The 44,105-nt window shown below is 62.9% G+C and carries 41 protein-coding genes and 4 tRNA genes (1 of these 45 cut by a window edge); 20 read left to right on the plus strand and 25 right to left on the minus strand.

The features are described 5' to 3' along the window. The 4 genes from HA052_RS15370 to cysS all read right to left on the minus strand — a co-directional run. Window positions 1-232, minus strand: the start of a protein-coding gene (locus HA052_RS15370; protein WP_166452552.1) for an ArnT family glycosyltransferase. The gene continues 1,418 nt to the left of window position 1, outside the view; 232 of the gene's 1,650 nt are visible here — the first part of the coding sequence; its start codon is at window positions 230-232; its stop codon lies beyond the left edge, outside the window. Between the two features lie 19 nt (window positions 233-251). Then, window positions 252-1,178 carry a hypothetical protein gene (locus HA052_RS15375; RefSeq protein WP_081547829.1) on the minus strand — a complete coding sequence of 309 codons (927 nt, stop codon included), beginning with the start codon at window positions 1,176-1,178 and terminating at the stop codon, window positions 252-254. Between the two features lie 135 nt (window positions 1,179-1,313). Further along, complete coding sequence (gene rpmE, locus HA052_RS15380) at window positions 1,314-1,529, minus strand: 50S ribosomal protein L31 (RefSeq protein WP_043634312.1); 216 nt, start codon at window positions 1,527-1,529, stop codon at window positions 1,314-1,316. Window positions 1,530-1,651: 122 nt separating this feature from the next. Further along, on the minus strand, window positions 1,652-3,025 hold the full coding sequence (gene cysS, locus HA052_RS15385; protein WP_166452553.1) for a cysteine--tRNA ligase: 1,374 nt from the start codon (window positions 3,023-3,025) through the stop codon (window positions 1,652-1,654). Window positions 3,026-3,179: 154 nt separating this feature from the next. Here cysS and HA052_RS15390 point away from each other — a divergent pair, with 154 nt between their 5' ends. The 3 genes from HA052_RS15390 to HA052_RS15400 all read left to right on the plus strand — a co-directional run bounded on the left by HA052_RS15390 (window position 3,180) and on the right by HA052_RS15400 (window position 5,563). Then, window positions 3,180-3,797, plus strand: a complete 618-nt coding sequence (locus HA052_RS15390; protein ID WP_166452554.1) for a UPF0149 family protein — start codon at window positions 3,180-3,182, stop codon at window positions 3,795-3,797. A 77-nt stretch (window positions 3,798-3,874) separates the two neighbouring features. After that, the gene (locus HA052_RS15395; RefSeq protein ID WP_166452555.1) at window positions 3,875-4,696 is read left to right on the plus strand and encodes an undecaprenyl-diphosphate phosphatase; all 822 of its coding nucleotides are present in this window, start codon (window positions 3,875-3,877) and stop codon (window positions 4,694-4,696) included. A 381-nt stretch (window positions 4,697-5,077) separates the two neighbouring features. Beyond that, window positions 5,078-5,563, plus strand: coding sequence for an NUDIX hydrolase (locus HA052_RS15400; RefSeq protein WP_166452556.1), 486 nt, complete (start codon window positions 5,078-5,080; stop codon window positions 5,561-5,563). A gap of 70 nt (window positions 5,564-5,633) precedes the next feature. Here HA052_RS15400 and HA052_RS15405 read toward each other — a convergent pair whose 3' ends face one another. From HA052_RS15405 to folD, 3 genes are all read right to left on the minus strand, one after another. Beyond that, window positions 5,634-6,215, minus strand: a complete 582-nt coding sequence (locus tag HA052_RS15405; RefSeq protein ID WP_166452557.1) for a hypothetical protein — start codon at window positions 6,213-6,215, stop codon at window positions 5,634-5,636. Between the two features lie 8 nt (window positions 6,216-6,223). After that, complete coding sequence (purU, locus tag HA052_RS15410) at window positions 6,224-7,087, minus strand: formyltetrahydrofolate deformylase (protein ID WP_166452558.1); 864 nt, start codon at window positions 7,085-7,087, stop codon at window positions 6,224-6,226. A 162-nt stretch (window positions 7,088-7,249) separates the two neighbouring features. Next, window positions 7,250-8,101: a bifunctional methylenetetrahydrofolate dehydrogenase/methenyltetrahydrofolate cyclohydrolase FolD gene (folD, locus tag HA052_RS15415; protein WP_166452559.1), complete on the minus strand. Its 852-nt coding sequence runs from the start codon at window positions 8,099-8,101 to the stop codon at window positions 7,250-7,252. Between the two features lie 228 nt (window positions 8,102-8,329). On the opposite strand from folD, the gene HA052_RS15420 reads away from it, so the two are divergent. From HA052_RS15420 to HA052_RS15450, 7 genes are all read left to right on the plus strand, one after another. Then, window positions 8,330-8,406: transfer RNA gene (locus tag HA052_RS15420), tRNA-Pro, on the plus strand. 22 nt (window positions 8,407-8,428) lie between these two features. After that, window positions 8,429-8,505: transfer RNA gene (locus tag HA052_RS15425), tRNA-Arg, on the plus strand. A gap of 36 nt (window positions 8,506-8,541) precedes the next feature. Continuing rightward, window positions 8,542-8,617, plus strand: a tRNA-His gene (locus HA052_RS15430). Window positions 8,618-8,665: 48 nt separating this feature from the next. Beyond that, window positions 8,666-8,741 (plus strand) — tRNA-His (locus HA052_RS15435). A 144-nt stretch (window positions 8,742-8,885) separates the two neighbouring features. Beyond that, window positions 8,886-9,569, plus strand: a complete 684-nt coding sequence (locus HA052_RS15440) for a GntR family transcriptional regulator (RefSeq protein ID WP_166452560.1) — start codon at window positions 8,886-8,888, stop codon at window positions 9,567-9,569. A 134-nt stretch (window positions 9,570-9,703) separates the two neighbouring features. Continuing rightward, window positions 9,704-10,552 carry a pirin family protein gene (locus HA052_RS15445; RefSeq protein WP_166452561.1) on the plus strand — a complete coding sequence of 283 codons (849 nt, stop codon included), beginning with the start codon at window positions 9,704-9,706 and terminating at the stop codon, window positions 10,550-10,552. A 26-nt stretch (window positions 10,553-10,578) separates the two neighbouring features. After that, window positions 10,579-11,439, plus strand: a complete 861-nt coding sequence (locus tag HA052_RS15450) for a pirin family protein (protein WP_166452562.1) — start codon at window positions 10,579-10,581, stop codon at window positions 11,437-11,439. A gap of 67 nt (window positions 11,440-11,506) precedes the next feature. Here the strand turns inward: HA052_RS15450 and HA052_RS15455 are convergent, their stop codons facing one another. The 4 genes from HA052_RS15455 to HA052_RS15470 form a co-directional block, all read right to left on the minus strand. Further along, a complete protein-coding gene (locus tag HA052_RS15455) occupies window positions 11,507-16,444 on the minus strand; it encodes a hemagglutinin repeat-containing protein (RefSeq protein WP_166452563.1) in 4,938 nt (1,645 codons plus the stop codon). 245 nt (window positions 16,445-16,689) lie between these two features. Further along, on the minus strand, window positions 16,690-18,300 hold the full coding sequence (locus tag HA052_RS15460; RefSeq protein ID WP_166452564.1) for a ShlB/FhaC/HecB family hemolysin secretion/activation protein: 1,611 nt from the start codon (window positions 18,298-18,300) through the stop codon (window positions 16,690-16,692). 322 nt (window positions 18,301-18,622) lie between these two features. Next, a complete protein-coding gene (gene alr / locus HA052_RS15465; protein ID WP_166452565.1) occupies window positions 18,623-19,690 on the minus strand; it encodes an alanine racemase in 1,068 nt (355 codons plus the stop codon). Window positions 19,691-19,692: 2 nt separating this feature from the next. After that, window positions 19,693-21,000: a D-amino acid dehydrogenase gene (locus HA052_RS15470; RefSeq protein ID WP_166452566.1), complete on the minus strand. Its 1,308-nt coding sequence runs from the start codon at window positions 20,998-21,000 to the stop codon at window positions 19,693-19,695. A gap of 137 nt (window positions 21,001-21,137) precedes the next feature. Between HA052_RS15470 and HA052_RS15475 the strand changes: the two genes are divergently transcribed. The 3 genes from HA052_RS15475 (at window position 21,138) to HA052_RS15485 (ending at window position 23,419) form a co-directional block, all read left to right on the plus strand. Continuing rightward, window positions 21,138-21,626 (plus strand): Lrp/AsnC ligand binding domain-containing protein, encoded by a 489-nt coding sequence (locus HA052_RS15475; RefSeq protein ID WP_107799975.1) that lies wholly within the window; start codon window positions 21,138-21,140, stop codon window positions 21,624-21,626. Between the two features lie 126 nt (window positions 21,627-21,752). Then, window positions 21,753-22,880: a methyl-accepting chemotaxis protein gene (locus HA052_RS27980; RefSeq protein WP_166452567.1), complete on the plus strand. Its 1,128-nt coding sequence runs from the start codon at window positions 21,753-21,755 to the stop codon at window positions 22,878-22,880. A 71-nt stretch (window positions 22,881-22,951) separates the two neighbouring features. After that, a complete protein-coding gene (locus tag HA052_RS15485; RefSeq protein ID WP_043641076.1) occupies window positions 22,952-23,419 on the plus strand; it encodes a YbaK/EbsC family protein in 468 nt (155 codons plus the stop codon). A 652-nt stretch (window positions 23,420-24,071) separates the two neighbouring features. On the opposite strand, the gene HA052_RS15490 is transcribed toward HA052_RS15485, so the two are convergent. From HA052_RS15490 to HA052_RS15525, 8 genes are all read right to left on the minus strand, one after another. Continuing rightward, window positions 24,072-25,268, minus strand: coding sequence for a tryptophan--tRNA ligase (locus HA052_RS15490; protein ID WP_166452568.1), 1,197 nt, complete (start codon window positions 25,266-25,268; stop codon window positions 24,072-24,074). 82 nt (window positions 25,269-25,350) lie between these two features. Beyond that, a complete protein-coding gene (locus HA052_RS15495) occupies window positions 25,351-25,989 on the minus strand; it encodes a site-2 protease family protein (RefSeq protein ID WP_081547793.1) in 639 nt (212 codons plus the stop codon). A 45-nt stretch (window positions 25,990-26,034) separates the two neighbouring features. Further along, on the minus strand, window positions 26,035-26,655 hold the full coding sequence (locus tag HA052_RS15500; RefSeq protein ID WP_048410477.1) for an L-threonylcarbamoyladenylate synthase: 621 nt from the start codon (window positions 26,653-26,655) through the stop codon (window positions 26,035-26,037). Window positions 26,656-26,667: 12 nt separating this feature from the next. Then, on the minus strand, window positions 26,668-27,234 hold the full coding sequence (locus HA052_RS15505; RefSeq protein WP_166452569.1) for a dihydrofolate reductase family protein: 567 nt from the start codon (window positions 27,232-27,234) through the stop codon (window positions 26,668-26,670). Beyond that, a complete protein-coding gene (locus HA052_RS15510; protein ID WP_166452570.1) occupies window positions 27,231-28,094 on the minus strand; it encodes a 3',5'-nucleoside bisphosphate phosphatase in 864 nt (287 codons plus the stop codon). Before HA052_RS15510 ends, HA052_RS15505 begins: the two co-directional genes overlap by 4 nt. Window positions 28,095-28,096: 2 nt before the next feature. Further along, window positions 28,097-28,285 carry an oxidoreductase-like domain-containing protein gene (locus HA052_RS15515; RefSeq protein ID WP_081547787.1) on the minus strand — a complete coding sequence of 63 codons (189 nt, stop codon included), beginning with the start codon at window positions 28,283-28,285 and terminating at the stop codon, window positions 28,097-28,099. Continuing rightward, window positions 28,282-28,497 (minus strand): RNA-binding S4 domain-containing protein, encoded by a 216-nt coding sequence (locus tag HA052_RS15520; RefSeq protein WP_081547785.1) that lies wholly within the window; start codon window positions 28,495-28,497, stop codon window positions 28,282-28,284. The genes HA052_RS15515 and HA052_RS15520 overlap by 4 nt, the downstream gene beginning before the upstream one ends. Before the next feature lie 200 nt (window positions 28,498-28,697). Continuing rightward, window positions 28,698-29,237 carry an AAA family ATPase gene (locus tag HA052_RS15525; protein WP_240937376.1) on the minus strand — a complete coding sequence of 180 codons (540 nt, stop codon included), beginning with the start codon at window positions 29,235-29,237 and terminating at the stop codon, window positions 28,698-28,700. On the opposite strand from HA052_RS15525, the gene HA052_RS15530 reads away from it, so the two are divergent. Then, entirely contained in the window at window positions 29,224-29,544 is a 321-nt protein-coding gene (locus HA052_RS15530; protein WP_166452513.1) for a hypothetical protein, read from the plus strand. The genes HA052_RS15525 and HA052_RS15530 overlap by 14 nt on opposite strands. Window positions 29,545-29,897: 353 nt before the next feature. Here the strand turns inward: HA052_RS15530 and HA052_RS15535 are convergent, their stop codons facing one another. Continuing rightward, window positions 29,898-30,896, minus strand: coding sequence for an asparaginase (locus HA052_RS15535; protein WP_166452572.1), 999 nt, complete (start codon window positions 30,894-30,896; stop codon window positions 29,898-29,900). A gap of 40 nt (window positions 30,897-30,936) precedes the next feature. After that, window positions 30,937-31,671 carry a UTRA domain-containing protein gene (locus HA052_RS15540; protein WP_081547779.1) on the minus strand — a complete coding sequence of 245 codons (735 nt, stop codon included), beginning with the start codon at window positions 31,669-31,671 and terminating at the stop codon, window positions 30,937-30,939. A gap of 208 nt (window positions 31,672-31,879) precedes the next feature. Between HA052_RS15540 and HA052_RS15545 the strand changes: the two genes are divergently transcribed. The 4 genes from HA052_RS15545 (at window position 31,880) to HA052_RS15560 (ending at window position 35,787) form a co-directional block, all read left to right on the plus strand. After that, window positions 31,880-32,974, plus strand: coding sequence for an ABC transporter substrate-binding protein (locus HA052_RS15545; protein ID WP_166452573.1), 1,095 nt, complete (start codon window positions 31,880-31,882; stop codon window positions 32,972-32,974). 67 nt (window positions 32,975-33,041) lie between these two features. Further along, on the plus strand, window positions 33,042-33,953 hold the full coding sequence (locus HA052_RS15550; RefSeq protein WP_166452574.1) for an ABC transporter permease: 912 nt from the start codon (window positions 33,042-33,044) through the stop codon (window positions 33,951-33,953). Then, entirely contained in the window at window positions 33,950-34,768 is an 819-nt protein-coding gene (locus HA052_RS15555) for an ABC transporter permease (protein WP_081547775.1), read from the plus strand. The genes HA052_RS15550 and HA052_RS15555 overlap by 4 nt, the downstream gene beginning before the upstream one ends. A 14-nt stretch (window positions 34,769-34,782) precedes the next feature. After that, window positions 34,783-35,787, plus strand: coding sequence for an ABC transporter ATP-binding protein (locus HA052_RS15560; RefSeq protein WP_166452575.1), 1,005 nt, complete (start codon window positions 34,783-34,785; stop codon window positions 35,785-35,787). Here HA052_RS15560 and HA052_RS15565 read toward each other — a convergent pair. Beyond that, window positions 35,784-37,628, minus strand: a complete 1,845-nt coding sequence (locus tag HA052_RS15565; RefSeq protein ID WP_166452576.1) for a methyl-accepting chemotaxis protein — start codon at window positions 37,626-37,628, stop codon at window positions 35,784-35,786. The two genes, HA052_RS15560 and HA052_RS15565, sit on opposite strands and share 4 nt — an antisense overlap. Before the next feature lie 186 nt (window positions 37,629-37,814). Then, a complete protein-coding gene (locus tag HA052_RS15570) occupies window positions 37,815-39,143 on the minus strand; it encodes a sodium-dependent transporter (protein WP_081547921.1) in 1,329 nt (442 codons plus the stop codon). Between the two features lie 612 nt (window positions 39,144-39,755). On the opposite strand from HA052_RS15570, the gene HA052_RS15575 reads away from it, so the two are divergent. Next, window positions 39,756-40,688 carry a PAS domain-containing protein gene (locus HA052_RS15575; RefSeq protein WP_166452577.1) on the plus strand — a complete coding sequence of 311 codons (933 nt, stop codon included), beginning with the start codon at window positions 39,756-39,758 and terminating at the stop codon, window positions 40,686-40,688. Window positions 40,689-40,792: 104 nt separating this feature from the next. On the opposite strand, the gene HA052_RS15580 is transcribed toward HA052_RS15575, so the two are convergent. After that, entirely contained in the window at window positions 40,793-42,190 is a 1,398-nt protein-coding gene (locus HA052_RS15580; protein ID WP_166452578.1) for a NarK family nitrate/nitrite MFS transporter, read from the minus strand. A 98-nt stretch (window positions 42,191-42,288) separates the two neighbouring features. Beyond that, on the minus strand, window positions 42,289-43,539 hold the full coding sequence (locus HA052_RS15585) for an MFS transporter (protein WP_081547765.1): 1,251 nt from the start codon (window positions 43,537-43,539) through the stop codon (window positions 42,289-42,291). Window positions 43,540-43,807: 268 nt separating this feature from the next. On the opposite strand from HA052_RS15585, the gene HA052_RS15590 reads away from it, so the two are divergent. Next, window positions 43,808-44,002, plus strand: a complete 195-nt coding sequence (locus tag HA052_RS15590; RefSeq protein ID WP_166452579.1) for a hypothetical protein — start codon at window positions 43,808-43,810, stop codon at window positions 44,000-44,002. Window positions 44,003-44,105 lie beyond the last annotated feature (103 nt).

Below are 44,105 nucleotides of genomic sequence, written 5' to 3' on the forward strand. Positions count from 1 at the left end.
AATAGTACAAGGGCGGACTATCCAGGTAGGGCGCGCCTTGCACCGTGGGCAACAGCCAATTGCCGGTGTCCAGCATGCCCTGCACCGCCGCCAGCACAAAGGGCTCGTCAGGCTTCCACGGATCGTGGCCTATGATGCCCGGCCACAGCCAGACGAAACACAGCAGCAGCAGAATCCACGGTTTTTCCGTGGGCTTGGCCAGGGTTTGGGATTGTTCCGAATAAGTGAGCATGAGTCTCGTTCAAACGGTTTCAATCGGCCGACGGCAATGCGCCGCGCAGCCGGGCGATCAGGATGCGCCAATCCACCTTGCGCTTGGAAATGGAATTGCGCAGTTTGTTGCGACGGCGCTGGCGCTTATGCTCGGGATCGGCCTGTATCGCCTTCAAGCGCGACTCGTCCCAAGCGAATTCGCCGCAGTACTCGGCCTGACGCGCCACGTCCCATTCCGGCGCCATGCCGGCGAACACCTCCGCCAGGTAGAGCGGCGCCTCGTAACTGTAGTTCCAGTAGTGGTGCAGCGCATCCCCCAGCGCCAGCGGCTCGCGGCCGTCGCAGGCCACCAGCGACCAGGCCAGCTGCTCGGTCCAGTTGCGCGCTTCCACGCGCGGCAGCAGGAAGTCGTTGAGGCGCAAGGCGGTTTCGAAGAAGGGCACCATGCCGGCGGAAGCGCCGACCACGCCGGCGTTCCACATCGCCAGGCCCTGGACGTCGGCCACCCCCATCTTGCGCAGCTCGGCGCCGTGCTTGTCCACCGCGGCGAGATAGTCCGGGAAAAAGCCGGGACCGAACACGCCTTCGTTGACGTGCATGCAACTGGCCTTCCCCTCTTCCAGCCGGGCGAACAACTCGTCCGGCACGCGCAGCCAGCGGGTGTCGCAATCCACGTACAGCACGGCGGTGCCCAGTTCACGCGCCGCCTTCAACATCACTTCCAATTTGATGCGGTGCACGTAGTCGAACTGGCCGCGATAAGCTTGCAATTGCGCCCGGCTCAAGGTCTCCGTGCGGACCAGCGGGTGCGCGGGCACGCTGTCCGGCGCGTCGGTGTACACCATGATCTTCACGTCCTGCCGCTGCTGCTTTAGCAGCAAGTGCAACAGGCTCAACACGGAAAAGCGGGTCTGGTCGTAGTATTTCTTGCCGCCGTGGGACAGGTAAACGATGTGGATCGCCATGGCCTCAACCTTGCAGATGTGGATACGCGCGCGTCCGGCGGGGATCTGCCAGGACCTGCAACCGGCCGCGCGCCGGAATCATAGAAAAAAGGCAGCCTGGGCTGCCTTTTTCTGGGTGTCCAACTCGCTCCGCGCTTAGCGCTTGAAGAAGCCGCCGAACTTTTGGTTGAACTTGTCAACGCGACCGGCGGTGTCGACGATCTTCTGCTTGCCGGTGTAGAACGGGTGGCAGTTGGAGCAAACTTCAATGCCGAACGCGTCCTTGGACATGGTCGACTTGGTCACGAACTGGCTACCGCAGGAGCAGGTAACAGTCAGATCTTTGTAATTCGGGTGAATATCGGTTTTCATGTGTCTTCCTTTCAAATCGGGTACAGGGGATTTGCCTGTACTGCTTGCGAAACTATCGATTATCCGCGCTTTGCCGCCGCTTGACAAGTGCCAAATCCACTGTCAACCACGGCGGCGACAGCTCAGGCGCGACGCCAGATAGTGCCCTGGGCGCCGTCCTCCAGCACAATGCCCTTGGCGATCAACTCATCGCGGATACGGTCGGATTCCGCCCAGTTCTTGGCCGCGCGCGCGTCCTTGCGCGCCTGGATCAACGCTTCCACGGCTTCGGCCGTCAACTCGCCGGCGCTGACGCCGCCCTTGAGGAAGTCTTCCGGGTCGCGCTGCAACAGACCCAGAACGCCGCCCAAGTCCTTCAGCAGGCGCGCCTGACGCGGATCGCGGCTCTTGTTGACTTCGCCGGCCAGTTCGTACAGCACCGCCACTGCCTCAGAGGAATTGAAGTCGTCGTTCATCGCCGCCTGGAAACGAGTGGCGAACGGGTCCTTCCAGTCTATGCCTGTGGAAGCCGGCAGCTCCAAGCCGCGCAAGGCGGTGTAGAGCCGGGTCAGACCGTGCTTGGCGTCGGCGAGAATGCTGTCGGTGTAGTTCACCGGGCTGCGGTAATGGCTGCGCACGATGAAGAAGCGGATCACCTCGCCGTCGAAATGGCCCAGCACGTCGCGGATGGTGAAGAAATTGCCCAGCGATTTGGACATTTTCTCGCCGTCGACGTTGATGAAGCCGTTGTGCAGCCAGTAATTGACGTACTGGTGGCCATGGGCGCCCTCGGACTGGGCGATTTCGTTCTCATGATGCGGGAACTGCAGATCCTCGCCGCCTCCGTGGATGTCGAACTGCTCGCCCAGATGGTGGCAGCTCATCACCGAGCACTCGATGTGCCAACCCGGACGCCCCTGTCCCCACGGGCTGTCCCAGGACGGCTCGCCCGGCTTGGCGGCCTTCCACAGCACGAAGTCCAGCGGGTCGCGCTTGTGCGGGTCCACTTCCACCCGCTCGCCGGCGCGCAGCTTGTCCAGGGTGCGGCCGGACAATTTGCCGTAACCCTCGAACTCGCGCACCGCGTAATACACGTCGCCGTTGTCGGCGGCGTAGGCCTTGCCGTTGGCGATCAGCTTCTCGATCAAGGCCACCATGCCCGGCACATGCTGAGTGGCGCGCGGTTCGAAGGTGGGCGGCAACAGGCCCAGCGCCGCCGCGTCCTGGCGCATGTCGGCGATGGTTTCTTCCACCAATTGCTGCGGCAGGATGCCGCGCTCGGCGGAGCGCTTGATGATCTTGTCCTCGATATCGGTGATGTTGCGCACATAAGTGACGTCGTAGCCGGAAGCGGCGAACCAGCGGTAGATCAGGTCGAAGGCCGTCAGCATGCGCGCGTGGCCGATATGACAGAGGTCGTACACCGTCATGCCGCACACGTACATACACACCTTGCCGGGCTCGATGGGTTTGAACTCTTCTTTCTGGCGGGTCAGGGTGTTATACACGGTCAACATGATGGAAACCTATTGGAGGTTGGGTCAAAAAAGAACAATTGTAACAGAGCCGTCAAGCCCTCCGCATCGCGATTGTTAAGCGCCGCGCGGCAGGCGATGCGCTCCGCCGCCAGATGGCGGATAATGGACTTTTCCCCCCTAGCCCTGGTCCGCCATGAGCCATACCCCGCTTTCCGACGCCGACTACCAACGCCTGGCCTCCACCCTGAACCGCTTTCTGCCGCAACATGGCATGAACCTGGAGCGCCTGGACGGCTTTTTCGCCGCCCTGCTCAGCGGTCCGGAACAGATCAAGCCGACCGAATGCCTGCCCCTCATCATCGGCGACGCCTTCGACGACGATTCCGCCTTTCCCAGCGACAAAGCGCTGGAACAGTTCGCCAAGCTGCTGATGGGACATTGGCTGGACATCTCCGCCGCGCTGCGCGAGGACGGCGCCTTCCAACCCTGGCTGGAGCCGGACGCCGCCGGCGAGATCCGCGGCAACGACTGGGCCGAAGGCTTTTCCGAAGGCATGCAGTTGCTGAACGAGGACTGGGGCCTGCTGTTCGACGATCCGGAACAAGCGCCGCTGCTGGAGCCCATCCTGACCCTGGCTTTCGAGCGCAATCCGGATCCGGAAGTGCAAGTGCCCGCGCTGACGCCGACGCAACGCGAGCAGTGCCTGGCCGCGCTGTCCGAATCCGTGCACGGCATTCACCGTTTCTTCTCCGCCATTCGCCGGCGCCTGGAAGAGGAGGAACAGGAGCTGGAGCGCCGGCAGCGCAACTGAGCTGGTCAACCGGTCCGCGGCGGCGACGTTGATAAGCAGGCCGGCGCAAGCCGCCTCCCACCGCCACAGGACCCGCCATGAATCCTATAGAAGCCCTGCTGTTTGCCGTCATCCAAGGCGTCAGCGAACTTTTCCCCATCAGCAGCCTGGGGCACGGCGTGCTGATACCGGACTGGCTGCACTGGTCCATCAACCGCACAAGCCCGGACTTCCTGCCCTTCATGGTGGTGCTGCACTTGGGCACCGCCGCCGCGCTATTGCTGTATTTCCGCCGCGACTGGCTGAGATTGATAGGCGGCTTCCTGAAAGCCCGAGGCAAAGCCGACAACCCGGAAGCTCGGCTAATGTGGCTGTTGATCGCCGGCACCATTCCCGCCGGCCTGCTGGGCCTGCTGCTGGAGAAGCAGCTGCGCGCGCTGTTCGCCAGCGCCACCGCGGTGCTGATCTTCCTCAGCCTGAACGGTCTGCTCCTGCTCTGGGGAGATCGCCTGAAAGGGAAACAATCCCATTTGGACCTGGACAAGTTGAGCTTGTCCGGCGCAATCAAGATAGGCGCGGGCCAGGCCCTGGCCCTGCTGCCCGGCTTCTCCCGCTCCGGCGCCACCCTGGTGGCCGGCCTCGCTCACGGCCTGGATTACGCCTCGTCCGCGCGTTTCTCTTTCCTGCTGGCCACCCCCATCATCGCTGCCGCCGGCGTATTGGAAGTGCCCAAGCTGGCGCACAGCCAAGCTTCGGCAGGGCTGCTTCTGGCCTGCGGCCTGCTGTCCGGCGCCTGCGCTTACGCCAGCACGGCTTTTTTGATGCGCTACTTCAAGAAAAGCGAGATCGAATCCTTGTGGCCATTTGGCTACTACTGCCTGCTGGTGGGTCTGGGCGGCCTGCTGATCAAGCTGATTTAGCCCCGCTCCCCCCCTGATGCTGCGTTGCGCCGACTTGCCGTACTCAAGTACTGCCTGCGTCGACGCGCCTTGCCTCAGCCGTGAAACTGAGTTTTGTTAGCGGCTCTACCTGCTTACGATCTGCTGCGCTGTGGCGATACCGCGAGACGTGGCCCGGCGAGTGCGCCTTGCGCCCCCACTTGGCTTTCGAGATCGTAAACACCCTCCAAATATTTCAAGCCAATTTTCAAAACGCATATCGCTGCAAGAAATCGGATTCCAATCCTATATTTGAACAAATTTTGAGCACAGCTTATTGGACTGATCGGTCTAGTGCTTTAGAATCGGAAGAATAATATCCAGGGCCGCTCTCGACAGTGGCCCTAACTAATTTTTTGAAGAATGAGCGTTTTGGAAGAAAAAAGAAACGAGCGCCTGCCCGCTGACCTGGCCAGGCGCGCAACCGCCATTATCGAGCTACCCGATGGCGTGCTGGTCACTGCGGCCAGAGGCGGCCGGTACAATCTTCCTGGCGGCAAGGCCGCCCGCGGTGAATTGCGCTCTCAGGCGCTGATCCGTGAAGTGCGGGAAGAAACCGGCTTGCGCATCAACTCCATGCTGTATCTGTTCGATCACATCACCCCGTTCAACGCGCACAAGGTTTACCTGTGCATTGCGCAGGGTCAGCCGCGCCCGCAGGGAGAGATCGAACGCATCGCGCTGGTATCGTCACCGGACACCGATATGGATTTGTTCATAGAAGGCCGCGCCATCCTGCGCCGCTACGCGCGGCTGCGCGGCGAGGTCACGGCCAAGGGCGACGCGCTGCGCGCTTTGCTGGGGCTGGCCCGCTACATCGCCAAGGTGGACGTCGCCAAAGTGGACTGAATGCCGCCGCGCAACGCAAAACAGGACATGCCTACGCATGTCCTGTTTTTTTTCCGGCTCCCGATGCGGCTCAGATGCCGGCAATGGGCGCCGAGCTTTCCGCCCCGCGCGCGCTGTCCGCCACACCCGCCGGCAAATTCACCCAACCCGCGGCCGAACCCAGCGACAAAGCCCCGGCCAGCAACACCATGGCCACCGGCGCGAACAACAAGACGCCCAGCGCCACCCGCAGCCGGTGAATGCCGGACACCACGGCCAGCGCGTTGACCAGCACCAGAATGCCGAAGATGGACAACACCGCGTTGACCGCCAGCGCCGCGTCGTCCGGCAACCAGCTGGTCAGCGGCTCGACGAACTGCAGGCCGCTGGCCACCGCCACCAGGCCGAACAGCGAGCCATGACCGTCCCATTTGGCAAAACGCAGCCATAAACCGATGAAGCCGGCGAAGCACAGAGTTTCCGCCAAGGTGAACAACACCATGAACAGCATGCGGCCAGTCAGGTTGTTGCCCAGTTCGGCCGTGTCGGCGCTGGCCACCAGGCCCAGCGCCATCAGAAACAGCAGGGTCTGCCAGCGCGGATACTGATACTCGCCCAGGGGCTTGACCCGAAAGCGAAGCAAATCCACCACATCGTCAATCAGCAGGCGCATGTCCGCTCTCAGTCAAAGACTACCGTCTTGTTGTTATAGGACAGCACGCGGTTGTCCATATGCCAGCGCACGGCGCGCGACAGCACCACTTTCTCCAGGTCGCGGCCTTTCTGGATCAGGTCGTCCACTTCGTCGCGATGAGAAATGCGGGTGACTTCCTGCTCAATGATCGGGCCTTCGTCCAGGTCCTCGGTCACATAGTGGCTGGTAGCCCCGATCAGCTTTACCCCGCGCGCAAAAGCGCGGTGGTAGGGCTTGGCGCCGTCGAAGGCGGGCAAGAAGCTGTGATGGATGTTGATCACCCGGTCCGGATACCGCTCGACAAACTTGTGCGACAGAATCTGCATATAACGAGCCAGCACGATGAAGTCCACGCCGGCTTCTTCCAACAAGCGGAACTGCTCGGCCTCGGCCTCGACCTTGTTGTCCTTGGTGACCTTGATCACATGGAAGGGGATGCCGTTGAACTCCACCAGCCGGCGGCAGGTTTCGTGGTTGGAAATCACCAGCGGAATCTCGCAGTCCAGTTCGCCGATGCGCCAGCGGTGCATCAGGTCCACCAGGCAGTGCTCGTACTGCGACACGAAGATGGCCATCCGCGGCTTGCGGGTGGACAGCGACACTTTCCAGTTCATCGCGTGTTCGTCGGCAATCGGCTGGAAGGCGGCGGCGAAGTTCTCCATCGGCAAGGTGAAGCCGTCCACATCCCACTGCACCCTCATCAGGAACAGGTTTTCGCTGGTGTCCTGATGCTGGTCCGCGTGCATGATGTTGGCGTTGTAGGTCATCAGGAAGTTGGCGATGGCCGCCACCAGGCCCTTCTTGTCCGGCGCGCTGATCAACAGCGTGGCCGACTGCTTGTCTTGACTCATGATCGGATTTGCTTACTGCGAACTAAAACCGTCGATTTTACGATAGCCGGACCGCCAACGTCTCGCTTTGTTTGCAAGCGCCGGCCCTATCGCCCGCCGATAAAACAAAAACGCCGCCGCCGCGGAAGCGGCGATGGCGTTTTCGGCTGAACGGCGCGCCGTTCAAGCGTGCATATTGGCGGAATCCAGAGTGTTCTGCAGCAAGGTGGCCACCGTCATCGGCCCCACGCCGCCCGGCACCGGGGTGATGAAGCCGGCGCGCTCGGTCGCCGCGGCGAACTCCACGTCGCCGCACAGCTTGCCGCTGTCCAGACGGTTGATGCCCACGTCGATCACCACCGCGCCCGGTTTGATCCATTCGCCCTTGACGAAGTTAGGAATGCCCACCGCCGCCACGACGATGTCGGCCGCGGCCACTTCGGCGGCCAGATCGGCGGTGGCGCTGTGGCACACCGTCACCGTGGCGCGCGCCAGCAGCATTTCCAGCGCCTGCGGACGGCCTACAATATTGGACGCGCCGACAATCACCGCCTTCTTGCCCTTGGGATCAATGCCGTACTCTTCCAGCAGCGTCATCACGCCGCGCGGGGTGCACGGCCGCAGCAAGGGCATCTTGATCGCCAGCCGGCCCATATTGTAGGGATGGAAACCGTCAACATCCTTTTTAGGATCGATGCGCTCGATCACCGCCTGCGGATCGATCTGCTTGGGCAGCGGCAGTTGCACCAGAATGCCGTCGACGTCCGCGTCGGCGTTCAAGCGGTCGATGATATCCAGCAGTTCCTGTTGGCTGGTGCCGGCCGGCAGATCATAGGCCAAGGAACGGATGCCGGCTTTCTCGCAGGAGCGCTTCTTGCTGCCCACGTAGACCGCGGACGCCGGGTCCTCGCCCACCAGAATCACCGCCAGCGCCGGGGCGCGCTTGCCCGCGGCCAGGCGCGCCTGCACGCCCTCGCCCACTTGGGCGATCAGTTTTTCCGCTACCGCTTTGCCGTCAATCAGTTGTGCTGCCATGGGCCGGTTCCATAAAGAAGCTGAAAAAGAAGGCGCATATTCTCGCATTTTTCGGCCGTTTCCGAAATGCCGCTGCGCAACAAAACTGACTTAACATCAAGATAAGTAAAGGGAACTACCAACCCGCTCGCCGTCCGCTCAATATTGCGCCTCCAACCGGCCTAAAATTAATTGCAAACGGGTGTTGACAGCCTAAATCGCCATCCGTATAGTTGCGGTCTCTGTCGTCGGGGCGTAGCGCAGCCTGGTAGCGCACCTGATTTGGGATCAGGGGGTCGCGAGTTCGAATCCCGCCGCCCCGACCAGACGAGGCAAAGCCCGACCTGAGCGCCCGTAGCTCAACCGGATAGAGCACCGGCCTTCTAAGCCGGGGGTTACAGGTTCGAGTCCTGTCGGGCGCGCCAAAGTAGTTGTGGTACAATGCAGTCGTTTTTTCAGTGGTGGATGTAGCTCAGTTGGTAGAGTCCAGGATTGTGATTCCTGTTGTCGTGGGTTCGAGCCCCATCATCCACCCCACCCTATTATAAGCTGCCGCTTCATGGCGTCGGCTCACCGCTTTCTGCGGTGGATGTAGCTCAGTTGGTAGAGTCCAGGATTGTGATTCCTGTTGTCGTGGGTTCGAGCCCCATCATCCACCCCAAATCTTCAAAAACCCGGCCAAATGCCGGGTTTTTTCATTTTTGCGACTCATAAGGTCAGTTTTGGGCCTTGTCTGACAGTTCAAGCTCCGTATAATCGAATACATTTGCATGACACCGCTTGACTGACGACGACACCCACCACCATGACCACCATGCAGCCGATCAAGCGCCAGACGCTCACCAGTGCCGTAACCGAATCCTTGCGCCAGCGCATTCTCTCCGGGGAATTCCCCGATGGCCAACAATTGCGCCAAGAGGCGCTATCCAATGAATACGGCGTCAGCCGGGTGCCGGTGCGCGAGGCGCTGCGCCAGCTGGAAGCCGAAGGCCTGATCCAGATCATCGACCACAAGGGCGCGCTGGTATCCAAGTTGTCGCTGGAAGACGTGCTGGAGCTGCTGGAAATCCGCGCGATGCTGGAGGGCTCGGTTCTTAAAGCCGCCATCCCCTGTCACACCAAGGCCGACCACGATCTGGCCCAGCAAACCTTGCGCGAATTCGAACAAGCGCTGCGCAACAACGACGTGCGCCACTGGGGCGAATTGAACTCTCGCTTCCACCTGGCGCTGTACCGAGCCGCCAAGCGGCCGAACACGCTGGCGCTGATCGAGCAACTGCACAATAAAACCGACCGCTACACCCGGATGCAGATCTTGTTCACCCGCACCATGGAACGGGCACACGAGGAACACAGCAAGCTGCTGGAGCTGTCGCGCCAAGGCAAGGCAGATGAAGCCTCGGAATTCATCCGCTTCCACATCCTGTCCGCCGGCCACGCGCTGGAAGACTATCTGCGCAACCAAACCCAGCAGAACGCCTTGAGCTGAAACCCGCCGCCTCGCCTTCAGATTTTTTGAACTTGGCGCGCAATTCTTTGCGCTATCAAGCGCCGCGGCGGCGCGCAATAATCCGACCATGCCAACCGCCGGACGCTAGTTCGGCCCCACAGGGAGACATGGTCATGCAACACCCTTTCATCAGCCGGGAAGCGGAGCGTCTGGTCAACGGCCAAGCGGTGACCGACGGCGCCGGCGTGCGCCTGCTGCGCGTGCTCAGCGCCGATCTTCAGCGGCGGCTGGACCCTTTCCTGATGCTGGACGAGTTCCGCTCCGACAACCCCGGCGACTACATCGCCGGCTTCCCCAGCCATCCGCACCGCGGCTTCGAAACCGTTACTTATATGCTGGCCGGCCGCATGCGCCACCGCGACAACGCCGGCAACGAAGGCCTGCTCGGACCCGGCGGCGTGCAATGGATGACCGCCGGCCGCGGCATCGTCCATTCCGAACTCCCGGAACAGGAAGACGGCCTGATGCACGGCTTCCAGCTGTGGCTGAACCTGCCGGCGGAGCACAAGCTGCGCGCGCCGTGGTATCGCGACATTCCCGCCGCCGAGATTCCGACGGCCCCGGCCAACGGCGCGGCGCGGCTGATCGCCGGCCACTGGCGCGGCCAGGCCGGCGCGGTAGAACGCGAAGCCACCGAACCGCTATACCTGGATCTGCATCTTGACGCCGGAAGCGAAGAGACTCTGGAGATACCCGCCGGCCACAACGCCTTCATCTACGTCTACCAGGGCGAGATCGCCGTCGGCGCGCAGCCGCGCGACGTCAAGGCAAGGCAGATGGCGGTGCTGGACAACCGTGTCGGCAGCAACGGCGTCAGCCTCCGCGCTTCCGCCGACAGCCGCTTGCTGCTGATTGCCGGCAAACCCTTGGGCGAACCCATCGCCCAGTGGGGGCCGTTTGTGATGAATACCCGCGAGCAAGTGGAAGAAGCCATAGCTGATTTCCGCGACGGACGCTTCTGACCCTCAAACCCTAAGCTGGAGCCGCCATGCCACTGCTTACCCAAACCATCGCCAGCCTGGACCGCGACATCGGTTTTCCGGTGCGCCGGCTGTTGCCCACCCGCCAGGCGCGCCGCGTCGGCCCCTTCGTGTTCCTCGATCACATGGGCCCGGCCCATTTCGCCGCCGAAGGCAGCGCCGGCGATGTGCGGCCGCATCCGCACATCGGCCTGGCCACCGTCACCTATCTGTTCTCCGGCGCGATGATGCATCGCGACAGCCTGGGCACGGTGCAGCGCATCGAACCCGGCGCGGTCAATCTGATGACCGCCGGCAGCGGCATCACCCACTCCGAGCGGGTGCCGGCCGACATCCGCCGGCAAGGCGTCGCGGTGGAAGGCATGCAGTTGTGGCTGGCGCTGCCGGATGAACTGGAGGAGTGCGAGCCGGCCTTCGCCCATTACCCGGCCGAGGACTTGCCCCACTGGAACCAGAACGGCGTGGAGCTAAACCTGCTGATCGGCGCCGGCTGGGGCCGTCGCTCGCCGGTCGCCTATCCGCTGCCGGTGTTCTATGCCAGCGCCGCCATGCCGGCCGGCGCGCGACTGGCGCTGCCGGAAGGCGTGGACGAACTGGCCGCCTATGTCGCCGCCGGCGAGCTGGACGTGGACGGCGCCACGCTGAACGCCAACGAATTGGGCCTGCTGCGAACCGGCCAGGGTGGCGAACTGATCGCGCGGCGCGACGGCCGGGTGATGCTGCTGGGCGGCACGCCGCCGGCCAGCCCGCGCTACCTGGACTGGAACTTCGTGTCCAGCCGCCGCGAGCGGCTGGCCCAGGCGCGCGCGGACTGGATCGCCCAGCGTTTCCCGATGGTGCCGGGCGAGACCGAGTTCATTCCCTTGTGAGAGCAGCCGGCTAAAAACAAAACCCCCGCCAGTTGCCCGGCGGGGGTTTTCGCTTGGATCCAGCGTCTTACTTGCTCTGGATGCCGCCTTTCACCACGGTCGGCGTATTCTCATGCTCGGCGCGGATCAGCGGCGCCTTGCCGGAAGTCACGTCGCTGACCGCCTGCTTCAGGATGCCGGACGGGGTGCTGTTCAGCTTGACCCCGCCGCCGCCCTTGTAGCGCTCGGTGGCGATGTCGGCGGTTTCCACCTTGGAATCGCCCAGGTCCACCTTGCCGTTGGCGGACGACACGGTCGCGCCGGTCAGCTGGGTCTTGCCGCCCACTTGCAGGGTCACGCCGTCAGCGCCGGCGATGCCGGTGACGGCGCCCACCGAGTTGTCACGTTTAACGCTGACATCCACGTCGGCCTTCAGCTCAGTACCCTTGTCCTGAGCGTTCAGCAGCTTGTCCTTCAGCGTGTTGCCGCCTTTGCGCGCCAGGGTGTCCAGCGTGCCGGACTTGGCCGGTCCGGAGGTTGGCTTCTCGGGCAGGGTGACGGTTTCGCTGTTGACGTTGAAGCTCACCGCATTGGTGGTGTCTTCCTTCAGGCCCTTGTTGAAGGCAAAGCTGTCATACTTCTCCTTCACCTTGTCGGACGCGGCGTTGACCAGCTCGGCGCCCTTCTCTTTCACCTTGTCCTTCAGCGGACCGGCCTTGTCGGCGGCCTGATCGACCAAGCTGGCCTCCTTGCCGTTGGAGCTGTTGACGCCCAGCGACACATCCACCTTCACGCTGTTGTCGCGATCCTGACGGCTCTCCAGCGCCAGCTTGCCGCCCACCTGGCCGCCGACGGTCTTGCCGCTGACATTGGCGCCGGCCAGGGTGGCGTTGCCCTCGGCGTTCAGTTCCACTTGCTGCTTGGCGGTCACGCTGGCGTTGGCGTTGCTCAGCTTGTCCTGCTGATCCACCTTCACCTCCAGGCCAGCCTTGACGTCATGCACGTTCTTGGTGCTGTCCGGCTTGATCTGACCGTTTTCCTTGTCGCTATTGGCCTTGTTGCCGCCGCCGATATTGCCGGCCACGCTCCAGTTGTTGCGCTGGCTGCTGGACTGTGCCGACTCCAGGCGGATATCGCCCTGACTATTCAGCTTGGCGCTGTCGCCCTGCACCTGGGTGCCGCTCAGGCGGATGCCGCCGTTGCCGGCTTCTATGCTGGCTTGGCCGCCGCTGATCACGCTGCCGCCGGTCTGGCTGCGGCTGGACTCGTCGGTGCTGGCGTAATTGCCGCCGGCGCCCACGTTGAAACCCTTGCTTGCCTTCTCCTGACCATTACTCTGGCTGCCGCCGGCTTTGACATCAAAGCCCCACTGGCTGCCGGACTTCTCGGCGCTGGATTCGGCGGCCTTGAACTCCACCTTGTCGCCCTTCAGCGCCACGTCGCCGCGGCTGGCGATCTTGTCGCCCTGCAGGGCCAGCTTGCCGCCGGCCGTCAATGCCACGCCGGCATCGGCGTCCACGCCGCCGGTCACCGCGGTGCTGGACTTGGCTTGCTGCTTGTCCACGTTCACCGCCACCCCGCCGCTGCCGCCGACATTCTTGCCGCCGCCTTCGATCGGGCTAGTGGTGATGGCCAGGTTGGCCTTGCCGCCCACGGTGCGCTGCTCGCTGCTGCTGCTGTTGTTCGCCTGGGTGAAGCTCAGGTCGCCGCCGGCGCTGACACTGGCCGCGCCCTTGCCGCCGGCGATGGTCACGCCTTGGTAGGCGGCGTTGTTGTCCACCTCCACCTTGACGCCGTTGCCGGCGCGGATGCCGCCGGTCACCGCGGTGGAGCTGGACGAAGCGCTGGTCACCGTGCTGCCGCTGCCGGCCGCCTTGACGTTCACGTCTTCGCCGGTGGTGGTGTAGACGCGCACGCCCACATCCGCCTCGGTCTTGCTGCCGCTCTGGCTCTGGGTATTGGCCGCGGCGGTGAATTGGTGGCTGTCAGCCTTGATCTCCACCGTGTTGCCGGCCTGGTACTGGGTGCCTTGATCGCTGAGCCCGGCCTTGGCGTCCACCTTGATGTTGCCGCCGTTCAGGCTGCTGGCCTGCGCGGTGCTGGACTGGCGGATTTCCGAGCCGACGCCGGCCTTGACGCCCACATCCACGCCCAGATTGGCCGCGCCCAGATCGCCGGCCGCGCCGGCCGCGCCGATCACATCGCCCTTGACCACTTTTTCGCCAGCCGCCACCAGCGGACGGGTCACGCCGCTGTAATCGGCGTTGACGCCCACTTCCACGCCCCAATGACTGCTGTCGGTAGTGGTTTTCTGGGTGCTGTTGGCCGCCTGGTTGTCGATGCGGCCGCCAGCCAGCTTGATGTCGCCCTCAGCCTTGACCTGGGTGCCCTGATTGCGGATGTCGCCGTCGCCGTTTCCGGCGATGATGCTGACGCCGCCCTTGGAGTGGATCGCGCTGACCAGGGCGGTGCTGCTCTCGGATTGGCTACGGCTGTTCTTCTGGTCCACGCCCAGCGCCACGCCGGTCTTGTCCAGGCCGGCGTCGATATAGATGCCGCCGCCGGTGACGCTGTTGCTCTTGCTTTCCTTCACCGTGTCCTGCGCCGCGTTCAGGCTGACGTTCTGGCCGCTGAGGGCCGCGCCGCCGGCGCCGGCGTTCAGCTTGGAGCCGGTCACGGTCAGATCGCCCTGGGCATTGAGCGCCACCTTGTCGCCGGACAGCGTCGCCGCCTGGTTCTGGGTCGCGTCGCGGTCCACGTTGCTGCTGCTGTGCTCGATGCGCACGCCGCCGCGGTACTGTTTATCGCCGGTGATTTCGCCAACGCCGCGCAACGCCAGCTCGGTGTCCTTGCTCTCCACCGTGTCGCGGGTCTGCGACGCCGCCACCTTGATGTCGCCGTTGGCGGCCACGTTCAACTCGCCGCCGGCGCGCACCTGGCTGCCGCTGATCACCACGTCCTTGGCGGACTGGATGCTCAGATTGGTGTCGGACTTCAGCTCGGCGTTGACCGCCTGCTGCTGGCTGGCATTGCCCTTGCTGCTGCTCTTGGTGATGTTGAAAGCGGTGCCGCTGCGCTGATCGGTGCGGGTTTGCGATTGGTTGACCACGCTGTCGATGCTGATGTCGCCGTTGCGGCTCACCGCCACCGCGTCCTGCTCGCCGCGGGCGCGACTGCCGGCGATGGCCACGCTGTCGCCGCGCAGCGTCAGCTTGCCGCCGGCGGTCAGATCGCTGCCGGTGTTGACGGTATCGGTCTTGCCGTTGTCGCGGTTGCCACCGCCGCCGATGCCCCCCCAGTACACCTGGTCGTTGCGCTGGCTGTTCTGGTTTGTCGTCTGCTGCACGCCCAGGCCGAGCGCGCCGCCCGCGTCCAGGGAGGCGTCGCGGCCGGCGGTCAGCTTGGCCGCCTTGGCGTCGATATCGCCGCTGGCGCGGATATCCAGATCGCGCCCGGCGCGCAGCTGGCTTTGCGCCAGGCGTTGCTCGCTGGAAGCATGGTCCCAAGAGCCGGTTTCCAGGCTGGCGCCGTCGTTCTTGCGATTGCCCCTATCGCTGCGGGTGTCGGTTTCCGTCACGCCGCTCAGCTTCACGCCGCCGTCGGCCTGCAGACGGATGTCCTGGCCGGCGCTGACGCTGCCGCCGCGGATGGCGATCTGGCCGCGCGGCTGCGCGCCGTCCACCGCCTGGTTGTCCGCCGCCGTCGCCGCCGCGGTCAGCGTGGCGTCCTGCTCGGCGCGGATGCGCACGCCTTCCTGACGCTGGCTGGTTTCGCTTTGGTCGCGGTTATAGGCCCAGGAGTTTTTCCAGGCGTGATTGCTGTTGCTGGACGCGCTGTCCGCCACTTGGCTGTCCAGCGTCAAATCCTTGCCGCTGAGCGCCACATTGCGGCCGCTGATGTCGGTGGCGGCCAAGGTCACCGCGTCGCCGGCGCTGAGGCTCACATCGTCGCGCGCGCTGATGACGCTGCGCTTGATGCGGGTGTCGCTGCTATTGCTGGCGGTATTGGTTTCGCCGGTTTTCCAGATGAACCAGCTCTCGTCGTGGCCGCTATCTTGGGTGGTGGAGGTTTCCGCCCGACCGCGGCTGTCGATCTGGCGCGCGGCCAGGGCCACCTTGCCTTCGCTGGCGCGGATCTGCGCGCCTTCCAACGCCAATTTTCCTTGGCGCGCCTCCACCGACACTTCTTGCGCGCCGTTCAGGCTGCCGCCCACATTGACGCCGGCGCCGTCTGCGGTGCTGATGATATTGATGCGGCCGGCCTGCATCGCGCCCAGGAACACGCTGTCCAGCGAGCCCACGCCCTCGGGGGCCTTGTCGCTGCGCAGCACCTTGGCGTCCTTGCCTTGATAATCCACCAGGTTGAAGCCGGCGCGGACATTAAGCTGCTCGCGCGCGGCCACATTGCCGCGCACATCGATGCGCGGCGCGATCAAATCCAGCACATTGACGCCGCTCAGACCGGCGCCGTTGACGCTGAGCGCGTTGCCGTTCATCGCCGCCTGCAAGGAGGCGATGGCGCCGTTTTCGATATTGGCGTTGCCCACCAGCAGCGAAGCGCGCGGGGTGTTGATGAAGCCGCAGCCGCTGCAGGTGATGCCGTTGGGGTTGGCCAGCACATAGTCGGCGGCCTTGCCGAACACTTCCTGCTTGCCCAACAGCAAGGAGGGGTTGCGGCTGATCACTTCGTTCAAGATCACGCTGGCTTCGCGCCCGCCCAGCAGCGCGTTGGCGCCCAACTGGCCGGCCAGCTGCGATTGGCCGCCGGCGGCGGAGTTGTTGAACACCGCGCCGGGCTTGCCGACGTTGAAATCCTGGTATTGGTTATGCGACAGGCCCGCGGCGCTGGGCGCCACGATATTGACCACCGCCGCGCCGTTGGCGGCGTTGCTCACCTGCGGCTGCGCGCCGTTGCCGCCGGCGACGATGCCGGCCGCCATCGCGGCTTCCACCGCCCAAAACGCCAGGGTCAACGCCGCGGCCACTTTCCCCGTTACCGATAAGCCGAAATTTATTTTTTTCTTCATGATTTGAGTCCCGTTCATTCAGAGAACAAGCAGATTCGGTCCAAAACCGTCTATCCGGACAACCCATGTTCCGCGGACTGCACCGGCCTGCCAGCCGGATCCATCCCAATGAAACATACGTTTGATTTCGAATCTACGTCTCTTTTTAAATCCATTCAAATGAAATACTGCCAATATCGCTTAGTCGCTTTCGCGCTTAATTTCTTTCAAAAAACTTCCACGTCAAAAAATAAATACCAAAAGCATCACCAGGACAATGCCAGCCTGGCGAACAGCTGATGGCCTTCCTGCTGCCAGCCGGCGGGCTTGTACAAGGGCCGACTGTATTCCAGATCCAGACTGGCCTTGCGATAGCTGAAGGCCAGGCCCAGGCTGGCGCCGGCAATGCTCTGCCATTGCTGGACCGAACCAAGCGGCAGCACCCGGCCTCCGTCCAGACCAATCCGCGGCGTCACGCCGACGCCGGCCACCTCGAAACGACGCGACAAGGTGTTGCGCCAGGACCAGGCGGTTTCTCCTGCCAGAAAGTTGCGGCGGAAACCGCGCACCGCGCTGGCGTCGGACACATCCATCTGCTCAACGCCGGGCAGATAGTCGCGGCTGGTCTGACCCGTTAGCGCGCTGTTGAGCTGGTAAGGCCCGCCGGGCAGGCCCAGGCTTTGAAACCAATTCAGCGAAGCCTTCCACTTGGTGAACTGCGGATTGGGGCCGTCCGACGCGCGCGGGTCCGGCGCATTCGCGCCCAGCCAGCGCGTGCCGCGCTGCACGCCGGCGTCCGCGATCAGCACGCCGCCGCTGAGCAATTGCAGCCGGGACAAACCCAGTTCGGCCACGCTCAGCGTGGGGCTGGACACTGCGTACTCCACATCCTGAATGTAATTGCGCACCCGTTTATGGATTAGCTGCGCCATCAGCGAGGTGGTCTGGTTTTGGCCGCGACTCAGCACCCGGTCCACGCGCAATCCGCTCTGCGCGGTGCTGCCGGATAGTTGCACCAGATTATTAGTAAGCTGTTGCGTGTTCAGATAATCGGCGCGGCTGATGAAGGCGCTGAAAGTCCAATAGCCATAGGGCAGAGAGTAAAACAGCGATTCGCTGCGGCTATGCCGCACCGCGTTGTCGTTGCTGGTGCGCTGCGCCGACACACTGACGAAGTCGGACAAACCCAGCGGGCTATCCCAGGACAGGCCCACCCCGGCCTGAACCCGCCCGGTGCTGTCGCGGCCGGTGTTGTCGGCGTTGAAGCTCAAGCGCCAGGGCGCATCCTTGTTGTTGCGCAAGCTGAGAATGGAACCGCCGACGGTTTCGCCGGGCAAGATGTCCAGCGTCGCCTTGCTGGACGGCAGGCGATTGGCCTGGTCCAGCCCCTGGTCGGCGTCGTGGATGTTCAGCGGCCGGCCGACCACGCCGGGAAACAAAGTAGCCGGATTGCTGCGCCGGTCGTCGCTGACGATTTTCTCCACCCTGCCTTCATGCACGCGCAAAGTCAGGATGCCCTGCTCGTCCGGGCCTTCGGCCGCCACGCGCGCGGCGATATAGCCCTTCTTCAGATAGAGTTGGGTCAAGGCGCGGCTATAGCGGTTCAACTCCTCGTTGTTCAGGCAGTCGCTGGCCAGTTCGCCCAGCGCAGCCACTTCCTTGCGGCTCAACAGCTTGATGCCGGCCAGGCGCACGCCCTTGACGCGCAGGCAGTCCAGTTCGCTCATGTCCGCGGCTTGCGGCCGACGCATCATATTGCTGTCCGGCTGCATTTGCCGCAGCCGATGTTGCTGGATGATGGCGTCGAAACGACGGCTGTTGTCCTGCAACAGGCGCCGCGAATCGTTTTCCATTTGCTGATGCATGCTGCCAGACATGCCGGGCACTTCCGCGGCCTGCGCCGCCGCCCCCCAACAAACGATCCCCGCCATCCGCCAGAACTGGGCTGGAGATGGTTTTTTGTATTTAATCATCATCGGATTCGTAACTATTTTTAAATAAAGGAAAACAGAAATTCCATGTCGCGTCCAGACTAATGAGAATAATTATCAAATAATGACACTATTACCCAGCCTTGATGCCAGCCTTGCGGCATCAGTGCAACACAAAATGCAATATAAATAAAAAAACCCGGCCAATGGCCGGGCTTTCCTCTTAGTCGTTTGATTCTGAAATATCTTTCAGAAGATCAGAAAAAACTTATTCGAACATAAAGTGGGCGCGCTTGATATTGCACAGCAATTCATAGGCAATGCTGCCGGCGGCGGCGGCCACCTCGTTGACCGACACGGTATCGCCCCACAACTCCACCTCGCTGCCGATGCCCGCGGCGGGCAAGTCGCTCAAGTCCACGGTGATCATGTCCATGGACACCCGGCCGATGATGCGCGAACGGCGGCCGTCCACCGCCACCGGGCTGCCGCTGGACGCCAGCCGCGGATAACCGTCGGCGTAGCCGCCGGCGATCAGGCCCACCCGGGTCGGCCGATCGGTGACAAAGTTGTTGCCGTAGCCGATAGGCTCGCCGGCGGCCAGCTCGCGCACGCCGAAGATGCGGCTGCTCAGCCGCATCACCGGTTTCAGCGCGTCGCCTTGCGGAAAACCCGCCGGCAAGGGGCTGGCGCCGTAGAGCAGGATGCCGGCGCGCCCCCAGTCGCGACGCGACCGCGGATGGCACAGGATGCCGGCGGAATTGGCCACGCTCTCCTCCCCCGGCAAGCCCGCGGTGGCGGCGTCGAAGGTTTCGATCTGCGCCAGCGTCATTGGCACCGTCGGCTCGTCGGCGCGGGCGAAGTGGGTCATCTTGACGATGCTCTCCGCCTTGCCGCTGGCCTGCAGCCGTTCCCAGGCCGCGCGGTAATGCCGCGGCAAGAAGCCCTCGCGGTGCATGCCGCTGTCCAGCATCAGCCAAACCCGGAACGGCGCGGCCGGCTGCGCTTCTTCCAGCATGCGCAGCTGTTCTTCGCTCTGCACCACCAACCACAGCCGGTGACGCTCGACCTCGGTCAGTTCGACCGCCTCGAACACGCCCTCCAGCAACAGGATGGGCGCGCTCACGCCGGCGGCGCGCAATTGCAACGCTTCCTCAAGACAGGCGACGGCGAAACCGTCGGCGACATCGACCAGCGCCTGAGCGCAACGCGCCGCGTCGTGGCCGTAGCCGTTGGCCTTCAGCACCGCCAATACCCGCCCGCCGTGCTGGCGCTTGGCCAGCAGATAGTTGTCGCGCAGGTATTGGGTGCGGATGGCGGCGATCAGCGGCCGCATGCTCAAACGCCCGCCACGGCCGGCCGCGCGGCCGGCACCACCAGGGTCTCGCCCTGTTTGGCGTAGCGCTGCATGGACAGACCGTCCAGGCTGATCTCCGGCTTAGCGCCGGTGATGATGTCAGCCAGCACCTTGCCGGAGCCGGCGCCCATGGTCCAGCCCAGGGTGCCGTGGCCGGTGTTCAGCGATAGATTGGCGAAGCGGGTGCCGCCCACGATGGGCGTGCCGTCCGGTGTCATCGGGCGCAGGCCGGTCCAAAAGCTGGCGGCCGGGATGTCGCCGCCGTTCGGATACAGATCGCCCACCACCATTTCCAGCGTTTCGCGGCGGCGCGGGTTCAGCGACAGATCGTAGCCGGACAGCTCGGCCATGCCGCCGACGCGGATACGGTCGTCGAAACGGGTGATCGCCACCTTGTAGGTTTCGTCCAGCACAGTGGACACCGGCGCGCCGGCCGGATTGGTGATCGGCACGGTCAGCGAATAGCCCTTGACCGGGTAAACCGGAATATCGATGCCCAAAGTCTTGACCATGTCGCGGGAGAAGCTGCCCATCGCCACCACATAGTGATCGGCGGTCAGCAAATCGTCGCCGACGCGGATGCCGGTGATGCGTTTGCCGTCGCTCTCGATGCCGTCCACGCTCACGCCGAAGCGGAACTCCACGCCCTTGGCGCGCGCCATCTCGGCCAGGCTGGCGGTGAACAGATTGCAATCGCCGGTTTCGTCATTGGGCAGTTGCAGACCGCCGCTGAGCTTGTGCTTGACGCTGGCCAGCGCCGGCTCCACCTCGGCGCAGCCGTCCCGGTCCAGCACCTTGAAATCCACGCCGCATTCCTTGAGCACGGCGATGTCCTTGCTGACGCCGTCCACCTGAGCCTGGCTGCGGAACAGCTGCAGCGTGCCGCCCTGGCGCGCTTCGTAGCCGATGCCGGTTTCCGCGCGCAGCTCTTTCATCTTGTCGCGGCTGTATTCGGCCAGACGCATCATCCGGCTCTTGTTCACCGCGTAAGCGTCTTCATTGCAGTTGGCCAGCATTTTGGCGATCCACTGCAGCTGGTACAAGCTGCCGTCCGGCTTTACCGCCAGCGGCGCATGACGCTGGAACAGCCATTTGGCCGCCTTCAGCGGAATGCCCGGCGCGGCCCAGGGCGTGGAGTATCCGGGGGAAATCTGGCCGGCGTTGCCGAAACTGGTTTCCAGCGCCACGCCCTCCTGACGCTCCAGCACCGTCACATCGCAGCCCGCCTTGGCCAGATACCAAGCCGTGGACACGCCCAGAACACCGCCGCCCAGCACGATCACCTTCATTTTTGCATCTCCGTTTGCAGCACTACATGGCTATAGTGATTTTGCGTAGTATATTAATGAAACACTGGGTTTTTTCACCAAAGTAGCGTCAGACTACAGATTTTTAAACTGCAAAATTTCATAGTCATAGTGAAAACATGAAGAAAAGTTCAAGCGGCGACAAAGCGCTGGATAAAACCGACCTGAAAATCCTGCGGCTGCTGCAAAAGAATGGCCGCATCTCGATGACGGAACTCTCTGAAAAGGTGGGACTTTCCACCACGCCGTGCACCGAACGAGTGCGCCGCATGGAGCGCGACGGCATCATCGAAGGCTATTACGCCCGCCTCAATCCGCATGCGATGGGCGCGGCGCTGCTGGTGTTCGTGGAGATCAAACTGGAGGCCAAATCCGGCAATATTTTCGACGCCTTCCGCCGAGAAATCATGCGCATCCCGGAAATTCTGGAATGCCACTTGGTGTCCGGCGAATTCGACTACCTGATCAAGGCGCGCATCCCGGACATGTCGATGTACCGCAAGTTGCTGGGCGATATCCTGCTGCAGCTGCCGTCGGCCAAGGAGTCCAAAAGCTATGTGGTGATGGAAGAGGTCAAGGAGACCCTGCTGCTGCCGCTAGGAGAATAAATAAGCCGTTTAAAAGCGCAGTCTTGCATTTGATTTAAATCAAGAAAATGCTTGCATTCCCCTTCCGTCTAAGCCAAACCACAAGCAGCTGTTGCTAGCGTAAAACTACCTAGGCGGGAGACGAAGATGTTCGGTTTCATGAAGGCGGTGGACAAGACCGCGGACACGGCGCGGCAGGTGCGCCAGTTGGAAAGCGTGCTGGACCACGCCGATAATCTGATCATGCTGTGCGACACCAGCCGCGACAACGTGATCTTCTACATGAACAAGACCGCGCACGACATCCTGGGCCGACACCGGGAAATGATGAACCAGAAATTCCGCGCCGGGGTCGACGTCAATCACGCCCATGGCCACAGCATTCATCAGTTCCACCGAGACCCGGAGCACAACCGCCGCATCCTGGCCGACCTGGCCAGCCGCAAGATAGACCAGCACATCGCGATGATTCCGGTGGGCGAGGTCATGTTCAAGACCAAGGTATTCCCGATCTGGGACTCCGCCCATCCCGACCAACTACTGTGCTTCATGGCCAGTTTTCAGGACGTGTCCGCCGAAATCCGCGCCCAGCAATTGCAGGATCAGGGCAATCAGCGCCGCGAATTTCTGGAGGCCCGCGTCAACGAACTCTCCGACAATATGCAAGCGATGAGCGCCACGATAGAAAACGTCGCGGTGCAGACTTCATCGGCTTCCGAATCCGCGGACCTCATGCTGGGCGAGGCCAAAAAAAGCGTGGCCATCGTCAACGACACCAGCCAGAGCATGCAGCAAGTGGGCAATATGGTGCGCCAGACCGCCGACAGCCTGATGTCGCTGGGCAAGCGCTCGGAAACCATCGGCCAGATCGTCAACGTGATCAAGGACATTGCGGATCAGACCAATCTCTTGGCCTTGAACGCGGCGATCGAGGCGGCGCGCGCCGGCGAGATGGGGCGCGGCTTCGCCGTGGTGGCGGACGAAGTGCGCAAGCTGGCCGAGCGCACCACCAAGGCCACCCAGGAAATCGGCGACATGATCCGCGCGATCCAGGGAGAAGTGCAGCAAAACGTGCGCGCCATCGAACTGGGGCGCGACCAGGTGCAAACGACCGAAAGCGACTTCCAACGGGCCGAAGCGGCGCTACACACCATTGTTGGCGAGATCAACACCATGCGCAATTTCGTGGTGGAAATCGCCAACGCCTCGGAAGAACAGGCCGCCACCTCGCAGGATATCGCCGATAAGCTCAGCGACATCACCCGGCAGGACTGAAGTAAAAATGCTTCACAAGCGAAGGATGGGGCGGAATAATCAAACGCTCCACCCTTCGCTTTGAGGCCACCATGAGCTTAGCGTCCGTTCAGGCGTTTTTCGCCGCCCGTCAGCTGGACATCCCCATCATAGAGCTGGAAGTCAGCACCGCCACCGTGGCGGAAGCCGCCGCCGCCCACGACGTGGAGCCCGGCCGCATCGCCAAGACCTTGGCCTTCCGCCTGAACGACGGCCGCGACGTCATCCTGGTGGCGCGCGGCGACGCCCGCATCGACAACCGCAAGTTCAAGGACGCCTTCGGCAAGGGGAAGATGCTGCCGCCTGACGAGGTGGAGGCCATCACCGGCCATCCGGTGGGCGGCGTCTGCCCCTTCGGCCTCGCCACCGAGCTGCCCATCTATCTGGACGTGTCGCTGCAGGCCTACGACGAAGTGCTGCCCGCCGCCGGCGCCGTCCACAGCGCGGTGCGCTTGTCGCCGCAGCAGCTGCACCACATCACCCAGGCCGACTGGGTGGATGTATGCCAGGCTTTTGCCTAGGAAACGGTTTACGCTCCGCTGTCGAACCGATGCAAAAAGCCGCCGTTTGTCGCCAAACGACGGCTCAAGCTTTCCCGCGGCGGAATCCCCGCCGCCTGCCACGCCAGGCCGGCGCGCTATTGAGACGCCCGCGCATCCCAACCAAGGCGCCGCCACCGTCTTGCCATGCGACGCGGCGACATACAGGCCGGGCAGGCGCAGCCAGGAGTCAGCGCTTAGGCGCGGCGGTAGCCGGCTTTCAGACTGTCAGGGTCAAGGGAAAACAAGGTTCGCGGAACGCGATTCGAATCAATCATGACTTACACCTCCAAGATGGGTTAAGCCTGCTTCCCGCTGCTAAACGGGAGCGGCAGGCACCTGACAGGGTTAGCAGACCGGCATCTTGGAACCGGCAGCCCACGAGGGGCTCCCCGCCAGCGCCTGCCATCTATGCGTGCGCCGACACAAACCAAGCCACGACGGATTCGCTTGGTCTGCCAAGATGCAAGAAGGGCTGCTAAACCCCTTGTGCCGAGATTGCGACGGCACGCGGGGATTGTTGGCGAGGCGGATGGATAAGTCAAGACGGCGCGGTCCGCGCCGCCGGCCTCCGCCATGCCAAGAAAAACGCCCGGCAAAGCCGGGCGTTTCGTATCCATCCAGACAAAGGCGCTCAGTACCCCAGCCCCATCGCTTCCTTGACGTCCTGCATGGTGGCGCGCGCCACTTGCTCGGCCTTGGCGTTGCCCGCGGCCACCACTTCCTTGACCAGATTGGGATTGCTCAGATACTGCTCGGCGCATTCAAACATCGGCTGCTGTTCGCGGAGTACGCCGTCTATCACCGGTTGCTTGCAGTCCAGGCAACCGATGCCGGCGCTGGTACAGCCCTGCTTCACCCATTCGCGGGTGTCTGCGTCGCTGTACACCTGATGCAGCTGCCATACCGGGCATTTGTCCGGGCTGCCTGGATCGGTGCGGCGCACGCGCGCCGGATCGGTCGGCATCGCCCGCACTTTTTTGGTGACGGTGGCCGGGTCTTCGCGCATGGTGATGGTGTTGCCGTAGGACTTGGACATCTTCTGGCCGTCCAGGCCCGGCATCTTGGACGCCTCGGTCAGCATCGCCTCACATTCGGCCAGAATGCTCTTGCCCTTGTTCTCCAGCCAGCCATACAGGCGCTCGCGGTCCGCCGCGCCCAGGTTCTGGCTGGCGGCCAGGATTTCGCGCGCGCCGGCCAGCGCTTCGGCGTTGCCGTCTTGCAGATAGGCGGTGCGCAGGCGGTCGAACTCCTTGCCGGCCTTGCCTATCTTCTTCACCGCGGCGCGGGCCAGTTCTTCGAAGTTGGGTTCGCGGCCAAACAGGTTGTTGAAACGGCGCGCCACTTCGCGGGTCAGTTCGATGTGCGGCACCTGGTCTTCGCCCACCGGCACCAGGCCGGCCTTGTAGATCAGGATGTCGGCGGCCTGCAGCAGCGGGTAGCCGAGGAAGCCGTAGGTGCCCAGATCCTTGGTGGACAGTTTTTCGATCTGGTCCTTGTAGGTGGGCACCCGCTCCAGCCAGGACAGCGGGGTCACCATGGACAGCGCCAGATGCAGTTCCGCGTGCTGCGGCACTTTGGACTGGATGAAAACGGTGGCCTGCTCCGGGTCCACGCCGGCGGCCAACCAATCTATCACCATGTCCCACACGCTCTTGCCGATGATGGAGACGTCATCGTAATTGGTCGTCAGCGCATGCCAGTCCGCCACCATGAAATAACAGTCGTGGGTGCTTTGCAGCTGCACCCAGTTCTTGATCACGCCGTGGTAATGGCCAAGGTGCAGGCTGCCGGTGGGGCGCATGCCGGAAAGAATGCGGTTGGCGAACATATGTGAATTCCGTTTCAGGTAATAAGCGCGACAGCGCCGGAAACGAATTCCGGCGCGTCAGGATTGGGGTGAGCCGGGCGTTTTAAATCAAGGCGCGCACCAGCCCGTACATCAGACCGTAGAACGGCCGCAAAATGGTGGTCAGCAGGCCGGTGGCGATCAAGGCCAGCAGCACCCACATGCCGTAAGGCTCCAGCTTGGAATACTTCCAGGCCATGCCCGGCGGCAGAAAGCTTTCCACGATGCGGCCGCCGTCCAGCGGCAGGATGGGCAGCAAATTGAGCAACATCAGCGAGATATTGATGCCGATGCCGGCCTGGCTCATCAGCGCCAGCGGTTCGCTGTAGCTGGTGTCCATGCCTATGGCCAGCTTGAGCAGCAGCACCCACAGCAAGGTCATCAGCAGATTGGAGGCCGGCCCGGCGGCGGCCACCAGCCGGCCGTGCTCGCGCGGCTTGCGCAAGGCGCCGAAATTGACCGGCACCGGCTTGGCCCAACCGAAGATGAAGCCGCCCAGCGTCACCGACAGCAAGGGCAGCAACACGGTGCCGATCGGGTCGATATGCTTGAGCGGGTTCAACGTCATCCGCCCCATCATATAGGCGGTGCTGTCGCCGAAACGGCGCGCGGCGTAGGCGTGGGCGGCCTCGTGCAGGGTGATGGCGAACAACACCGGCAGCGCGTAAATGGTGATTTTCTGGATCAGGTTAATATCGCCCATGATGTCTCTTGTGGGTTGAAAACAATGTAGTGAGGCAAAGGCGGCTTATAGGCCGAACGGCGCCGGATCGCCCTTGCCGCGGCGCAGCAGTTCCACGCCCTCGGTCATGTCGATCACGGTGGTGGGGTCGGTGCCGCACCAGCCGCCGTCTATCACCGCGTCCACCGCGTGCTCCAGCCGCTCACGGATTTCATACGGATCGGTCAGCGGTTCCTCGTCGCCGGGCAGCATCAGGGTACAGGACAAAATCGGCTCGCCCAGTTCTTCCAGCAAGGCCAGCGCCACTTTGTGGTCCGGCACCCGCAGCCCGATGGTGGAGCGCTTGGGGTGCAGGGTGCGGCGCGGCACTTCGCGGGTGGCTTGCAGAATGAAGGTATAGCTGCCGGGCGTGGCGGCTTTCAGCATGCGGAACTGGCTGTTGTCCACCTTGGCGTAGTTGGCCAGTTCGGACAGATTGTGGCAGACCAGGGTCAGATGATGGCGCAGGTCCAGCTGGCGAATGTCCAGGATGCGTTCCATCGCCGGCTTGTCGCCCAGCATGCAGCCCAGCGCGTAACAGGAGTCGGTGGGATAGACCACCACCCCGCCCTCGCGCAGGATCTTCACCGCTTCGCGCACCAGCCGCGCTTGCGGATTGTCCGGGTGGATCATGAAAAACTGTGCCATGGCGCGTTTGCCTCAGGGCTGCTCGGCGGCGTCCGCCGCGCGATTGATCGAATAGCTGCTTTGCAGCAGGCCGCTGGCGTAAGCCCGCGTGCTCTGGTGTTGCAGCCGGATGTCGTCGTCCAGCCCGCTGAACAGCGGAATGCCGGCGCCGAGCAGCACCGGCACCCGGTTGAGAATCAGCTGGTCCAGCAGGCCGGCGCGCAGGAAGGCCGACACCAGCCGGCCGCCGTCCACATAGACGTGGCGCGCACCGGAAGCCCGCAGTTCCGTCAGCAGGCGTGGAAGTTCGGCTGCGCTTAATGCCACTTGCGAACGCAGCGCGGCCGGCACATCGGGTGGCCGCAGGCTGCGGCTGGCCACGACAACGCGCAGCCCGGCATAGGGCCACTCGGGAAACGACAGCACTTTGCGGAAGGTGGCGCTGCCCATCAGCAGCACGTCCACCGTCGCCATGAAGTCGGCGTAGCCATAGTCCTCGCCGTCACAGGCTACTTGCTCCAACCAGTCCAACGCGCCGTCGGCGCGCGCGATGAAGCCGTCCAGGCTGGTGGCGAGATAGGCGCTGGCACTCAGGCTCATGCGGCGGTCTCCGGGTGGATGATGCGCGCGGCCAGCGCGTTCCAGATGGGTTTGCAGATCGGCGGCAGGTCGTCGGTGCGGCCGACGTCGCGGCCGCCCTCGCCAGGCGCGTGGAAATCGCTGCCGGCGCTGGAGTACAGCTCATGGCGGTCCGCCAGCAAGGCGAACTTGTGCATATCGTCCAGGCTATGGCTGCCGCTGGCCACCTCGATGCCGCGGCCGCCGGCCAGCTTGAAGTCGTTGATCAGCCGCTCTATCAAGGTGCGGCCCATATCGTAGCGGCCGGGATGGGCGATCACCGCCTCGCCGCCGCCGGCCAGAATCCAGCCCACCGCGTCCTCCAGGCTGGCCCATTCGTGCGCCACGTAGCCGGGCTTGCCCGGGGTCAGGAATTTGCGGAACACAGTGCGCACGTCCTTGACCTGCCCGCTATTGACCAGGAAGCGGGCGAAGTGGGTGCGGCCTATCATTTCCGGGTTGTCGCACAGCGCCATCGCGCCGTCGAACGCGCCTTGTATGCCCACCTTGATCAGTTCGTCCGACATCTGCCGCGCGCGGTTGACGCGGCCGTCGCGGATGGATTGCAGGCCGGCGGCCAGCGTCGTCTGTTCCGGGTCTATGCCCAGGCCGACGATGTGCACGGTGTGCTTGCCCCAAGTGACCGAGACCTCGACGCCGTTGAGGAAAGCCAGGCCCTGCCGCGCCGCCTCGGCCCGCGCCGCGGCCAGGCCGTGGGTGCAGTCGTGGTCGGTCAGCGCCACTAACGTGGCTTCGCGCTCGGCGGCGCGCGCAATCACCTGCTCCGGCGGCAAGGCGCCGTCGGAGGCGTGGGAATGGAAATGCAGATCGATGCTGGCCATGCTCATTGTCCGTTGGCGGCGGTCTGGCGCGCGGCTTCGCGCAGTTCCCAGGCGGCCTGTTTGGCGCGGTATTCCGTCATCAGCGCGTTATAGCTGTCCCAGATGCACGGGTCGCAGCCGCTGCCGCAGCAAGCGTCATCCGGCGGGGGCTCGGGCGCTTCCGGCGGCGGGTCGAAGTCGTCGTCGTTCATGGCGCCGCGACGCGGATGGAAAAGCCGTCGCCGCTAACCTGCTGACCCGAGCGGATCTTGCAGGTCTTGCGCAGTTCCACCTGACCGTCCACTCGCACATTGCCTTCGGCGATGAAATGTTTGGCGGCGCCGCCGGAATCGCAAACATTGCAGATTTTCAGCAGGTCGCACAAGGCGATGTATTCGCCGCTCAATTCAAAGGTTTCATTCATTTTTGCACACTCGATTGGGACAGGGCTGTGAGCGAGCTGTGGACAAGAACCGCAGCGCCTTCATTTTTCACGCCTTTTTACTGTCGATTATTTTTTAATCTATCGCCAACAACTATCCACGCCATGGCAGGACAAGCTTGTGGGCCTGTTGTGGATAATTGCGGCAATTTGCTGAATTTCCAGCGCTTTATTCTTGCCGATCAAAATTTAGGCAATTCGCCAGGCCAGATCGCGGCCAGCGCGGCCAGCGCCTGAGCCATGCGCCGTTCGTGCGCACCGCTCACCCTCGTCGCGTCAATCCCCGCGTCTTCCAGCGCCTGCCGGTAGAGCCCGAACAACCAGTCCCGCTGAGTCGGGTGGCTGCGCAGCGGATCCGGCTCCCAGGGAATGTCCGGCTCGGCCAGCAGCGTCAAGGCGTAATCGCCGGGCCGGCACAACTCCAACAAGCCGGGGCTGCAGCGCCCATGCGCCACCTCGCTCCAGATCTTGCAATTCAATGCGGTGGTGTCGCACAACAAGACTTGGACGTCGGCGGCCAACGACTGTTCCGCCGCCAACTGTCCGCGCGCCACTTCCTCAATAATCTCCGGCGTGGAACGGTACGACCGCGTGGCGAAATAGTCGCGCGCGTATTCCGGCACCCAGGCGGCGGCAATGCCCGCCGCGTTCAGCGCCGCCGCCAGCGCGCGCGCCAGCGTGGTCTTGCCGCAGGACTCCGGCCCTACGATGGCGATCTTCAACGGCCGCGTCGCGCCCTTGGACATCCCACTGCTTTCAAAATACGGAAAAGCGGTCAATTATACGCCGCTTGCCGCGCTATCAACAGCCGGGCAGCGGTTCTCAACAAGCGAAGGGGACAGTCCTGTGCGCCAACTGTGGACAAGGAAGCTAAGCCCTTGCCGTGAAATGGATTTGTTTGACTTGATTAAAAAACAGGCGCTTCACTGGATTACCCACATCCAGCGTGAAAAGTCATGTGGGACAATTGTGGATAAGGCTATCAAGTCCTTGTTCTGCCAAGCACATTTTCGACAGCTTATTTTTTAGGCAAAATAGCGCGCCATTTAATGACGAAGCCATAATAAAACGCCTCCCCCGGCCATGGCAGGCCGCTGCCGATCGTCACCGCCGCTTGCCCACACCCAAGGTGTAAAGCCATGTGGGCGAGCTGTGGACAAGCGCGGCAAAGTCCTGAAAAAACGGCACAAAAAAAGGCCGCTCAAAAAATGAGCAGCCTGGGTAGCACGCAGTGTCTTAGAGTCTATTCACGATCTCGCGAGCTAAGGCGAGACAAGGCGAAAACGGCTGAGAAAGCAGAGTGGTCATACGGTACATGAGCATTTCGAATGCTGTACTCAGCGTGCCACGTTTCACTACGCGAGCAAATCGTAAACAGCTTCTTAATGCGCGCTCATCTCGCCGCGCAAGGGTTTAGCCAATTGCGCCGCCAGTTGCTGTCCGCTGAGGCCGGCGGACAGCAGCACGTGCAACTTGGCCAGCGCTGCTTCCGGCGTCAGGTCCGCCCCGGCCACCGCGCCGGCGCGCGCCAGCGGCTGGCTGGCGGCATAAGCGCCCACCTCCACCGCGCCCCGCGGCGCCTGAGTGATGTTCAGCACCGCGCCGCCGCGCGCGGTCAAGGCCTTCACGCCATCCAATAGCGCCGGATCGGCCGGCGCGTTGCCGCTGCCGTAGCTCATCAGCACCGCCGCGTCCAGCGTCGGCTCCGCCAACAGGCGGCCGGCCAGCGCCGCGCCCTGTCCCGGCGTCAGGAACAGGCAGGCGATGCTCAGATCTTCGCGCAGCGCCTTCGGCTGAAATTCTCCCTGTCCCGGCAACCAGGCGGCCTTGTTCCAATGCGGATGGATGGCGAAGCGGGCCAGCGGCTCCGCATTGGGCGAGCCGAAGCCGGCAAAATGCTCAACGTCCAGCTTGCGCGCCCGGCTGCCGCGCAGCAGCAGGCGATCAAAGGCGATGGCGACCTCATGCAGCTCAGGCTGGCAGGCCGCTTCCAGCGCGTCGGCGACATTGTTCCAGCCGTCGGAGCGAGAATGCAGCAACGGCAGTTGCGCGCCGGTCAACACCACGGGCTTGGCCAGGCCGCGTAGGGCGAAGGCCAGCACGCTTGCGGTATAGGCCATGGTGTCGGTGCCGTGGATGACGACGAAGCCGTCGTAGTCGCCGTAACGCTCGGCCAGCGCGGCGATGATGCGGTTCCAGTGGCGCGGCTCGATGGCGGAGGAATCGATCAACTCGTCGAATTCGACCACGTCGAAATCCAGACCGGGACGGCGAAAGCGCTCCAGCAGGCCGGGCAACAGGCCCGGCGACGGCGCCAGGCCGTCCGGGGTTTCGGTCATGCCTATGGTGCCACCGGTGTACAACACTAAAACGCGGCTCATGCGGTCTCCTGCAAACAGTGTCCAATGCCGCGATGGTAGCTCAATTCGCCGCTGCCGCGGCAGGACTGTCCACGCGCAGACGCACTGCGTCATGCCGCCAATACTCGTAATCGCAATCCAGAGTGGCGCCGGCGGCGTCTCGATTGACACGGCGAACCAGCAAAATGGGGCCGCCCTCGGCCAGCATCAGCGCCTGGGCCACACTCCCCTGAGCCGCCGCCGGCAAGATGTCGAAAGCCGCGGCCGCGTATTCAATGCCATAACGACGGCGATACAGCCCGGTCAACGATTGACTCAGATCCTGGCCCTGAATGTCCGGAAAACGCTCCGGCCGCAGAAAGTGCTCCACGTATAGCGCCACGCGCCCGTCCAGGCTGCGCTGACGACAGATTTTCCATAAAGAGCTCAAGGGCGGCACCTCCAACGCCCGGCACAGCTCGGGCGAAGCCAGCACGGTCTCCACGCTTAAAAGCCGAGTTTCCGCCGTCCGTTGTTGCGCGTCGGCCATGCGCTGGAAATGGTTGCCGTAGAGCGGCGCGTACTCCAGCCGCGGAAAGGCGACGAACCAGCCGCGCCTTTCTTCGCGATACACCCGCCCTTCGGCCTCCAACACGGCCAGCGCCTCCTTCAGGGTGATGCGGGTGGTGGCGAACAGCTCGGCCAGCGCGCGCTCCGACGGCAGGCGGCCGCCGGGCCGCAACAAGCCGCCCTCGATTTGCTGCAACAAGGCGGCGCGGATGCGCGCGGCCTGGGAAAGCGGTTTCGGTTCAGGCATCAGGACTAGTCCAACGATCAGGTCTCCGCCGGCTTTTTACCAAGAAAAAATGACAAGGAAATTAACCGGCGCAAGCGCCTCCGGCGCCCTTGCGCCGATTCGTCACCAATCCGCAATCAAATTGCCATGCAACGTAAACCGGAATGTCATCTCCGCGGAATACCATCAGCATCGCTTTTATTTGACCTAGTCCAAAGGGATGGATGCCATGAACAAACCGTTGCGCTGCGCCGTGCTGGGCGCTCTGGCCCTGCTGGCCAACACCGCTTTCGCCGATAATCTGAACGCGCTGATCCAGGCAGCCAAGAAGGAAGGCGAGCTGAACGTGATCGCCCTGCCCCATGACTGGTGCGGCTACGGCGGCGTAATCGCCGGCTTCAAAGCCAAGTACGGCATCAAAGTGAACGAGCTCAATCCGGACGCCGGCTCCGCCGACGAGCTGGAGGCGATCAAAGCCAACAAGAGCAATAAGGGCCCGCAGGCGCCGGACGTGATCGACGTGGGCCTGTCCTTCGGCCCGCAAGCCAAGGCCGCCGGCCTGTTGCAGCCGTACAAAGTCTCCAACTGGAAAACCATTCCGGACAGCGTCAAGGACAAGGACGGCTATTGGTACGGCGATTACTACGGCGTGCTGGCCTTCGAGGTGAACAAGGATCTGGTAAGCAAGACGCCGACCGACTGGAGCGATCTGCTGAAGCCGGAGTACAAGAACGCGGTGGCGCTGGCCGGCGACCCGCGCGCCGCCAACCAGGCGATCCAGGGCGTGTTCGCCGCCGGCCTGTCCCAGTCCAAGGGCAATGTGGCCAAGGCCGCCGACGCCGGCCTCAAATTCTTCGCGCAGTTGAATAAGAGCGGCAATTTCGTGCCGGTGATCGGCAAAGCGGCCTCGCTGGCCCAGGGCAGCACCCCCATCGTGATCCGCTGGGACTACAACGCGCTGGCCGACCGCGATACCTTGAAAGGCAACCCCAAGGTGGAGGTGGTGGTGCCCAAAAGCGGCGTGGTGGCCGGCGTTTACGCCCAGGGCATCAGCGCTTACGCGCCGCACCCCAACGCCGCCAAGCTGTGGCAGGAATACCTGTTCTCCGACGAAGGCCAACTGGCCTGGCTCAAGGGCTATTGCCACCCCACCCGCTTCAACGATCTGGCCGCGCGCAAGAAAATCCCGCAGGACTTGCTGAGCCGGATGCCAGACGCCGCCGCCTATAAGAAAGCCCTGTTCCCCACGCTGGAACAGCAGGAGGCTTACAAGGCGGTGATCACCAAGCAGTGGGACGGCGTGGTGGGCAGCAACGTCAAGTAAGCCGGCCTCATCCCCTTGGCGCGCGGCGCTTCTGCCGCGCGCGGGCTCTCTTTGGAAACACGCCCTCATGTCCACATCTTCAGACCCACTCGCCGCCCGCTCCGGCCCGGCGTCGCCGCGCCGCGCCGGCGGCGGCTTCGTCTCGCTGTCCTGGCTGGGCGTGGCGCCGTTCTTCCTGTTTGCGCTGCTCTTCCTGCTGCTGCCCACCGCCCGACTGCTGCTGGGCGCCTTCCAGGACGCCGACGGCCATTTCACGCTGAACAATATCGCCCGGCTGTTCGAGCCGGCGATTCTCGACGCCTACAAGATCAGCTTGCAGATCAGCGCCGCCTCCGCGCTCTTGGGCGCGGCCTTCGGCCTGTTGCTGGCCCTGGCCGCAATCCGCGGCCGGCTGCCGGGCTGGATTCGTCCGACGCTGGCCACCTTCTCCGGCGTGGCGTCCAACTTCGCCGGCGTGCCGCTGGCCTTCGCCTTCCTGGCCACGCTGGGCCGCATGGGCTTGGTGACGGTACTGTTGCGCCGCTACCTGGATTTCGACCTCTACGCCGGCGGTTTCAGCGTGCTCAGCTTTAGCGGCCTGACCCTGACGTATCTGTACTTCCAGATTCCGCTGATGGTGCTGATCGTCAGCCCGGCCATAGACGGCCTCAAAACCGAATGGCGCGAAGCCTGCGACAGCCTGGGCGGCTCCGCCTTCGCCTACTGGAGCCGCATCGCGCTGCCAGTACTGTGGCCCAGCATCCTGGGCGCGGCGCTGCTGCTGTTCGCCAACGCCTTCGGCGCAGTAGCCACCGCCTACGCGCTGACCGGCAGTTCGCTCAACATCGTCACCATCCTGCTATACGCGCAAATCCGCGGCGACGTGCTGCACGATCAGAATCTGGGCTACGCGCTGGCCTTGGGCATGATCGTGGTCACCGGCCTGTCCAACGCCGCCTACATTTGGCTGCGCGGCCGCGCGGAAAGGAGCCGGATATGAAACACCAGCCTGTCCACAAGCCGTCGTCGCGGCTGGGCGCCTGGATCGCCGTCGTCGCCGGCAGCCTGTACTTCCTGCTGCCGCTCTTGGCCACTTTCGAATTCAGCCTGAAGATGCTGCGCGAGGGTTACAGCCTGGAAGCCTACAGGCTGGTTCTGCAAGATCCGGGTTTTCAGCAAAGCTTCGCCTATTCCGCGCTGATGGCCCTGTTCACCATCGTCATCGGCATCCTGTTGGTGGCCCCCACCGCGTTCTGGATCCAGCTCCGGCTGCCGCGGCTGCGGCCGCTGGTGGAATTCATCACCCTGCTGCCGCTGGTGATCCCGGCCATCGTCATCGTCTTCGGCTATCTGCGCCTGTTCGGCAGCGACGCCTGGCTGCCCTTGACCGGCAGCGAGCGCGGCACGGATCTATTGCTGGTCTGCAGCTATGTGACGCTGGCCCTGCCCTATCTGTACCGCTCCATCGACGCCGGCCTGTCCGCCATCGACGTGCGGTCGCTGGCCGAGGCGGCGCAAAGCCTGGGCGGCGGCTGGCGGGTGATCCTGCTGCGGGTAATCTTCCCCAATATTCAGTCCGCGCTGTTGTCCGGCGCGTTTCTGACCTTCGCCATTGTCATCGGCGAGTTCACCATGGCCAGCTTGCTGGCGCGGCCGGCCTTCGGCCCTTATCTGCAATTGATCGGCGCCAACCGCGCTTACGAGCCGGCGGCGCTGGCCATCATCGCCTTTTTGATCACCTGGGCGGCCATGGGCCTGCTGCAGGTGGCCGGCCGTCACCGTCGCGCGCTGCGCGAGGCCACGGCCTCGGAATAAGAAAGAACCCCACAATGGCATACCTGGACATCCAACATCTGCACAAGCGCTACGGCCAGCAAACGGTGGTGCACGACTTCAATATGAGGGTGGAGGCCGGCGAGTTCGTCACTTTCCTGGGCCCATCCGGATGCGGCAAGACCACGGTGCTGCGCATGATCGCCGGCTTCGAAACGCCCAGCGGCGGCGCCATCCGCCTGCTAGGCGAGGACATCACGGCCTGCTCGCCGCAAAAACGCGGCATCGGCATGGTGTTTCAAAGCTATGCGCTGTTTCCCAATATGAGCGCAGGCGAGAACATCGCCTTCGGCCTGAAGATGCAGAAGCGCGCCGCCGCCGACATTCGCCGCAAGGTAGCGGAGGCGCTGGCGCTGGTAGAGCTGTCCGGCAAGGAGAACCACTATCCCCATCAGCTCTCCGGCGGCCAACGCCAGCGGGTGGCATTGGCGCGCGCGCTGGTGGTGGAACCGCGCATTCTGCTGTTGGACGAACCGCTGTCGGCGCTGGACGCTCGCATCCGCAAGAATCTGCGCGAACAGATCCGCGACATTCAGCGCCGGCTGGGGCTCACCACTATTTTCGTGACCCACGACCAAGAGGAAGCGCTGACCCTGTCCGATCGCATCTTCGTGATGAACCAGGGAAAAGTGGAACAGGAGGGCGCAGCCGAAACCATCTACACCCAGCCTGCCACCGAGTTCGTCGCCCGCTTCATGGGCAATTACAATCTGCTGTCCGTCGGCGACAGCCGAGCGCTGTTCGGCCTGGAAATCCAGGGCCATCTGGCAATCCGCCCGGAGTCCATTCAACTGTTGCCCGGCGACAGCGCGGAAACAGACAGCTTGCCGGCGGTGGTGAAACAACGCCAACTGCTGGGGAACATCGTCCGCTATCAGGTGGAAAGCGCCGGCGCGCTGCTGCAGGTAGACCGGCTGAACCGCAATCCGGCGGACTTGCTGGCCGACGGCGCGCCAGTGAGGCTGCGCGTCCAGCACGACGATATGCGCGAAGTACGCTAAACGTCCGTTGGCCGTCGGAAATAGGCCATCTGCCGACGCAAGCTGCCGGCGCGCTGCGACACTTCCTGCGCCGCCGCCGATAATTGCTCGCTGGCGGCGGCGTTGCCCTGAGACAGCTGACTCAGTCCCTGCATCACTTGATTGATGCTGCCCACATGCTGCGCCTGAGCCACGGCCTCCTTGGAAATGTCCCGCACCAGTTGCCGGGTTTGCTGGCTGGATTCTACGATGGCACTCAGGCTTTTGCCCGCCTCCTCCGCCAGCCGCACGCTACCCGCCGCCACCTGGCCGATCTCCTTGGCCGCGGTCTGGCTGCGCATCGCCAGCTTGCGCACCTCATCGGCCACCACGGCGAAGCCCTTGCCCAGCTCGCCGGCGCGCGCAGCCTCGATGGCGGCGTTGAGCGCCAGCAAATTAGTCTGATAAGCGATGTCGTCGATGATGTCGGTACGCTGGGCGATCACATGCATCGCCTCTATGGTTTCGCCGACGACCCGCCGGCCCTCCTCCGCCTGGCGCGCGGCTTCGCTGGCCACGTCGCCGCTGCGGCTGGCGTCGCGAGCCATCGCGAACATCTGCCCGGCAATCTCGTCCACCGAGTGGCTGGTCTGCTCGATGTCGGAGGAGGTTCGGCAAGCGCTGTCGGACAGGCCCTGCGATGCGCTGTTCAATTGCAGCGAGGCGTTGGCCACCGCGTCCGCGTCCTGCTGCACCTGCAGAATCACCCCGCTCAGTTTCCGCCCCATCTGGCGGATGTGCGCGGCCAGGCTGTCATCGTCGGACGAAGCCAGCCGCAGGCGGAAATCCAGTTGGCCTCCGGCCAGTTCACGCATGCCCTGCGCCACCTCGTCCGGCTCTGCGCCCAAGGTCCGCAGAATACTGCGCGCCAGCAGCAATGCGGCGGCGATGGGCAGCAGCACCCCGGCCAACACCGCCAAGGCCAGCCAGCTTTGCCAACGCGCGGCGGACTGCTGCGCCGCCAAGGCGTCTCGAATCCGCGCCAATACCGCGTTTTGGACCTCCAGCAACGCGTCTATGCGCCGGCTGGCCACCTCGAACCACTCCTCGCTCGACAAGCTCTGCATCGCGCCCGGCCCGCGCGCCAACACCGCGTCGCGCAGCGATTCGTACGCGCTGCTCACGTCCAGCGCCCGGGCCAGCAAGCGCTCGTCGCCGTCGTTCTGCCGGTACAGACTGCGGCATAGCGCCTCCTGCGACACCATGCCGCTTGCCAGACGGAATTCGTTGATATTGAAGCTGCCCACCGCCAGCACCCCGCCGATCAAGCCGCGCGCGCGGCCGGTGTACTCCGTCTGACAATGCAAGGCGGACCACTGTTGCACCAAGGCGCGCACGTCCTCGCTTTGCGAGTAGAACAGCGTGATGACTTTGGAAAGCCGCTCGATGACTTCGGTGTAACGCTCAAACGCCGGCAATGGCGAAATATGGCGCTGCGCCACATCGCGGCGCAAAGTAGTAAGCAGCTCCGCCGCCGGCAACTGCTGGGAGAGAAACAAGCCCGCCTTGCGCGACAGTCCCTCGGCGGGTTGCTGGCGCAAGCGGACCAGCAGGGCATCGGCCAGCGCCTTTTGCCGCGGCAAGGCGGCCGGCATCGGCTTATGCTCGTTAAGATAGCGGTTGCTCAGGCCGCGCTCGCTCTGCAAAGCGTGAATCAGCTCCCCCACTTTCTGTACATTGTCCACCAGCGCCTGGTCGCGTTGTAAAGCCTGGACCGTCCGCCATTGCGCAAAGGCAAACCACAAAGCGCCGCACAACAAGAGCAGCACCAGCGGAGCGATCAGCAAGGCCAGCTTGTGCACCAGCTTCAGACGGAAGTGCATCGGGTATCCTGTTTGCAAGCCATGGATCAAAAACCGCCGGGCGCATACCCTTGCGCGGCGGTCCAACCGCTCTAACTATAGGCAATGACTGAGCAAGGCAAGAACACTGACATGGCGAGCGCATAGATCAAGCGCGCGCAAAGAAAAACCCGCCGTGGAAGACGGCGGGTTGCGAGGAGACGACGATCAGGCCGCGCGCAGGCTGGCGATCATGATCCAGCCGATCAAAGCCGGCGCCATCGCCATGCAGAAGCCGCGCATCAGACGCATGCCGCGCCCAGCGCCTTCGCCGCTCAGTTCTCGGCGCACCACCGGCCAAGCCTTCCAGCCGACGAACAAGGCCAGCAGCAGTTCACCCACCGGCATCAGCAGCTTGGAGGTCAGATAATCCAGAAAGTCGAAAAAGCTCATGCCGAACAATTGGTACTCGCTCCACACGCCCAGCGACAGCGAAGCGGGGATGCCCAGCAGGAAGATGCCCAGCGTCATCACCCAGGCGGACTGCGTGCGCTTGAGGCCAAATTCGTCCATCGCGAAACTGGTCACCACCTCCAGCAAGGACACCGAAGACGTCAACGCCGCCAGCAACAGCAGGCAGAAGAACATCACAGCGAACAGCTGCCCCAGCGGCAGGTGGGCGAATACCGCCGGCATGGTGATGAAGGTCAAGCCCGGACCGGCCGAGGGGTCGAAGCCAAAGGCGAACACCGCCGGCAGCACCATCAGGCCGGCCAGGAAGCAAGTGGCCACCGTCAGCGCGATCACCCATAAGGCCGACCCCAGCAGATTAGAGTCCTTACTGACGTAAGAGCCGTAAGTAATCATGATGCCCAGGCCCAGCGACAGCGAAAAGAACGCCAGCCCCAAGGCGTCCACCAGCATGGCGCTGCTGACCTTGGAAAAGTCCGGGGCCACGAAATACTTCACGCCGTCCCAAGCGCCGGGCAGCGTCAGGCCACGGGCGATCAACACCAACATCAGCACAAACAAGGCCGGCATCAGAAACTTCGACAGGTTTTCGATACCCTTCTGCACGCCGCCGGCCACCACCCACACTGTCAACAAGGCGAAACCGGCGTGATAGGCGATAGGCTCCAGCGGATCGCTGATGAAGCCGCTGAAGATGGCGCCCAGAGTCTTGGCGTCCGACGTCATAATGCCGCCCCCCAGCGCCTTGACGATGTAGGCGATTGTCCAGCCGCCCACCACGCTATAGAAAGACAGAATCAGGAAACACACCAAGACGCTCATATAGCCGATGATGGGCCAGCCGCCGCCGGCCAACTGCCGGAAGGCGCCTACGGCGCCGGCCTTGGACGCGCGCCCCAGCGCCATTTCGGCCAACATCAGTGCCAAACCCAGCGTCAGGCAGATACCGAGGTAAATAAACAAGAAAGCGCCACCGCCATTGGTTGCGGCGACATAGGGAAATTTCCAGATCGCCCCCAGCCCAATGGCCGAGCCGGCGGCGGCGAGGATGAAACCGAGGCGCGAGCCCCATTGTGATCTTGCCATAATGCAGTCTGCTTCTTTGTCCGAATATTTGTTTTTGAATCGCCGAAATCGACGCCCGCGCCCAAACGCGATCGCCACAGCGGCAAAGGTGCTGTTTTGCGCCGACAAGACGCGGCCCGCGCCAGGCCAGATCATGAAGCCCGGAAGCGAACGGAAGGGACCCGGCAAGCCGGGCAAGGGAGAGAAAATCGCCGTGTGGGCTGGCCAAAAGCCGCGTCAGGGGTGGCGACGGGCTATGGTTCTCGCTAGTGTATTTTGCGTACAAACGCCAATTTACCATGATTGATGACAATTTCCAGCGTACGCAGGCAATTAATTCTTATTTCCCGGATAGGTACGGCCATTTCCCGGCAAAGATGAGCAAGTCAGCCTCCAGCCAACAAGTTGAGCATGAAATATCTGTACTCAGGGAATACACTTAGAGCGGCTGACGAATATCAGTTTCACCCCGAGGCGGGACGCGCCGGCGCGGACAGCGCAAACAAGACGGCGAGCCGACGCAACCCGACGTCCGGAGTTTTGTCAGCAGCTCTTAGACAGCGGCCCCACTGCTACGCGCCTGGCCATCCCAGGTGCGAACTCGCCGGCCTCACGCGACTTACGGAGAGCCCTATGGCGATACTGCAAGCCTTTCAATCGCTGATCGACACCGTACAAGGCGCCCTGGTCATTGCGCTGCCCGCCGATGGCCAGATCGTCAGCGCCAATCAGTTGGCGGCCATCCTGCTGGCCACCCCGCACGGCGACCTGATTGGGCAACCCTTTTCCCGATTCCTGCCGGACCCCGTCGACGCAGAACAGCTGGCCAGAGAACTGCGTCGCACCAGCATGATCTACAACCGCTCGCTGACCTTGCAAGCCAGTGGCGGGCGCTGCTTCGAGGTGCAGATGTCGCTGCGCGAGGTGGAGCTGGAAGGCGCGCTCATGCTGATCTACAGCTTCAGCGACCGCACGGAAACCAAGGTGATGAGCCAGTTGCTGGATTTTGAGCGCAATTTGGTGGAGCGCTCGATCAGCCTGATGAAAAGCCTGCGCGCGGAAGAAAAACTGACCGACGACGACAAACTGACCGGTGTGGCCGGCATGCACCGCCTGCTGTCCGCCGCCCACGCCGAAACCGGCCGCGCACGTCGCTACGGCGGCGCCGTCTCCGGCTTGATCCTCAGTTTGATGAACGTGCCGGAACCGATGCCGGAGCTTGACGAAGGCTCGGCTCATCGCCACTTGCTGCGCCTCGCCGGAAGTCTATGCCTGCAAAGCACGCGCGATAGCGACCTCGTTGCCCAGCGAGAAGACGACGCCTTCATCATTCTGCTGCCCAACACCGGCGTAAGCGGAGCCAACGAACTGGCTCGCAGGCTCATCAAATCGCTGCGCCAGTTGAGTTTCGTGTATCAGGGAGAAGAACGCAAAGCGGCGGCCTGCGTCGGGCTGAGCGCCCTGCGCGGCAGTGAAAACACCCCCAAGCCCATGCTGGAACGGCTGAACGAAGCCCTGCAGAAAGCGCGGGAAGGCGGCCCCAACTACATCGTCAAACTCCCCTGAGCATCCCGCCAGGCCAAGTTCCCGCCCCCAAAGCATACGATGAACGACAAACCGGCGAGGCATCGTCTTGACGCCCCGCCGGTTCTGCTTCCTGCTTTAGCTTGTCAGCAACTCACTTCGGCGTTCTTGCGCGCATAGAACCACCAGCACAAGGCGATGCAGCTGATATAGAAAACAATGAAGCACAACAGTGCCGGCTCCGCGCCGCCAGTCGCCTTCATGGACGCGCCAAAGCTCTGCGGAATGAAATAGCCGCCGTAAGCGCCAATGGCGCTGATGAAACCGCCTGCCGCGGCCGATTCCTTAACCCCGTCCGCCTCGGCCTGCTTGCGCGCGTCTTCGCCGCGGCCAGCCGCCGCGCGCAGCCGCCCGGTAGTGAAGATGGTCGGAATCATCCGGTAAGTCGAACCATTGCCCACGCCGGCCATGGTGAACAGCAAGAGGAACATGGCGAAGAAACCGGCAAAGCTGCCGCCGCTCAACTGCCCGGCCGCGTCATGCGCCGGCAGGAAGTGCAACACCCCCACCACCGCCAAGGCCATCACCGCGAACACCCACATGGTCACCCGCGCGCCGCCGAGCTTGTCCGAAATCACGCCGCCTATCGGGCGCACCAGGGCGCCGAGCAAGGGGCCGATAAAAGCGAACTTGGCCACCGGCACATCCGGAAACTGGGTCTTGGTCAACAGAGCAAAGGCGCCGGCAAAACCGATGAAGCTGCCGAAAGTGCCAATGTACAGCCAGCACATCAACCAATTATGCTTACGGCGGAAAATCACCGCCTGCTCGGTGAACGAAGCCTTGGCGTCAGCCAAGTCATTCATGCCGAACCAGGCCGCCGCCGTGGCCAAAACAATGAACGGCACCCAGACGAAGCCGGCGTTCTGCAGCCACAAGCTCTTTTCCACCCCATCCTTGACATAATGCTGCGCATCGCCGCCGAAGGTGCCGAACATGCCGCCAGTCACCACTAGCGGAATCACGAACTGGGCCAAGGACACGCCGAGGTTGCCGAAGCCCGCGTTCAAGCCGTTGGCCGCGCCCTTCTGCGCCTTGGGGAAAAAGTAAGCGATATTGGCCATGGAGCTGGCGAAATTGCCGCTGCCCAGCCCGCACAGCAAGGCGATCGCCAGCATCACCGGATAAGACGTCGTGGGATCCTGCACCGCAAAGCCCAGCCACAAGGCAGGGATCAACAGCGAGGCGGTGGACAAGGTCGTCCATTTGCGCCCGCCGACAATGGACGGCATGAAGGAGTAAAAAATGCGCAAGGTCGCACCGGACAGAGCGGGCAAGGCCGTCAGCAAAAACAGTTGATCCTTGGTGTAGTTGAACCCCGCGTTCGGCAGGTTCAAAGTCACCACGCTCCACAATACGGAAATAACGAAAGCCAGCGTGAGACACGGAATCGAAATCCACAAATTGCGCCGCGCAATGCTCTGGCCTTCCTGTTGCCAGAACTCGGCGCTTTCCGGCTCCCACCGTTTGATGACATAAGACATGACTCAACCCTCCCCGCCGGCCCGAGTCATGGCCAGACCAGCGCTATTTGACAATCTTTTAAAAGCGGATCGCTTCAGCGCCGCCATTCAACTCGAACTCAACGACTAGCTGCCGCCAGGCGTAAACGTTCCTCCGCCACCGGCTTGAACGAGTAATGCATCCAGACCAAGCTGACGCAGACCGTGCCGTACAGCAGCATGAAGCAGCTGGAGCGCACTCCCGCCAGATCCACCAGCGCGCCGAACAAAATCGGCAACACGAAACCGGCCAAGCCGCCAGCCAGCCCCACCACGCCGGACACCGCGCCGATGTTGTCGGGAAAATCGTTAGCGATGAACTTGAACACCGACGCCTTGCCCACCGCCATCGCCACGCCGGCAATGAACAAAACCGAGGTAAACAGCACGGAGTTCAAACCGATATGCAAGCTCCACGGCCCCTTAACGGTGGCCACCACCATTTCAGTTTGCGGATAGGACAAAATGAAGAAGCAAACCCACAACACCCACATCACCCACCAAGTCGTGCGATACGCGCCGAACCGGTCCGACATCCAGCCCCCGATCGCGCGCAGCACGCCGCCAGGCAAGGAAAAACAAGCGGCGAGAAAGGCGGCTGTTTTCATATCAAAGCCGTATTCGCCTACAAAATACTTGGTCAGCCACAACGACAGACCCACATAACCGCCAAACACCACCGAGTAATACTGCGAGTAGCGCCAAACCCTAGGGTCGCGCATCACCCGCAATTGATCGATGAAACGCTGGCCGCCGCCACTCAAATGCGCAGAGTTGTGATGGCTGCAAAACCAAAACAGCAGCGCCGTGGCCAGCATCACCCCGGCGTAGACCTGAGGCACCAGCGTCCAGCCGCCCAACGCGATCAAGGCCGGCGCCACGAACTTGTTCACCGCCGCGCCGGAGTTGCCCGCGCCGAACACACCCATCGCCATCCCCTGATGTCGCGCGTCGAACCAACGCGCCACATAAGGCGTGCCCACCGAGAAGCTGCCGCCAGCCAAACCGATGAACAAACCAATCAGCAAGAAATGCCAATATTGGGAGGCGTACTCCATCAGATAAATCGGCAGCACCGTGCTCAGCATCAGACAGAACAAAACAATGCGGCCGCCATAGCGATCGGTCCAAATTCCCAACGGCACCCGTACCAGCGAGCCGGACAACACCGGCATCGCCACCAGAATCCCGAACTCGGTTTCGTTCAGACCCAGTTGCTGCTTCACTGGAATGCCCACCACGCCCATCATCATCCAAACCATGAAACAGACGGTGAAAGCAAAAGTGCTGACGGCCAGCACCGAGTACTGCTTATATGCCGCGGATGTCATGTTTTCTCCCTCAGCGGCCAAGCGGCCGGCCAGTCCAACTCCATACTCACACCATACTGCTGGTACGCAGGAAAACCCATTCGCCAGACGTGGGCAAGCACAAGGAAAAACGATCTAATCGAAATAGTTCTTTTGGGTGGTATTCGAGAAAGGAACAACACAGTAGAGGGGGGAAAGCGGCGAGACTGGCTGGCTTTGCGCCAATGCAAGTTACAGCCCCGACGACATTGGCTAAGATAGGCACATTGCCAACAAGGGAGCCTCCCCCATGAATGCCGCCAAGAAAATACGCCGTTTCATCGAAGAAGGGCACGATCCGCAGCAAATGCAAGTGCTCAAAGAACTGGCGACCGCATTGGAAATGGGCCGCTCTTTCGACCTGAGCCTGCTCTACGATATCGACATGCGTTATTTCGACGTTGCCATCGATCTCCTGAAATGTAGAAGTTCAGACCTGATCTGACAGTCTCCCGTTTTGACGGCACCCGACTGTCAGATCAATTCAAGTTGTCTACCTTCTCCCTCCATTCCCGTTTGCCATCAATAAAGGTTTGTACGGGCGTGCG

This window comes from Chromobacterium fluminis, from assembly GCF_011602385.1.
Classification (GTDB): domain Bacteria; phylum Pseudomonadota; class Gammaproteobacteria; order Burkholderiales; family Chromobacteriaceae; genus Chromobacterium; species Chromobacterium fluminis.

Bases quoted from the DNA above. Each gene is read 5' to 3' on its own strand.
- HA052_RS15375 (WP_081547829.1), bottom strand. From the start codon at position 1,178: ATGGCGATCCACATCGTTTACCTGTCCCACGGCGGCAAGAAATACTAC.
- rpmE (WP_043634312.1), bottom strand. From the start codon at position 1,529: ATGAAAACCGATATTCACCCGAATTACAAAGATCTGACTGTTACCTGC.
- cysS (WP_166452553.1), bottom strand. From the start codon at position 3,025: ATGTTGACCGTGTATAACACCCTGACCCGCCAGAAAGAAGAGTTCAAA.
- HA052_RS15390 (WP_166452554.1), top strand. From the start codon at position 3,180: ATGAGCCATACCCCGCTTTCCGACGCCGACTACCAACGCCTGGCCTCC.
- HA052_RS15395 (WP_166452555.1), top strand. From the start codon at position 3,875: ATGAATCCTATAGAAGCCCTGCTGTTTGCCGTCATCCAAGGCGTCAGC.
- HA052_RS15400 (WP_166452556.1), top strand. From the start codon at position 5,078: ATGAGCGTTTTGGAAGAAAAAAGAAACGAGCGCCTGCCCGCTGACCTG.
- HA052_RS15405 (WP_166452557.1), bottom strand. From the start codon at position 6,215: ATGCGCCTGCTGATTGACGATGTGGTGGATTTGCTTCGCTTTCGGGTC.
- purU (WP_166452558.1), bottom strand. From the start codon at position 7,087: ATGAGTCAAGACAAGCAGTCGGCCACGCTGTTGATCAGCGCGCCGGAC.
- folD (WP_166452559.1), bottom strand. From the start codon at position 8,101: ATGGCAGCACAACTGATTGACGGCAAAGCGGTAGCGGAAAAACTGATC.
- HA052_RS15440 (WP_166452560.1), top strand. From the start codon at position 8,886: ATGACCACCATGCAGCCGATCAAGCGCCAGACGCTCACCAGTGCCGTA.
- HA052_RS15445 (WP_166452561.1), top strand. From the start codon at position 9,704: ATGCAACACCCTTTCATCAGCCGGGAAGCGGAGCGTCTGGTCAACGGC.
- HA052_RS15450 (WP_166452562.1), top strand. From the start codon at position 10,579: ATGCCACTGCTTACCCAAACCATCGCCAGCCTGGACCGCGACATCGGT.
- HA052_RS15455 (WP_166452563.1), bottom strand. From the start codon at position 16,444: ATGAAGAAAAAAATAAATTTCGGCTTATCGGTAACGGGGAAAGTGGCC.
- HA052_RS15460 (WP_166452564.1), bottom strand. From the start codon at position 18,300: ATGTCTGGCAGCATGCATCAGCAAATGGAAAACGATTCGCGGCGCCTG.
- alr (WP_166452565.1), bottom strand. From the start codon at position 19,690: ATGCGGCCGCTGATCGCCGCCATCCGCACCCAATACCTGCGCGACAAC.
- HA052_RS15470 (WP_166452566.1), bottom strand. From the start codon at position 21,000: ATGAAGGTGATCGTGCTGGGCGGCGGTGTTCTGGGCGTGTCCACGGCT.
- HA052_RS15475 (WP_107799975.1), top strand. From the start codon at position 21,138: ATGAAGAAAAGTTCAAGCGGCGACAAAGCGCTGGATAAAACCGACCTG.
- HA052_RS27980 (WP_166452567.1), top strand. From the start codon at position 21,753: ATGTTCGGTTTCATGAAGGCGGTGGACAAGACCGCGGACACGGCGCGG.
- HA052_RS15485 (WP_043641076.1), top strand. From the start codon at position 22,952: ATGAGCTTAGCGTCCGTTCAGGCGTTTTTCGCCGCCCGTCAGCTGGAC.
- HA052_RS15490 (WP_166452568.1), bottom strand. From the start codon at position 25,268: ATGTTCGCCAACCGCATTCTTTCCGGCATGCGCCCCACCGGCAGCCTG.
- HA052_RS15495 (WP_081547793.1), bottom strand. From the start codon at position 25,989: ATGGGCGATATTAACCTGATCCAGAAAATCACCATTTACGCGCTGCCG.
- HA052_RS15500 (WP_048410477.1), bottom strand. From the start codon at position 26,655: ATGGCACAGTTTTTCATGATCCACCCGGACAATCCGCAAGCGCGGCTG.
- HA052_RS15505 (WP_166452569.1), bottom strand. From the start codon at position 27,234: ATGAGCCTGAGTGCCAGCGCCTATCTCGCCACCAGCCTGGACGGCTTC.
- HA052_RS15510 (WP_166452570.1), bottom strand. From the start codon at position 28,094: ATGGCCAGCATCGATCTGCATTTCCATTCCCACGCCTCCGACGGCGCC.
- HA052_RS15515 (WP_081547787.1), bottom strand. From the start codon at position 28,285: ATGAACGACGACGACTTCGACCCGCCGCCGGAAGCGCCCGAGCCCCCG.
- HA052_RS15520 (WP_081547785.1), bottom strand. From the start codon at position 28,497: ATGAATGAAACCTTTGAATTGAGCGGCGAATACATCGCCTTGTGCGAC.
- HA052_RS15530 (WP_166452513.1), top strand. From the start codon at position 29,224: ATGGCGATCTTCAACGGCCGCGTCGCGCCCTTGGACATCCCACTGCTT.
- HA052_RS15535 (WP_166452572.1), bottom strand. From the start codon at position 30,896: ATGAGCCGCGTTTTAGTGTTGTACACCGGTGGCACCATAGGCATGACC.
- HA052_RS15540 (WP_081547779.1), bottom strand. From the start codon at position 31,671: ATGCCTGAACCGAAACCGCTTTCCCAGGCCGCGCGCATCCGCGCCGCC.
- HA052_RS15545 (WP_166452573.1), top strand. From the start codon at position 31,880: ATGAACAAACCGTTGCGCTGCGCCGTGCTGGGCGCTCTGGCCCTGCTG.
- HA052_RS15550 (WP_166452574.1), top strand. From the start codon at position 33,042: ATGTCCACATCTTCAGACCCACTCGCCGCCCGCTCCGGCCCGGCGTCG.
- HA052_RS15555 (WP_081547775.1), top strand. From the start codon at position 33,950: ATGAAACACCAGCCTGTCCACAAGCCGTCGTCGCGGCTGGGCGCCTGG.
- HA052_RS15560 (WP_166452575.1), top strand. From the start codon at position 34,783: ATGGCATACCTGGACATCCAACATCTGCACAAGCGCTACGGCCAGCAA.
- HA052_RS15565 (WP_166452576.1), bottom strand. From the start codon at position 37,628: ATGCACTTCCGTCTGAAGCTGGTGCACAAGCTGGCCTTGCTGATCGCT.
- HA052_RS15570 (WP_081547921.1), bottom strand. From the start codon at position 39,143: ATGGCAAGATCACAATGGGGCTCGCGCCTCGGTTTCATCCTCGCCGCC.
- HA052_RS15575 (WP_166452577.1), top strand. From the start codon at position 39,756: ATGGCGATACTGCAAGCCTTTCAATCGCTGATCGACACCGTACAAGGC.
- HA052_RS15580 (WP_166452578.1), bottom strand. From the start codon at position 42,190: ATGTCTTATGTCATCAAACGGTGGGAGCCGGAAAGCGCCGAGTTCTGG.
- HA052_RS15585 (WP_081547765.1), bottom strand. From the start codon at position 43,539: ATGACATCCGCGGCATATAAGCAGTACTCGGTGCTGGCCGTCAGCACT.
- HA052_RS15590 (WP_166452579.1), top strand. From the start codon at position 43,808: ATGAATGCCGCCAAGAAAATACGCCGTTTCATCGAAGAAGGGCACGAT.